This is a genomic window from Paenarthrobacter nicotinovorans, from assembly GCF_007670255.1.
Classification (GTDB): Bacteria; Actinomycetota; Actinomycetes; order Actinomycetales; family Micrococcaceae; genus Arthrobacter; species Arthrobacter nicotinovorans_B.
On record NZ_SZVS01000007.1, the window covers coordinates 57,141 to 111,823 of the forward strand.

Genomic DNA, 54,683 nt, shown 5'->3' on the forward strand with positions numbered 1-54,683 from the left:
ACTGAAGCGAAGCCTGGACAAGAAGCGCGGCAAGGAAAAAGCGTCCGACGACGACGCTGCCGCCAGCAAAGCCGACAGCAAGCCAAAGGCGCGGGCCAAGAAAAAGGCGTGAACCGCCGTCGGGCGCCTTGAGGGACGCCCGACGGTCGGCGCTCGCGTCAGCCCTTTACTGAACCCGCGGTCAGTCCCTGGACGATGAACTTGCTGGCAAACGCGAAGATCACCAGCGTGGGTACCACAGTCAAAACCGCGGCAGCGGACATCGAACCCCAGTCAATGTTGAAGCTGGAGATAAAGCCGGCCAACGCCGTCGGGATGGTCTTGTTGCTGTCGCTGTTCATCAGGGTCACCGACAGGAACAGCTCGTTCCAGCAGTTCACGAAGTTGAACACAAAACTCGCCGCGATACCGGGCAACATCACCGGCACGATCACCCTGAAGAGCGCACCCAGCCTGGAGCAACCGTCGATCATGGCGGCCTCTTCCAAGGCATCAGGGACGTTCTCGAAGAAACCGCGCAGCATGATGGTGCAGAACGGGATGCAGATTGCGATGTAGATCAGGATCAGTCCTGTCTTGGAATCCACCAAGCCGAAGTCGGTCATCATCAGGTACAGCGGCCCCAAGGCGATGAACCCCGGGATCATCTGCGTGATGAGGAAAGCACCCAGCACGGCCCCTCGACCGGAGAACTGGAACCGTGCCAGGACGTAGGCGGACAGCAGTGAGATGAGCGTCGCCACCGACGCGGCAACCAGCGCCACCACCAGGCTGTTGAGCATGTACTGGCCGAAATCGGACTTGGTGAAAAGCCCGACGTAGTTATCCAACGACAACTGCCGCGGCCAGTAATCCAAGGGCAGCGAGTAGATGGCACCCGGCTCCTTGAGGGACGTCACCACGATCCAGTACAGCGGAAAGACAGTGACGATCAGGCAAAGGCCAAGGAAAACCACCTTCGAAATGCGGCCCATGAGCGTCGGAGTGTTGATCATCGGTCTGCCTTTCGGAAGCGGACGGCCATGAGGTAGAAGGCTGCAAAAAGCATGAGGGTGACCATGACGATCAATCCCAGGGCGGACGCCTTGCCGTAGTCGCCTTCCTGCGTAATTTTGATCATGTACGTGGTGATGATGTGCGTTTGGTCTGCCGGACCTCCGCCTGTCATCGCGAAGATGATGTCCGGGAAGTTGAAGATCCAAATCACCCGCAACAGGATGGTCAACGCCAGCGTGGTGGAGATGCTCGGCAGCGTGATGCTGAAGAACGTCCGAACCTTGCCCGCACCATCCAAAGCGGCGGCCTCGTACATCTCGTCCGACACCGATTGCAGGGCGGCGAGGATCATGATGGCGAAAAACGTCACCCCGTACCAGATGTTGGCGATGATGATCGCGGTCATGGCGAAGCCGGGATCCGACAACCACGGAATGGGCGAGCTGATGACTCCCGCCTTCATGAGGAGGTCGTTCACCACGCCGAATTCCGCGTTGAACATCCACCGGAACAGCATGCCGATGAGGAAGCCGGACACCGCCCAGGGGAAGAAGATCATGGCCTGGTACGCCCCGCGCATCCGGAACCGCCGCTTCAGGAACAGCGCCACGGCGAACCCGATGACTACCTGCGGGACCAGCGATCCGACAACCCACACCAAGGTATTGCGTACGATCGTGCCGAACTCGGGAGCATCGAACAGGCTCTGGAAGTTCCCGAACCCAATCCATGAGGTATCGGAAAGATCATTCAGGTTCCAGTTACGGAACGCCATCTGGCTGCCGGCGATCATGGGGTAGTACGTGAAGATCCCCACGAACACCGCTGCCGGTGCCAGGAAGGCCAACAGCGTCAACGCTGTCCGGCCATTGAACCGTCTTTTGGACGAGCTGCCCCTGCCCGGCTCCGGCCGCGCGGCTTTCCGCCCCGATGGGGGCGGTGCGGCCTGCTTGACGTCGAGAGTCACCGGAGGTTACCCCTTCATCTTTTCAGTCCAGTAGCTGTCCCAGCTGGACAGCAGCTCGGTCGTGGACATCTGGCCCGTGAGGACCCGCTGAAGTTCACCGTCGGACTTCTTGATCCACTCCGTCCACCAGGAAACGCTGCGCGGCTGGATCGCGGAGACGTACGTGTCCGGGTTCTCCGTCATCTTGACGTAGGCAGCCCAAGGGCCGGTGCTGTAGAAGGGGTCCTGGGCCGCGGACTTCAGGGTGGGGACCAAGCTGTTGTCCTTGCTGAACGTGGTGGCAGCGTCACCCTGCGCCAAGTACTTGATGAGCTTGACGGCCTGGGGCTTGGCCTTTGAAGATTCCGCGATACCCCAGCCAGCCGAAGCGACGGGCTGGATGGCCTTGCCGCCCGGACCCACCAGGAGCGGGGCGACGTTCCACTGATCCTGCTTGATGGCCTGCGACTCTTTGACCGTGGCAATCACTTCCGGGTCCTGCAGCAGGAAAGCCGTGGAGCCGTTGCTGAAGCCCTGGACCATCTCGGGGTAACCCCACGCCACGGATGAGGGCGGCGAGCCCTTCTTGAACAGGTCAATGTAGAGATCCATGGCCTGCTGGGCCTTGGGGGAGGAGAAGATGGTCTTGCCGTTGCTCAGCTTGAAGGCGTTCTCGCGGTCGATCTCGTCAGCCACGTAGGCCTCGATGATCGCTACGGCGTTGGAGTTGGCGTTGGTGCCTCCACGGAACGCGTAGCCGAACTTGTTCTCGGACGGCTTGTTGAGGGCCTCGGCCTGCTTCGCCATCTCCTCCCAGCTGCCCGGAGGACCGTCGAAGCCGGCCTGCTTGACCAGGTCCGAACGGTAGAAGAGGGAAAGGCCGTAGAAACCGTAGGGGATGTAGTAGGTCTTGCCGTTCTGCTTGGAATACTTGACCGCGTTTTCGGTCAGGTTGTTCCATCCGTCCCAGCCATCAAGGTCCTTGGTCATGTCGTAGAGCCAGTTGTTCGCGCCGAAGGAACCAACTGTGATGTCGCGTGCCTCCACCACATCCACGCCCTTGCCGGACTGGAGCATCTGCTGGATTTTCTGGTCCGCCTGGTCGGTGGGCGGTGAAATCAGCTCCACCTTGATGTCCGGGTTGGCCTGCTCGAAGCCCGAGATGAGCTTCTTCAAGGTCTCCGTTCGGGCGGGGTTGGTGAGACTTTCCACCATCTTCAAGGTGACTTTGCCATCGGCCGCCTGCTGCTGGCCGCCTCCACACCCGGCAAGTGCAAGAACTGCCGCCAGGCCTGCTGCCGCAGACGCCATAATTCTGGATTTCACGTGGGTCCTCCGTTGATTGGTTGAGTGTTTGCACCGGCTGAGCGGGTGCGGGTGGGGTCTAGAGGGATCGGGCGAGCCGGACAAGTTCCGGAACCGCCTTCTCCGCGAATATTTCGTAGTCCTTGGGGGAGTTGTACAGGTGGGCGGAAAGCCGCAGGTAGCCCTGTCCGTTGAAAGTGGTGATGGCTGTTTCGATGTCCAGATGCTCGGAAATGTAGCCGCGCACGGTGTGGGAATCCTCGTGGGTAGTGGCGAGTCCGTCCGGCAGGCGGATGAGGCGCAGCGGCCCTACCGGCATGCCGACGTCGACCGCCGCATTCCGACCTGTGGCGTTGGTGAACGCCTCGCCGATCAGTGACTGGCCGTAGTCGCAGAGCTCCTTGGCGTAGTTCCGGAAGGTGCCCCAGCCGTATCGCTCTTCGATGGTGTCGAAGGCTGTTCCGGCTGCCATCCAGGAGGTCACATCCTGGGTCCCGACGTGGTCGAAGTTTTCCGGAAAGGTGTAGGGAAAGCCCCAGGAATCGATCAACGGTTGCAGCGACTCTGCCTGCGGTCCCCGTGCCACCAGGGCTGCCGTTCCGCGGGGCGCGCAGGCAAACTTGTGGAGATTGCCTACCCAGAAACCCTCAAAATCGGGAACCGGAAACTCCAGCACGCCCGGAGCGTGGGCTGCGTCCACCAACACGGGCACCCCGAGGACGGAAGCCGCGCGGGCAATGTCTTCGACAGGGAAGGCCCGGGCAGTAGCCGAGGTGATCTGGTCCACCACGATCAGTGCTGTGCGGGGAGTCACCTCGGCCATCACCAAGTCACAAGCAGTCTCTGCGTCCGCTTCGAGGGGGATTTCCGCAATCCGGACGTGGCCGCCACATCTGCGGGCTATCCGTTCTGCGCCCTGCAGCACCGCGCCATAGGCATGGTTGGTGGTCACGATCTCCGCACCGGGAGCGAAGTCCAGCGAGTTGTACACCGTGCTCACCCCGGCGCTGGCGTTGTGTACCAGGGCAAGGTGCTGCGGATCGACACTGAGGAAAGCTGCGACCTTCCTTCGCGCCGTGGCCACCAGCTCGAACTGGTTCATGAACCACGGGCAGGGGTTCAGGTCCATGAGTTCCTTGAGTTTGAGCTGCTCCGCCTGGGCGGCGCGGGGAACGGAGCCATAGGAGCCGTGGTTGAGGTGGACTTTGGACGGTGTGAGGCTCCAGTCGGCCATGGCGGGTTGGCCCTCGGGGGTCAACATCGGGCGGGGGACTGTGAGGGGTGCTGGGATCACGGCGTCCTTCGTCAGGAGGAATGGGACAACGCTCTGTAAGTTACATCACAGCTGGGGCGTAGACAACGGACAATCCAAAATAGTCATAAGATGACTTAAGCTACTTCGTGGCGATTTCGCGGCAATACTGGCCTTCCATGGATAAGACATACGATGTCTTGATGAGGAGGCATGACAATGTGTCCACACCGATGCCCGGGCGGTCCGGTGCGGTAGCGTGATACCGGGATGTGAAGGAGGGGACGCATGGGTGCTGTTGAAACGGCAATGCAGGGCCTGAGGAACAAAATCGCTTCGGGGGAACTCGCTGCAGGCCAGAAGTGTCCTCCCGAGGCTGAGCTGTCAGCCCAGCTGGGTGTCTCAAGGAGTTCCTTGAGGGAAGCTGTGCGGGCGATGTCGGCGCTAGGCGTCATGGAGTCCAGGCACGGTTCCGGAACCTATATCTCGTCCTTGGAGCCGACGGTGATCCTCCAGAATTTCGCCCTGCTGGTGGATCTGCTGCCACTGGACGGGTTGCTGGAACTCTTCGAAATCCGCAGGCTCATGGAATCCCATGCCGCTGCTGCTGCAGCCGCCAACGCCACGCCGGAAGTCCTCGCAAAATTGACGGCGCTCGTGGAGGGGATGGAGGCCACCGACAGCCCCAGTGAGTACTCCGAACTCGACTCTCAGTTCCACGAGGAAATCTGCCGGGCGAGCGGGAATTCGACGCTCAACGCACTGGTCAGGCTTTTCCGCTCGCGCGGCGGGCACTTCCATATTTTCGACGGCGAGGACGGTGCGGCCGTGCGCGAGGACAGCACCGCCGGCCACAGCGCAATCGTGGCTGCGATCGCGCGGCGGGATCCGACCATGGCGGCTACGGCGACGGCCGCCCACATTGCCCAGACCGAGATCTGGCTCAAAAAGCTCAGGCCGGAACCCCGGCTTTAAAGCTGTGGCTTCTAGGAGCCCGTTTCATAATGCGGCTCGGCCACGGGTTTGGACTCAGGTGATCCCCGCTCCCGCAAGTAGACGGATGCCCCCACAAGCACTCCGACGGCCAGGAATTCGCTCTGCCAGTTCTGGAAGGACTCGAACCAGAACTGGCTTGAGGCCATGTACTCCCACGTGGAGACCTGCGACAGGCCGTGGCTGAGTTGTTCCTCGTTGTAGGCCGCCGTACCCCCGAGGGCGTGAAGGGTGAAGGAGGCCAGGAACAAGAGCGCCAGCAGCCCTGAAAGTGAGTGTTCGTAGACCTTCAGGACCCAGCCGCCCCGCCTGACCGGCCACGGCGTTTTGGCCGTTGGCTTGGCATCACGGGGGTCCTCGTCCTGGGGAGCCTTCTTGCCCATGGGCTTGGACTCCGAGGAACCCTTCTGGAAAAGGAAGACAGTGAGGACCACGTACATGGCCATCTGGAGGAACTCGGACTCCCAGTTCTCGAAGACAGCCTCCACGAAGTGGCCGGTGCCCAGGTATTCAAAGATGCCGACAGGGGCTCCACCGTGGGTTTGTTGTTCCTCGCTGTAGTTCGCGGCTCCTGAGAGAATCATGCCGCCGAAGAAGACGGCGAACAGGCCGAGGTTTGCCAATAACAGGCCGTGGTTCTTTACCCACTGGCGTACGGGGCCGCGTCGGCCCAGCTGGCCGTGGTTCCCCTTGGAGGCTTCGCGGCTTTGGACAGATCCTGGCATGTTCACTCCTCCTTGGCGTTTCCGTTGCCGTTCATGCCGCGGTGGTAAAGCCACAGGGGCATTCCAACCACCAGCAGCAGCAGCATCAGGACTATGAAGCCGCCGGCCACGATGCCGGCAGTCCTCCCGGCCGTGAAGTCGAAGACAAGGGTCGCGGAGCCAACTATCAACACCGCGACACCTCCCAGCGCCCACTTGGTGACTGCGTCAGCGCTGGAAACGAGGGTTGCCTTAAGTCCGCGGCGGAAGAGCCTTCGGTGCACGCTGACGGGGATGACGATGAGCACGGTGGTAAGGGCTGCCACCATGACGTTGAAGAGGTACAGGCCCCGTTGCCAATCGTCCAGTTCTCCGAAGCGCGATTGGAAGGGAAGCGTCAGCAGGAATCCGCCCAGAATCTGGACGCCGGTTTGGAGGACCCGCAATTCCTGGATGAGTTCCATCCAGTTGCGGTCCATGCGTTCTTCCGTGGATTCATTCCTGCCGATCCTTGGAACTTGTTCCTGCTCTGCCATTCTTGTGCCTCCGCAGCAATTGGTGGACGCCGGGGGTGTGCCGGACTACGGTCGGACTGTCAGCATTCCTCGAACTTTTCGGGGCCTCAAGCGGATTCCAAGGAGGACAAATGAGTCATGACGAGCACCGGGTCGACCCGGACAGCGAGCCCGGCGGCTACGGTACGCCGACACCCGAGCAGGAGCTCCCAGGCAGTGGCAGCGGAGCCGAAACCCCCGAGCGTCCCGCGCAAGGCGTTCCCGACGTGCCAGGCGACGACTTTCCCACACCCAAGGATCCGGATGCCGCTCCACCTGCCGCGGCGACAGGGCAGGAGTCCGGCGAAGGCTAGGTGCGCCAGAGGGCCGTCTCCGCGTCCGGCTGATGAACGCGGGGAACAGCCCTCGTTGACCTGTTGGAAGTCCTCGGATGCGCTCTAAACCGTATGACCCCGACGGTTCGACATGAAGCTCAGCAGCCAGCCAATGGCCGCGATAACGAGGAGGACAACGCCTACCCACAGCAACCAGCTCAGGGCCTGCGAGAATCCGCCCACAAGAAGAAGAACAATTGCCACTACACCAGCAATGATCAGAAGCGTATTCATGGTCAGCACATTCCTTTCCGGGGAATCTTTGATGAATCCGGGATTCCCGATTATGCATTCCGGTTTACTTCGATGTGGTTATGCCGGTACCAGGAGGCCTTTCCGCAGCCTCGAAGTGCCTTTACTGTTACCAGCCAACGGCTTCATCGGTGGATGAAGTTCGCCGGTCGTGAACAGTAACACTTCTCATTGTACTACTAAGCACCCTTATGAAAGGCTTATCGCAGTCGTCACCAGATGATTGGGCAGTTGCCGCAGAGGTTTTGCGGCACGTTTTTGGCTCACATGAACGTCCATGAGAGGAACACATGAAAGCGTCACAGCAGCTTGCAGACAACCTTCAAATCGTCCTGACCGACCTCATCGAGCTGCAGCTCCAAGGGAAGCAGGCACACTGGAACATCGTGGGACCGAACTTCCGCGATCTCCACCTTCAGCTGGACGAGCTCGTTCTGGCAACGCGGCAGTTCGCCGATGACACCGCCGAACGCATGCGTGCCCTCCACGCCCTCCCCGACGGACGCAGTGCCACCATCGCCAAGGGAACCCGCCTTGAGGAATTCCCGGCCGGTCTGGTGACCACCAAGAATGCCGTCAAGCTGGTCACCGATCGTGTGGAGCGCGCCGTTCAGACCATGCGCGACGTTCACGACGAGGTTGACGAGGAAGATCCGACGACGGCGGACCTGCTGCACGCGTTTATCGCCCGCCTTGAGCAGCTGGTCTGGATGATCAATGCCGAGATCATGAACGCCGGCGCTGCCGTGACGGACCCGGACGAGGCCTGAGCAAGAAGCCCTACGGCCCAGCAAAGACAAGGCCCAGACCGTGCCACGGCTGAAGAGAAGTGACCTTTCCAAGCCCGGCATCGTCCGCCGAAAGGTTGGAACGGGGTTCAGCTACCGCCATCCCGACGGGAGTTTGGTCAGCAAAGAGGATCGCCAGCGCATCAACGCGCTGGCGATCCCGCCTGCGTGGACCGACGTATGGATTAGCCCCTACGAGCACGGGCACATCCTGGCCACCGGCGTTGATGGTGCCGGGCGCGGCCAGTACATCTACCACCCCCGCTGGCGGGAACGGAAGGACGCAGAGAAGTTCATCCGGGCTGCCACCCTGGGCTTGGTCCTGCCAACAGTCCGCCGCAACGTGACGGTCCACCTTCAGGATGAGACCGACCCGAAGCAGCAGACGTTGGCAGCAGCGGTCCGGCTCATGGACCTGGGAGCGCTCCGCGTTGGATCCGAGGTCTACATGAAGCAAAACGGCTCTTATGGTCTGACGACGCTTCGATGCCGGCATGCCAGGGTGGTAGGGCCGGACGTCTTCCTGAAGTTCCCTGGCAAAAGCGGACATCTGTGGGACACGTCCATCCACGATCCCGCTCTCGCGGCCTTTCTCGAACCATTGGCGGAGCGCCCAGGGAAGGAGCGGCTGCTTGCCTACCAGGACAACGGAACCTGGGTTAACGTCGACGGGTCCATGATCAATGAATACCTCCGGGGCATTGCCGGAGAGGCATACTCTTCCAAGGATTTCCGGACGTGGAAAGGCACTGCCGCCGCCGCGCTGTGCCTCATCAAATCCGGCCACAAGGGAACTCCCCGCCAGGCCATCACCAGGGCCATCAAGGAAGCGTCGGAGCTTCTGGGCAACACTCCGTCAGTGGCCCGCTCTTCGTACGTGGATCCCCGGATCATCGAGGCGTACCTTTCGGAAGAACTGAAGGACGTGAAGCCCACCGAGGCATCGGTCGCAGCATTCTTGAATGGCGAAACCTCCACCTAAGCAAGACAAGAAGCCGCCCTGTGATTTTATGAGTACACTCGTACTAATAAAATTCATGGACATGGTGTTTGGGGGGCCTTAAATGATTCTGCTGGCGATTGTGCTGTGTGAGGTTGCGTTCTGGGTGGCCATCGTCGCCGGGCTCGCTACCCGCTATCTGCTGCGGCGTCCCCGCCTGGGCGGAGCCCTCCTGATCCTTGCTCCGGTCATCGATGCGGTCCTGCTTGCGTTGGTCGCCGTCGATCTTCTCGGCGGTGGAACGGCGTCCTGGCATCACGGACTTGCCGCGATCTATATCGGCGTCTCCATCGCCTACGGCAAACGTATGGTGGCCTGGGCCGATGCGTATTTCCAGCAACGGTTTGCAGGCGGACCAGTGCCGGAGCGGCTCACAGGAAGCGGCTACACGGTCAAGTGCTGGCGGGACGTGCTTCTTACAGCACTTGCGGTGGCGATTGCCGCCGGGACCCTGGGTGCGATCATCCTGCTGGTCAACGACCCCGAACGAACCGCAGCCCTCTCGGAGTTCTTCCGCATCCTGGGCATCATCTTTGCCATCGACTTCCTGTGGGCCGTGAGCTATACGATCTGGCCGAAAAAGGCCCCCCGCGCCCTGCCCGCTGCTACTGGACAGCACTGATCCATGCCCCGGAGAATCGACGCAGAGGCACGCAGCGCAGCAATCGCGGAAGCTTCTTTACGCGTCCTGGAACGTGAGGGTCTTTCGGGGCTTTCCGTGCGCGGGGTGGCAGCGGAAGCGGGCATCGCAGCGGCTTCGCTACGGCGTGCGTTTGCCACGCAACACGCCCTGCGGGAGTTCTGCCTGCAACTCATTGAGGACCGGGTCACCGCCCGAATCGCCGCCCTTGAGCTCACTGGCCGGGCGCTGGTCGATGGCTTGCTCCTGCAATTGCTTCCTCTCGACAAGGAACGGCGGCTGGAACTCGTGGCGCAGGTCCAGCTTGGTGTCCTGTCACTAACGGATAGTGGACTGCGTCCTGCCGCGGTCAGGCTCAGCGACGGAGTGGACCGCGTGTGCCACGTTGCCGTCCAGCTCCTGGCCGAAGCGGGACAATTCAACCAGGGGCGCGACCCCGACTATGAGGCCCAGCGCTTGCGTGCGCTCCTGGATGGAATCGCGATGCATGGATTGTGGAGCGGTGAACTCCCGGAGGCGGGTCCGATGCTTCGGGTGCTCTCGCGCCATCTCGACGAGCTCGCGGGTCCCTAGCACTTCAACAAGGACACGCAAAAGTACTTCGGACATGCAAAGAGCCTGGCGGCACCCATCTCCGGTGCCGCCAGGCTCTTTTCGTATCGCTGAGGGTTTGGGTGTCCCTACTCGGCGTCGTGGTCCGTTTCCAGGATCTTCACCAGGCTGTCCAGTGCTTCGTCCGCACCGTCGCCTTCGGCGCGAAGCACCACCACGTCACCGTGGGAAGCACCCAGGCTCATGAGGGACAGGATGCTGGCCGCGTCCATGGCGTCGTCGGCCGGCTCTCCCTGGCGGGCGATGGTGACGTCGATATCCAGGTCTCCCGCTGCTTCGGCGAAGATGGCTGCCGGACGGGCGTGGAGGCCGACGCGGCTTGCGATGGTGGCTGTACGTTCGGGCATTGGTGCTCCTTTGTGGTGGTGGGTGGCTTCGTGGGAAGTCTAGACGCTGACGGTTGCCGGGGTGGCTTCCGCTTCAACCGGCTTCTTCACGGCCCAGCGCTTGAGGGCGATGACCAGCAGTGCGGTGATGACTACGCCAACGGCGATGGAGAGGAAGAACAGCAGGAAGTTGTCGATCGCGAAGAAGACAAACAGGCCGCCGTGGGGTGCCTTGGACGTAACTCCGAAGGCCATGGACAGTGCACCCGTTACGGCGCCGCCCACCATGCTGGCAGGGATGACGCGCAGGGGGTCGGCTGCGGCGAACGGAATGGCGCCTTCGGAGATGAACGAGGCACCCAGGAGCCAGGCCGCCTTGCCGTTTTCGCGCTCGGCAAGGGAGAACAGCTTCTTGTCCAGCACGGTGGCGAGTGCCATGGCCAGCGGCGGAACCATGCCTGCTGCCATGACGGCTGCCATGATCTGCCACGGAGCCTGGTTGGAGACGCTCGCGGCGCCAAGGCCGGCAACAGCAAAGGCGTAAGCGACCTTGTTGACCGGACCGCCGAGGTCGAAGCACATCATGAGACCCAGGATGATGCCGAGGACGATTGCTCCCGCGCCGGTGAGACTGGAGAGGCCGGCATTGAGGGCGTTGGTGAGTGCCACGATGGGGGCGCCCAGGATCAGGAACATCAAACCGGAGGCAACCAGGGACGCCAGCAGCGGAATGATCACCACGGGCATCAGGCCGCGAAGCCAGCGTGGGACATCGAGCTTGCCGATCTGGTAGGCGACGTAGCCTGCCAGGAGACCGCCGACAATACCGCCCAGGAAGCCTGCGCCCATGAACCCTGACACCGCACCGGCCACGAAGCCGGGCGCGATACCGGGACGGTCCGCGATGGCGTACGCGATGTAGCCGGCCAGCGCCGGAACGAGGAACCCGAGGGAGAGGGCGCCGATCTTGAACAGGACAGCGCCGAGGTAGGCGCCCAGCGGGCCCCAAGCGTTGTCCGGGAACTCGGTGGGCAGGTTGAAGATGCTGTTCTCGACAACGATCTTGTCCGCAAAGCTGGTGATCAGGTAGCCGCCCATCAGGAAGCCCAGGGCGATCAGGAGACCACCACCGGCCACGAACGGAATCATGTAGCTGACACCGGTGAGGAGGGCGCGCTTGAGCTTCTGGCCGATGTGCTCACCCTTTTCCTCTTCGGCACGCTCTGCCTGCTCTTCGGCACCGAAGTGTGGGACGCGGCGCGCATGCGGGTCCTCGGCGGCGGCAAGGGCCTCCTGGACCATCTTGGCGGGCTCGTCGATGCCACGCTTGACCGGCGCGTTGATCACCGGCTTGCCGGCGAAGCGCTCCTTGCCGCGGACGTCGACGTCGACGGCGAAAATCACCGCGTCCGCTGCCGCAATCACGGCCGGGTCCAGAGGCTTGGCGCCGGAGGAGCCCTGCGTTTCGACCTGCAGGTCAACGCCCATTTCCTGTGCTGCGGCAACCAGGGAATCAGCTGCCATATAGGTGTGCGCAATACCGGTGGGGCAAGCGGTCACTGCCACGATGCGCTTGGGTGCGGCAGCCGCCGTCGTGCTCGCTGCGGGAGCCGCTTCAGGGGCAGGTGCCGCGTGCGCAGCGGGCTTGTCCGCCAAGGCGCCATCTACCAGCTCCACGATCTCCTGTTCGGATGATGCTGCGCGCAGCGCTGCCGTGAAGTCCTTTTTGATGAGGGAACGGGCCAGCTTGGAGAGCAGCTTCAGGTGCTCCTGGTCCGCGCCGTCCGGGGCTGCGATGAAGAAGATGAGGTCCGCCGGACCGTCCTTGGCGCCGAAATCCACCTTGTGCGACAAGCGGGCCATGGCCAGGGCGGGCTCAGCTACAGCGGCGGAGCGGCAGTGCGGGATGGCGATGCCACCGGGGACGCCGGTAGCGGTCTTCTGCTCGCGGGCGAAGGCGTCGGCGAACAGGCCTTCGACCTCGGTGGCACGGCCAGCGGCGGCAACTTTGCCGGCCAGGACGCGGATGACGTCGGCAGGGGAGTCGCCCAGGTTCTGGTCGAGGGTGACCAATTGGGGTGTGATCAGCTGGGTCACTGTTAGTCCTTCTGGAGGGCCGTGATGGTTACGGCGTCGGGGGTTGTCTGGTGGACTGCCGGGACAGTGGAGCCCGGCAGCGAAGCGGCAGCGGCACCATGTGCCACGGCTTGACGAAGGCAGTCCTGTGCGGAACCGCCCTGGGTTGCGGCCAGCAGGTAGCCGGCCAGGGAGGAATCCCCGGCGCCTACAGTGCTGACCGCTTTGATTGGCGGATGCGTGGCAAGCCACGCTCCGTCTGCGGTCACCAGGACTGCGCCCTTTGACCCCAGAGTTGCGAGAACGGCACCCACACCGCTGGCGACGACGGCGGCAGCAGCTTCGGCGGCTTTGGCCGGGTCTGCTTCCAGTTGCTCAGCTGTGGAGACGTTCGTGAAACCGGCAGCGGCGGCAAGCTCTGCGAGCTCTTCCGCGTTCGGCTTGAGGAGGTCCGGCTTTCCCAGGGCATCGCCCTCCAGGGCCGCCGCCAGCGGGGCTCCGGAGGAGTCGATGGCGATGCCGGGAGCGGCCGTTCCATCCGCGGCCGACCGGAGCCGGCGTGCGATTGTGGCGTAGAAGTCCGCAGGTACTCCTGGTGGGAGTGAGCCTGCGAGAACAACCCAGCTGGCACCACGGGAGCGCTCCAGCAACAGCCCGATCAGGGCCTCCTGCTGTTCACCGCTCAGCTCCGGGCCGGGTTCGTTGATCTTGGTGGTGACGCCATCCGGTTCGGTGAGCGTGACATTGCTGCGCAGCGCCTGACCGATGGGCAGGGCCGCAAACGGCACGCCGCCGTCGTGCAGTCCGGCGAGGACGGGATCAGCATCCGCGCCCGGCAGGACTGCCAGCGTTTCGAGGCCGGAGGCCACGAGTGCCCGCGACACGTTGACGCCCTTTCCACCGGATTCCTGGTGGACGGCGACGGCGCGTTGCACCTCGCCGCGGGCCAGTGCGCCGGGGAGTTCGACGGTGCGGTCCAGGCTGGGGTTGGCCGTGAGGGTGACGATCATGCGACCACCACGTCTACGCCGGCGTCGGCCAAAGCCGCCGAGAGTTCAGCCGAGGGCTGCTGGTCAGTAATCAAGGTGTCAACATCCTTCAAGGTGGCGAACTGGACCAGGGTTTCGGCATCCAGCTTGGACGAGTCGGCCAGGGCCACAACGCGGCGGGCTGACTTGACGAAGGCCGCCTTAACGGCGGCTTCCTCGGGGTCGGGCGTGCTCAGCCCGAAGACGGGGTGGATCCCGTTGGTGCCTACGAACGCGATGTCCGGCCGGAGCCTGTAGGCGGCTTCCACTGTGGACTGCCCGACGGCGGCCTGGGTCAGTCCGCGGACACGACCCCCGAGGATCTGGAGCGCGACGCCCTGAGTTGAGGAGAGCTTGCCGGCAATGGGGATGGCGTGGGTGATCACCACCAGCTCTTCCGTGCTGTTGGCCGAAGGGGTCCGCTGGGCCAGCAGTTCGGCGAGGGTCTCCGTCGTGGAGCCGGCGTCAAGGAGGATGCTGCCCGTGGTGGGTTCGGGAATCAGGGCGAGGGCGGCGCTTGCGATGCGGAGCTTTTCGGCCTGGCGCTGTACCGCTCGCTCGAGGATGCTTTCCTCACGGGTGCTGAGGCGGTCGGAGGGCACGGCGCCGCCGTGGACCCTCCGGAGGTTTCCGGAGACTTCAAGGGCTGCGAGATCGCGGCGGATGGTCTCAGTGGTGATGCTGAAACGATCGGCGAGGTCGGTGACGCTCACCCGTCCGCGCTCTGCGACGAGTGCGGAGATCAGTTGTTGGCGTTCTTCAGCGAACACTTACCCTCCATTGCGGTAAAGCCGGATTTTCGATGCAGCCACTTGCGTGATTGCTGTCACAACGATGTGGAATTGATTGACTCTATCTTTGTTTGTGTTGGTAAGTCAATAAAAACCAACATAAACACAGATTGCTGCTGCGGTGCGCAACGGTATCAGGGCATGAAAAAGGGCATGTCGCGCTCCCTGTAGCGCGACATGCCCTCGTATCGGATCCTGACTGGGGGAATTCTGCCGGGATCCGGTCCTTGGGGTGCGAACCGTCCTAGGTGGACGGCGGGTTCCCCGGTCCTGGGCCGCCCGGCCTTGCGGGCGGCGGGACAGCCGGGTCCGGGGTGGGTTCCGGGACGGGCGGCGGGCCTGGTTCAGGCAAAGGAACCGGCTCGGGAGTCGGCCCGGGTCCGCGAGGCGGGGTGGGTTGGCCCGGGTCCGGAAAACCGCTCTCCATCAAGCACTCTTTTTCCGGGGCAAGTGGGCCGGCCTGAGACTTTCCGGGGCGCTGGACGGGTACCGGCTGGAGTCCCATCCGGAGCTCCTGTAGTCGATGGGCAGGTTGTCCGGATCCGGAGGATCGGGCAGCTTGTGCCTGCCGGACTGTCCATGCCGGCCAAGGCTCCGCGCCTTGCTGGATGATTCCCTCTTATGTGATTCCGCGTGCATGCTGTCCCTTTCGGTAGCTCCAGAACTACTGCTGCTCTCCATGGCCGCACCGTTGCGGTCAGTCGGGAATTTCCATCCGGAAGCCGCAATGGCATCCAAGGATTCGCGTGTTGATGAGGACCTCGTACATCCGCAGCTGGCCCCCGGGCTTCAACACCAAAGGGGTTTGTATCCTCCGAAGTTCGCAACTGCTGGTCTTCATGGGTTCGCCGCAGTGAAGATACTGACCGCCGAACTGAAGTACGCCTTGGGTGATGCCGGGCCGGTTGAGTACTGCAGCTACCCGTTGGACCGAGGCAATCTGCTGGTAGGAGTACCGGCAGGCGTGACACTCATATGCCACGTCCACCATGTTGGGCGCCGGTGGATAGTGGGATTGGATCGAATTCACCAAAAGATGCTTGTCCGTATTGCACCGGGCGCACCAAAGGGGCTCGTCAGGCGGTTGGTGGGCTTCGTCCGGAACTCTGGACGCTGGCTGGGCCGGCATGGGTCTGTACCTCGGCATCAAAAATGCGGGTAGCCCGTCTGCATGAGCCGTAAAGCCTGTCCTGGGAATGCGGGACTGTAGGTAGATTGTGCACATAGGTGCACCGCATATGCAAGGATTCTGATGTCATTCCCTGAAGGGGTGACGGGGAGCTTCCCCCCGATCGTAAACTAAGGCATGGACGAAATGAACGTTGAATTGGCGCTGCCTGAACCGGCCTCGGCGCCCGACGATGTTTCGGTACCTGAACGGCTTCAGGACCTGGTTATTGACAGCGAGGATGTCGGTGGATTCCTCGGAGATCTCGCTGTGTTTTCAGCCGCGGCAGTATCGGCAGCCGTAGGCCTGAACGTGCATTGCGGCATTACCCTGAGCCGGCGGAGGCGTACGGCCACAGTGGCGGGCAGTACCCATGAAGCCAGGCTGATCGACGAAGTCCAGCAGACATTCGGCGATGGTCCCTGCCTCGAGGCGATGCGGACGCACTCCACCGTGCATGTGCCCGATACGTCCACCGAGTTGCGTTGGCCGGACTACTGCAAGGTCATCGCGGACCGTGGCCATCTTTCCGCCCTCTGCGTTCCCTTGGAGCTGGATGAAGGAGCTACGGCCGCCCTGAACTTTTTCGCTCCGCAGGCCGGCGCCTTCAGTGATGCCATCATCAAGGACTGCGAGCTGTACGCCAGCCAGGCGGAGCGCTCGTTGCGCCTCGCTGTCCGGATCGGTGTGAAGCAGCAGCACGCCGACGACCTCAAGGACGCGATGCAATCGCGGACCGTTATCGACCTGGCCTGCGGCATTATCATGGGGCAAAACCGCTGCACCCAGGACGAGGCGTTCCAGATCCTCAAGAAGGCTTCCAGCAGCCGGAACCAGAAGCTGCGCGACGTTGCCGAGGGGCTTGTTAAGAACGTGGCCAAGGAGTCGCCGGTCGCCCATTTCGAGCCTTGATGCCCTTCGCTCCGCAGGCCCTTGGCCATTCCGTGACTTGTGACCCGCGCCACTGGTGAACTACATTTTAGGTGGGTTAAGCAGATAGCCTTTGGAGCCTCATGACGTGGTGCCATCCCGAATGGCCCAAAAACTGCACTCTCAGCCGAGGTCACTATCGACCGGCTGGCAGCTTCGACGCATGCTGGCTCCTTGTAGTAGCAAAGGAGAACGGCAATGACGCTTGGATCCCTTCCTGTCCCTAAACCTTCACAAGGGTCGATGACTGTGCCCCCTGTGACCGAAGCGCGGCCGTGGTGCACAGTATGCGCCACGGATTCCTACATTTTCGTGGAGACGGTGGTGGAGTCAGAACCACACCAGTCGGAAGTGGTCGACGTCAGCTACACCTGCAGCGAATGCGATACGTTCTATGCCCACCCCGTCCGCTTGGCGACGCTGGTGCCGGCAATTCAACAGGAGTTTCTTTCCACCGCCGCAGCAGGGCTGTGGTTCAGCTGCACCCACTGCGGCGATCCCATGACACTGGGCCGGCCTGCTGAACGCGTGATTGAGGCTCCCCGGAGCACGGACGATCCTGAAGGTCCGAATCTTCTTGAGGTGTACTTGCAGACCCAGGTGCTGCACTGCCGTTGCGGTTTCCAAATGGAGGTTCCACGCCACATTGGATAACCGCCGCTTCTGAATAATCCAGGGTGGGAGGGGTGATCGTGCGTACGTTTGGGGTGGAGGAGGAACTGCTGATCGCCGATCCTTCGGACGGTATGCCCTTGGCCATGGCGGCGGAGATCCTGGACGTGGCAGCGGCACAGAACGGGGATGCCACGGATGATGCCGCGTCGCTGAAATCAGAATTCAAGCAGGAGCAAATCGAAGTCAACTCCCGCCCGTGCCGCACGGCGGGAGAACTCAGGGCTGAGATCCGTGCCGGACGATCCTTGTCCGACAAGGCAGCAAGAACGCTGGGCGCAAGGGTGGCGGCCTTGGCCACCCCGCCTGTTTTTCATGCGACACCCACTACGGGAAACAAGCGGTACGCGGCCATGGGCACGGAATTTGGCCTGATTTCACGCGAGCAACTCACATGTGGCTTCCACGTCCACGTGTCCATCGAGTCAGCTGAGGAGGGCGTTGCGGTCCTGGACCGCATGCGCCACTGGCTGCCCGTCCTGCTGGCGTTGAGCGCCAATTCGCCCTTCTGGATGGGAGCAGACACCGGCTTCGCGAGCTACCGCACCCAGATCTGGAACCGCTGGCCCACTGCCGGCCCCATGGATGTCTTCGGCTCGGGCGATGGTTACCGGAACGTGCTTGAGTCGCTCCTGGGTACCGGCGTTCCCATGGACGAGGGCATGATCTACTTCGATGCCCGCTTGTCCCGGGGCCATCCCACCGTTGAGCTCAGGATCGCCGACGTGTGCCTTTACGCCGAGGACGCGCTCACTCTGGCTGTCATCGCGCGTGCATTGGTGGAGACTTCGGCGGCTGAGTGGCGGCGCGGCGAGCCGCCGTCGAGCGTTTTGACCCATGTGATCCGCATGGCCAACTGGAAAGCCAGCCGCTTCGGCATCAACCGCGAGCTCCTGCACCCGCTGGAGCAGACCCCCGTTGCCGCTCCGGAGGTTGCCGGCGCGTTGCTGCGCCACATCAGGCCGGCACTGACCAAAGCCGGGGACCTGGCTGCCGCCCGGGCCGGCGTGGCCACCATCCTCCGCCGCGGTTCAGGTGAGCGGCTGCAGCGCCAGGCCTATGCGCGCCGCAAGCGGCTGTCCGACGTCGTGTCCGCCGCGATCGCGTCCACACACCAGGACGGGGAACTTTCCGACGCCGGCCTGCTGAGCCTTTGACGACGAAAAGGTTCGACGACGGCGGCCCCGTGAGCCGCCGTCGTCGAACCTTTTAATTCGGGTCGGGGCGGTTAGCCCTGGTTGATGCGGATCATATTGCCGGAGGGATCGCGGAACGCGCAGTCGCGCGGTCCCCACGGCTGGTCGATGGGCTCTTGGAGGACTTCTGCTCCGGAGGCACGGAGCTTTTCGAACGTGGCGTCGAGGTCGTCCGTGCTGAACACGAGCATCGGCATGACGCCTTTGGTGAGCAGTTCCTGGATGGCGTCGCCGTCGGCCTGCGAACGGCCCGCGTGCGGCGGGGAGAGGACCAGTTCGAGGTCCGGCTGGGCGTCGCTGCCCAAGGTCACCCAGCGCTGCCCGTCGGAACCGACATCGTTACGGACCTCCAGGCCAAGGGCGTCGCGGTAGAAGGCTAGCGACTCATCGACGTCGTTGACAGTGACGTGTGCGTACTTCAATGAAATGTTCATGAATCCCACGCTATTGCAGCTGTGACGTGGGCGCTTCTTCGATCCTGCTCAGGTTGTTGCTGCCTTTTCTGTCCGGGCGTGTGTGTTGCTTTGCGATGCAGTTGGGCATGGCCTTGACCGCTTGGTGCTCCCGGGCACGGTACTCGCTGGGTGTGATTCCCACGATTTCGGTAAAGCGGCTGCTGAAGGAACCCAAGGACGTACAGCCCACCTCCATGCAGGCGTCGGTCACGCTGGTTCCCGCGCGCAGGAGGGCCATGGCCCGCTCGATCCGCCGCGTCATCAGGTAGTTGTAGGGCGATTCCCCGTAGGCGGCCTTGAATTGGCGGGAGAAGTGCGCCGGGGACATGAGGGCGCCGGCCGCCATGGTGGGCACATCCAAAGGACGCGCGTACTCGCGGTCTATGAAATCGCGGGCGCGCCGCAGATGGGCCAGGTTGGCCAATTCCTGCGGAGTCATGGCGTCAGTCTACTAGGCTCATGCCCATGGATTCAGTGGTCTGGTCAAAGCCCGAAAACCAGCGCAAAGGCACCCCGCTGCTTGTGATGCTTCATGGTTACGGCACCAGTGAACAGCGCATGGTCGACCTTTTTGACCGCCTGCCGTCGGCTTTCACCTGTGCTGCTCTGCGCGGACCGAAAGCTATAGGTGACCACTACGGCTGGTTCCTGCTGGACTACTTCCTCACCAACGACTTTGCCGACGTGATCACGTCCACCAACGCAGTGTTCGACTGGATCAATTCCGTGAAGGACAACCACAGCAGCGTCAGCTTGCTGGGCTATTCGCAGGGCATGGCCATGGCCAGCACCCTGCTGCGTCTGCGTCCCGAGTCCTTTAAGGCCACCGTGGGTTTGTCCGGGTTCGTCCTGGACAATGACCTCCTGGCCCTGAGTGAGTCGTTCGACACTCCGCCGCCGTTCTTCTGGGGAAGGGACAAGGCGGACCCTGTCATCAATGAGGACGCAATCGCCCATACGGAGGAGTGGTTGAACGCGAATACGGCCCTGACGGCGCGGACCTACCCAGGGATGGGGCACAGGATCGAGCCGGCGGAACTCGTAGATGTCAGTGCGTTCCTCAAGTTCTACGTGCTGGGTTAGCAACGGATTAGAAGGGATTCCCGCCCCGTAATCAAACCCATGGTGAGATTCGCGTCACATTTTTGCATTCAGCCGCACTCTATTGAATGACAAAATTGTAAGCGCTTACACTTTTGGCTGTTGTCCCGCTTCGGGACGTATGCCAAGGCGTCAGGCGGGAATGGAAAGGGTTGAGGCCGTGTTGCATGGTTAGGACTGACAGGGTGACAATCCAGGACGTGGCCGTCCTGTCCGGTTTGTCGATTTGCACCGTGTCCCGGGCACTCAGGAAGCTCCCCAACGTTTCCGAAAAGGCCCAGTTGAGGGTGGCCGAAGCCGCAAGCAAACTAGGCTACAAAGCCTCGGCTGCTGCCTCCAGGTTGGCCGGCGGAAGTACAGGTTCCGTAGCCATCGTTGCACCCACCGCCACGTCATGGTTCTTCGCCCAAACCGTGGAAGCCGCGGAGGAAGTCCTGGGTGACAGCGGGTACGACACGGTCCTGATCAGCCTCCGGAACAAAGACAGTGTCCGCAGGCAGTTCTTCGGGAACCTGGAAAACCTCGCCCAAAGGGTGGACGGGCTGCTGTTGCTCAATATTGACCCCGACCCCGAAGAGATGGAAGCGTTGGAAGCCTGCGGAGTGGCGGTGGCCAGCGTAGGCATGCGAAATGTTCCGTGGGACAATGTAGGTATCGATGACGAACACGCGGCCTGGCAGGCAACCCAACACCTGCTGGACCTGGGCCATTGGGATCTGGCGGTTCTCTCGAGTGCTGAACCCGTTCTGAACGACGTCCCAAGATTCCGTGGCTTCCGCCGTGCGCTGGATGAACACCACCTCACCGTCCACCCGGACCTTGTGGTCTCCTGTGATCCCAGCATCGACGACGGACGACGCGCCATGGCTGAGCTCATCACGCGTGGTGCCCGGCCCACAGCGGTGTTCGCCCATTGCGACGAGGCTGCGTTCGGCGCCATGACCGCGCTTCGCGAGTACGGTTTGTCCGTGCCTAAGAATGTGTCCGTGATCGGGATAGACAACCATCCCATGAGCGGGTTCCTCGGCCTCAGCACCGTGGCGCAACCGGTCGCCGACCAAGGCGCCTTCGCAGCGAACCTGCTGTGTGAACGACTCCTGAATAACGAACCCTCCCATCAACCCTCGAACCACTTGCTCGATACCAAGCTCATCGAACGCAAAACCACGCGCCACAAGCGCTGAACGGAACCATGCACATGACTGATCTTCGTAATGCCTGGACAGGCGCCTCAGCCCTTTTGTTCGACCTCGACGGCGTGCTGACGCCCACTGCAGTAGTGCACGAGCAAGCGTGGCAGGAACTGTTCGACGGCTACCTGTCCGGAATCGGGCACCTTGATGGCTACCAGGAGAGCGACTACTTCGACCACATCGACGGCAAGCCACGCTTCGATGGCGTCCGGGACTTCCTGGCCTCCCGTGGCATCACGCTGCCGGAAGGTCCAATCGACGACGCGCCCACGAACCAGACGGTCCAGGGCCTGGGTAACCGCAAGAACGCGATCTTCAATGAGATCGTGGACACCCGAGGCGTCGAGCCGTACGAAGGATCCGTCAAATTCATCAACGCGGCCCTGGAGCGGGGACTCAAAGTCGCCGTTGTTTCCTCCTCCCGGAACGCCCCGGCGGTGCTGAAGGCCGCTGGATTGGACCACCACTTCGAGGTGGTCGTCGACGGCCAAGTGGCCGCCGCCGTCGGACTTCCCGGCAAACCGGACCCCGCCACCTATGTTTACGCCGCCGGGCTCCTTGGGCTGCCTGTGGAGGAATGCATCGTGGTGGAAGACGCCGTGTCCGGGGTGCAGGCCGGCGCGGGGGCTCCGTTTCATGCCGTGATCGGCGTGGACCGCGGAGCAGGCCGGCAAACCCTGCTGGACGCAGGCGCCACGCTCGTGGTCGATGACCTCTACGAACTTCTCTGACCCTACTTTTTTCGAAGGATTTCAACCGCCCATGGCACTCATCAGCTCCGATCGGCTGCGTTTCCCCTGCGAGCCCTGGAAGCTTGTGGAAAACATCCACGTTCCCGGTGACGAGGGAACTTTGGAAACGCTGTTTGCGCTTGGCAACGGCCATCTTGGCATCCGTGGTTCACATTCCACGGCCGGAGACGGGGAACTTCCCGGCACGTTCATCAATGGCTTCCATGAAATCTGGGACATCAAGCACGCCGAGAACGCCTACGGCTTTGCCAGGACGGGCCAGCGGATCGTCTACGTTCCGGATGCCAACAACTTCACGGTTTCCATCGACGGCGAAGCCCTGAGCCTGGCCGAGTCCACGGTGCTGGACTACCACCGCAGCGTGGACTTCTCCACGGGCGTTTACGAGGAACGCATCGTGTGGTCCTGCCGCTCGGGGGCTACGGTCACCACTGTTGAGCGCCGCGCTGTTGGGTTCGATTCCCGCGGGTGTCTTGGCCTGGAACTGTCCTTGTCCGCGGACCGCGACGTGTCCGCTGACATCACCTCCGGCGTCGTAAACCGCCAGGACCAGCCTGTGGAGGACCACTCGGTCCACGACCCGCGGCGTTCCGGCCGGCACGCGGGCCGGGTACTTCTCCCACTTCACCTGCACGGCGCCGATGGTTCGCTGCGCCTTGCCTGGGAAACCTCAGAGTCCCGCCAGCGCGTAGCCATGGCTGTCGACCACTGGATTTCTGCCGAGGGTCAGCCGTTCGAGACGCTGGTGGCCGAGGACGAATCATCCGTCCGTTATGTCTTGGCCATCCACGACGGCGACACTTTCCGTCTCGAGAAGTCGGTCAGTTACGTTGTGGCCGGCTCTTCTGACGCGGAAGACCGGGGCGAAAGCCTGGCCGCGGACGCAGAAGCCAACTTGGTGCCGTTCCCGGAGATCCTTGCGCAGAGCAAGGCACATTACGACGAGTACTGGACCACGGCCGATGTCTCGATCGGCGGTCAGCCGGAGATGCAGCAGGCAGTTCGATGGAGCCTCTTCCAACTCGCGCAGGCCACCGCCCGTGCCGGAGTGGCCGGCATTCCCGCAAAGGGCGTGAGCGGTTCAGGCTATGAAGGCCACTATTTCTGGGATCAGGAGGTCTACCTCCTGCCTTACCTGACGTACACCAACCCGTGTGGTGCCAGGAAGGTCCTCGAATCACGGCATGCGATGCTTCCGGATGCCAGAGTTCGTGCCAAGGAACTCAGTGTGGACGGCGCGTTGTTCCCGTGGCGCACCATCAACGGTCTGGAAGCCAGCGCCTACTATGCGGCCGGCACAGCACAGTTCCACATTGCCGCAGCCATCGCTTTTGCTGCCAACCGTTACCAGTGGGCCAGCGGCGATGTGACATTCAGCGCAGAGCTCGGTGCCGACCTGTTGATCGAGACCGCCCGCATGTGGGCTTCCTTGGGCTTTTTCGGCAAGGACGGCATGTTCCACATCCACGGCGTCACCGGGCCCGACGAATACACGGCTGTGGTCAACGACAACCTCTACACCAACGTCATGGCGCGCTTTAACCTCCGGGCGGCTGCCGCACTGGAGCATGAGGGCATCGCCGAAACCGAGCGCATGGTCTGGAGGCAGGCCGCCGAACGGATGTCGCTTCCCTATGATCCCCACCTTCAAGTGTTCAGCCAGGACAACGACTTCATGACGCTGGAACCTTGGGACTGGAACACGCCCAAGTCCAAGTACCCGCTGCTGCTGAACTTCCACCCGTTGGTGATCTACCGGCACCAGGTCCTCAAGCAGGCTGACACGGTGCTGGCGATGTTCCTTCAGTGGCAGGACTTCACCGCCGAGGAAAAGCAGCGCGCCTTCGACTTCTACGATCCCATCACCACAGGGGACTCCACTCTGTCCGCGTGTGTCCAGGGAATCATGGCAGCCGAGGTTGGCTACGGCGATGTTGCTCTGAAGCACTTCACCGAGGCATTGTTCATCGACCTCGACAACTCCCACGGCAACACCATCGATGGCGTCCACATTGCCTCCACTGGCGGCATTTGGAGTTCCCTGGTGTGCGGTTTCGCCGGTATGCGCGACCAAGGCGATGTCCTGCGTTTCGACCCCCGGCTGCCCGCTGAATGGGAGGGGCTGTCTTTTAAGCTCAAAGTCCAGGGACGACTGCTCGCCGTGGACCTGGCGCAAGGGTCCATTGGACTCACCCTCGTGGGAGGACCCGGTTACAGTGACCAGCCGCTGCTGTTGAAGGTGCGGGACTCCGACGTCACCGTCGGTGCGGAGACCGTCACTGTGGCGCTGGACGATGTTCCGGTGCCTCCGCCGTCGATCTTCCCCAGCGTCTTCCCGACGGCGGGACTTCCGATCATCCGTTAGTCGCCTTACGAGGCCCGCGAGGTGTGGTCCTCAATCAGGCCGCTCGCCGCGATCTCCCGCAGCGAGTAGATGGCCTTGGCTGCTGACTTCCGGTCCCGGAAGCAGACGGAGAGGGCAAGTTCCGTCCCGTCATCATCGACGAGCCGGACACGGCAATCTCCGTCTGCTTCTTCGAACAATTCGAAGTGCCCGGCCACCTAGGCGACCCCCTTGCGGGCGGCAGCCGCCGCTGCTTCTTTTGCCGGCGGCTGCGTGTGGTCTTCCTGGGTTCGTCGCCGGTCCAACTCGCTGTTGATCAATTCCAGGAGCGCTTGGGCTGGTTCGGAAAGGTGGTGGGTGTCCGGGGAGCCCAGCTGGTCGCAATGGAGGAGCACGTGGCGGATCCGCTCAAGTTCGCGTGAAGGTACCAAGGGCCAGCGGTGAAACAGTTGCCTCACGGCCAAGGCCCCCAGCAGGGCGTCGGGTTTGTTGGCTGCGCTGTGCCTTCCCTGGGGAACTGCTGCTCTTCGTCGAGCTACAGAAGCGGCTGCCCCATGAATTTGCACAATGGTGGCTTTGGGGGGATTGGGGGCCATCAGGACCTCCCTGTTTGAAGCGAAGGAAGCCGGCTGCGTGACTTAAATGTAGCTTACAGAATGTGAGTTATGTCATGTCAATCGTTACGCCAGGTTGCCGGCATCATGGATTACCCTACGGCGCCGAACCTGCAATAGTGGCAGGATGACCGACCAGCAGGAGTTGTGGGACGAGGAAACCGCCCAACGCTACGACACTCCGGGAGAGGGCATGTTCTCCCCGGCAGTTCTAGGTCCTACCGTGCAGTTCCTGTCAGAACTTGCGGGCGGGGGTGCCGCCGTCGAGTTTGCCATAGGTACCGGTCGGGTGGCCGTGCCTCTCTCCGAAGCCGGTGTCGCGGTGAGCGGCATCGAACTTTCCCATGCCATGATCCGGCGCCTTCGAACGAAAGTGGACCATCAAACCATCCCCGTGGTCCAAGGTGACATGGCAGAGGCGCGGATCTCGGGGGGATTCACGCTGGCTTATCTGGTGTTCAACACCATTGCGAATCTACTGACCCAAGAGGAGCAAGTCCGTTGCTTCCAGAACGCGGCACGGCATCTGGCACCCGGTGGCTGCTTGGTTATTGAGCTTTGGGTGCCGCAGCTGCGCTCGCTGCCGCAGGGACACAAAGCAACGGTGGAAGTGAGCCAGCCAGGGTACCTGTTGGTGGATACCTATGACGTTCTTCGCCAGCACGTTGTCTCGCACCACGTCCAGTTCGAGGAAGACCTTTCCAGCCGGGTGGCGCGGATAGGCCGGACGCCGCACCGCTATATCTGGCCCAGCGAATTGGACCTCATGGCCAGGTTAGCGGGGTTCCACTTGGAAGCCCGTTGGGCGGACTGGGACCGGAGCGAATTTACGGCTGAATCGCGCAGCCATGTATCGGTGTACCGGCTTAATGATCGCTGAAGCCAGGGCGGACCTGCCGGGTTCTTAGACGCGTGAGAGGTCCCGACTGTCTTCCGCATCGCGCTGGTGGCCGGGCAGTGGTGGGGCTGTGGACTGGTAGTCGTGCCCGGTGGGGGTTTGGAGTGTAAGGGTGTGGCGGGTGTTCGTGCCTGGTTCGCCGGGGGTGGTGGTCCAGCCGGGGATTTCTTTGCTGTGGTTGCAGGCTTCGCATAGCCCGGCGCCGTTTTCCAAGGTGGTGGGTCCGCCCTGGTGCCAAGGGATGATGTGGTCGGTGTGGCGGATGGGCGCGTCGCAGTAAGGGGTCCGGCAGGTGTGGTCGCGGGTTTCGATGAAGCGTCTGAGCCTCGGTGGGAAGAGCCTGGCTTTGGAGTCGGTGCTGATCAGGTCCCCGGTGGCCGGTGCCGTGTAGAGCCGGCGCAGCCACAGACTGTACTCAGAGTCCACTGCGGGCTTTTCCCCTCCCGCCGTCGCCTGGGCGGGGTTTGTCAGTTCCCTTGCCCACTGGGCCGGGACGATGCCATAGCCCTGGAGTCGGGCCGGTTCACTGTCGCCTTGGAACAACGTACGGTCGGTCATGACGAGCTGAAGCTCAACCCCGTTGATTCCGCCGGCTTTGCCGGTCAGACGCTCAACGAGAGTGTCGGCCATGACCTGGCCACGGGAACGTTCCACGGCACCGGGCCGCGACCGGGCCGTGTCCGCAGCCTTGGACAAGGCCGCAAACACCGCCACGCCTTGCGCCACCGGAAGCAGCGCGGTCAGGACGGTCATGGTGTCCGGGGCGGGCCGCAGGCTTACCGTCCGGTCCGACACGGCGCGGCCCGCGCGTTGAGCGACAGTCCGTGGGTCCCGCCGGTACGCGGCGGCCCTCGCGGCGGCGACAATGACCTTATCCCCGGCTCCTTCGAACGTCCCGGTGTCAGCTGCAAGTTCGGCATCGACGCCGGCACGGTCCTCGACCGAAAGACACGCTGTCTCGCGCGCCAGCAACGTGGCCCGCCACTCACTCAACTGACCCGACTCCAGGGCAGCCATGGTGTGCGGCATCTCCGCCACCAACGCCTTGGCCAACCCGAACAGCCGGGCACCGCGGTTCGGGGACTCCCGGCGCGCCAACGCCACCTCCGCCCCGACGCCCCGGCCCTGCTCCGCCGCGGGAACACCCCGCGCGGCCTCGCTGGCGCGCTGGGCCGTATCAAAAGCAACAGCCACCCTTGCCTGCAACCCACAGATCGCAGACTTCAAAGCCTCCAACTCTCGAAGCTGGGCTATCAGCTCCCCGGTATCGGCGCTCAAGGGAAACGAACCGATGGCAACGATGCAATCAGCTACACGAGAAAAGGGCGCGCCAGTTCTTTTCGTCTGCCCGAGGTGTATCTGCTCCATGCCCCAACTCTTCCAACCAACAACAGCGCCCAAAAGGCACCAATTGCCCTATGTGGAAAAGCCAGCCAATCCCTAGGCCGCAGCCAACACCACCCGCGCCCGCACCGTGATCGCAGCACCCAGGACCAAGGCGGCAGCGACGGCAGCCGCGATCGCCGTCGGGAATGACTCGGGGGCGTCGGAGCTGCGGCCAACGGTGATCCACACCAGACCCCATGCGATGGCAGCGGCCAATGCGAGCCTGCCGTGGCCTTTGACGGCCAAAGCCACACCAATCACCGCCACCACCACCAGCACGGCGACCGACCACACCTCGGGCCGCAGGCCAAAGCCGGAGAAACCAAAGGCCTTCAACGCCGCCGCAATATTGGCGCAAACGGCCACACTGGTCCAGCCGAGGTAGAGCCCCAGGGTTCCGTCCACCACCACAGCTTCAACCCACGAGTAAGAGCGCGTCTGGCTGTACCGCAGAAAGGCCAGGACCAACGACACCAGAAGGGCCAGAATCACCAGAACGCTGACAAGAAGCCAACCAGCTTGGACGGACAGGATCCACGCGGCGTTAAGGATCATGGACGCGGCAACGACCCAGCCCAGGGCCCGCTGCCGGGAATTTGAGCGCTGCGATGGCAGCCACTGCCACACGGTGTACCCAATGAGCCCTGCGTACACCACGGACCAGATCGAGAAGGCGGGCGTAGCCGGTGCGAGAAGGGTGGAGTCGGCTGCCAAGGCGCCGCCTGCGGCCTGCGCAATGGGCGTCCCACCAAAGACGCCGACGCCGATCATCGAGCCAACGATGCAGACAACCAGGCTGGCTGTCACAGTGATTTGCCGCCTGATATCAGGGCTTCCGGTTGCCATGTGATGAGCCTCTTTCCTTCTCGGATGTGCGGTTTCATGCATTCACGGGGTCCGTGACTTACTATCAAATTGCTAGTGAAGCGAGCTTTACGCTTATCGAAGGAACATCGGATGGATACGGACGGCCACGCAAGGGGCTATTGGTACGGAAAAGACCCTGGACAGAAGGCCATCGCCATCGATGTCCTGAACGCACTGAGGGATTACCGGGCCTCCGAACAAGCGATGCGCCGCCGGACACGTTCCTCCATGGGGATGGGCGAGAAAGACTTGCTGGCACTGCGGTACCTGTTTGAGGCAGAAGCTGCCGGCAAGGTAATGAAGCCGAAGGACTTGGGAGACAAGCTCGGGATAACGTCGGCATCCATGACAACGTTGATCGACCGGTTGGTGGAGTCAGGCCATATCCGGCGGGAGCCGCACCCCACGGACCGCCGTGCACTGATTCTGAAGGCGACGCCGGGGTCGGACCAGGAAGTGCGCCACACCTTGGGCGGGATGCACCGCCGGATGCTCGAAGCTGCCTCTGCCCTGAGCCCCGACGAGTCCCGGGTCGTGGTGGACTTCCTCCTGCATATGCGGGAGGCGATGGACACCATTGATGAGGATCCCGAGGAGCTGGCCGGCTCATGACGTGAGGCTCCAGTGCAGGATCAGGATGAGCGTCACGAGGAATCCTGAACCGTAGTTGAGCCAGATGAACCGCCGCCATGCGGTGTTGGTGCGCGCCGCCGTCGTGTCCGTCACGTTCCAGTACGGCGCGCAGTTGACGATGTACGGTACGGCGATGACCGCCGCCAGCGGCCCGGGCCACGGGGTCGCCAGCATGGCCAGGCCGGCTACCAGCCACAGCACGACGGCGAGCCGCACCGTTCGGCGGGCACCGATGACTGTCGCTATGGATCCGATGCCGGCCTGCCGGTCGGGTTCGATGTCCTGGACGGCGCCGAAAGCATGTGCAGCCATTCCCCACAGGAAAAACGCGGCCAGCAGGATGATGAGTCCGGGCGTCACCTCGGCGCCGGCCATCGCAAGGCCGACGACGGCGGGACTTACGAAGTGCGTACTGGACGTTACTGAGTCCAAGACCGGGCGTTCCTTGAAGCGGAGTCCGGCAATGGAGTATGCCACCACCGCGAAAGCGCTGACCAGCAACGGCAGCCACGCGGACGGGCCTCCCGCGAGCGCAAGCACCAGCAGGAACGGAATGTTGGTGATGGCGGCGAGCCACAGCATGGGCCGGTGGAGCCGTGGTTGGAGCAGGGCGCCTTCGATGCCGCCTTTGCGTGGGTTTTTCAGGTCGGATTCGTAGTCGAAGACGTCGTTGATGCCGTACATGGCCAGGTTGTACGGGATCAGGAAGTAGAGCGTTCCCACCACCAGAACCCAGTCGATCTCGCGGGTGGTCAGCAGCATGGCCGCGGCGAACGGATAGGCCGTGTTGATCCAGCTGACGGGGCGTGATGCGAGCAGCGCCTGGGGAATGAGGCCCTTGAGCCCGGGCTCCCCGTGACGGCGCTCGCTGCCGCCGCGCGTGCGTCGTCGGGTCAGCCACATCCATAGGCCAGGGAGTGCCACCACGCCGGCCAGCGGATAGGCAAAGTCCTCAACAGGTGCCAGGCCCACCGTGACACCCAGGAGGTGGGAGGTGTCGTAGTGGAAGAGCTCCATGCCGATCATGACGGAGTCGAACACCGCAGTCAGGACAGCGAGTGCCGCGAAAGCCAGGCCCACGGCTTGCCAATGCCGCCGGGATTCACCGCGGCGCGACGCCTGAGCGGCGAAAGCCACCCCGGCCACTACTGCCGCGGCCACGAAGAGGAGTGCGAGCCAAAGGTAGGTCATGCGTTTTCACGCTCCCTCTCGCGACGCTTCCCCGGCACAGGGGACAGGAGCCGCCGGGCACCGGTGTACAGCACCATGGTGCACAGGGTCAGGAAGAGCAGAAATACGGGTTCCTCGATGGGCAGCTCCGGAGCAAGCAGGATACCCGTGGCGATGTTCCCTTCTCCGCGGAGGAAGATCCCCAGCCCGATGCCGGCCGCGTCCCAGCCAAGGAAAAACAACAGCCCGACGGCGGTTACGGTCGCCGCTGCTTTTGCGTCGTGCCAGAAAAACAGCCGGAATCTGTGGTCGAGCAGCAGCATGCAGGTGATGCCGAGCAACAACGAAACCAGGTAAAGGACACCCATCAGCCAATCCTGCTGGCTACGGGCCTCACGCTGACAGGGCCGGTGCTGTGGTCTCCGCGGATTCTTTTCAGGACCAGCTCGGCACTGATCAGGCACATGGGTACGCCGACGCCCGGAGCGGTAGTGGCTCCCGCGTAGTAGAGCCCTTGCACGCGCTTCGAGGCATTCTGTGCCCGGAACATGGCGCTTTGTCCCAGGGTGTGTGCCGGTCCCAGCATGCCGCCGCGCCAGGAGTTGTAGTCCCGGGCAAAGTCGGCTGGACCGATCGTGTGCCGGACAACGATCCGTTCGCGAAGGTCGGGGATGTTGGCCCACTCGGCGATCTGCCCGATGGCGGCGTCGGCGGTTCGTTCGATGAGGATGTCGCCGGTTCCGTCCGGGCCGCCGGAACCGAGTGCCGGATCGGCTGGGACCGGGACCAGGACAAAGAGATTCTCATGGCCGGCGGGAGCCACCGCGGAATCTGTGGCGCTGGGTTTGCAGACGTAAATCGACGCAGGATCGGGAATGCTGGTTTCCGCTCCGAAGATGGAAGCGAAGTTCGCTTCCCAATCCCGGGTGAAGAACAGTGAATGGTGCGGCAGTTCCGGGAGTTTGCCCTTGACTCCCAGCATCACCAGGACGGCGCCCGGTCCGCTGGTGCGCCGCTGCCACCAGGAATTGGGGTAGCTGCGGTCCCGCACGCCCAGAAGCTGGGTTTCGGTGTGGTGCAGGTCGGCGCCGGAGACCACCAGGTCCGCCACGCTGTAGTGCTCATTCCCCGAGGTATCGCGCCACGCCACCCCGGTCACTTCGCGGTGGTCCTTGCCGGAGAGGGCCACGGGAAGCTTCACGCCGTCAAAACGGCCCACTTTCTTGGTCCTCGTGGTTTCGCGGGTGGTGATCTTGAGGGCTTCGGCACCGGTGTGGATCCGGACGCCTGCCTGGAGAGCCAGGGCCTCAAGGCGGTTGACGAGTTCCCGGAAACCTCCCATGGGGTACTGCACGCCGTCACCCAGGTCCAAGGCACTCATGAGGTGGTACATTGCCGGCGCGTCGGAGGGGCTGGTGCCCAGGAAAACGGCCGGGTAGCCCAGTACTTGCCGCAGGACCGGATGCTCGAAGCGATGGGCCACGTACTTGTCCAAGGGAGTCAGGAGTAGTTGCGCCAGTTTGGGCAGGCTCCGCAGCACCTCGGGCTGGAGCAGGGCTTGGAGCTTGGTGAAAGGGTTGTAGAGGAAAAAGCGCTCGGCCATCTCTGTGGTGTGCCCTGCCGATGCCAGGTAGGCGGAGAGCTCCTTGGCGCTTCCAGGCTCCACTTTTTCGAACGTCGCCAGAACCTGTTCGCTGCCCAAGGGGACGGTCAACGGCTCCGGCCGGCCGTCGTCGTCCGGTTCGCTGAAGACGCGGTAGGCGGGATTGAGGGTGTGCAGGTCCAGCTGTTCGGCGGTGCTGGTGCCCAGGAGCTCGAAGAAGTGGTCGAAAACCCCCGGCATGAGGTACCAGGAGGGGCCGGTATCGAAGCGGAAACCGTTGCGTTCCAGGCTTCCGGCCCGGCCGCCCACTTCGCTGCGCTGCTCCAGGAGTTGGACCTCGTGTCCTTCGTGGGCGAGCAATGCGGCGGTGGCAAGCCCAGCGATGCCACCGCCGATCACGACTGTCCGTTTCATCGGTGCAGCTCCATCCAGGTTGAGGCGACGGCCCGTGCGGCGAGACCGGCTTTTACCGCGTCGGGGACACGGACCCGTGAACGGTAGAGCTCGTCCACGGTGGTCTGTTCGATCTTGTCGGTCAGGGCAGTGAACAGCGAAAGGGCGCTGCGGACAGCTGCCCGGGCGTCACGTGGCAGGAGCGGGATGACGGCATTGGCATCGGCCAGCTGGGCCCTGATGGTGCGCACCCATTCCATGCGGTCCTGGTCCTCCAGATGCTCCGAGGTGCCCAGGTAGTTCCGGCCGAGGCGGGTGGTGTCATCGGCCAGGTCACGAAGGAAATTGATGTTCTGGAAAGCAGCCCCCAGGCGGCTTGCGCCGTACTGCAGCGCCGCGGCGTCGCCGTCGTCGATGTTTTCATCCCGTATGAACACGCGCAGGCACATCAGGCCCACCACTTCGGCGGAACCGTGGACGTAACCTTGGTGCGCATCGGCGTCGAAGCGCAGGGGAGCGGCGGGGGCGGAAGAGCGCTCGCCGAGGTCGGTGCGCATCGATTCGAAGAACGGATCGATCAGGGAACCGTCGATCCGGGCCGTCCGGGCGGTCTGTGCGAACGCATGGATGATGAGGTCGCTGCTGTAGCCAAGTTTCACGGCGCGGTGGGTCTCGTCAATGAAGCGCGACAGTGCGTCGCATTGTTCCTGGTAACTGAGTCCCGCCTCGGCAGTGACGCCGTCGACGAGTTCGTCGGCAACACGCACCAGGGCGTAGATGTTGCGCACATGTTGGCGGTGCCGCGGCCCCAGCAGTTTGCAGGCGAGGCCGAACGATGTGGAGTAGGCCGCAATAACCTGGTTGGCGGCCCGCTCGGCAGTCCGGGTGAAATGGCTAAAAGAGGTGTCCATGGTGACGCTCATGACTGCCGTCCTTCCAGTTGCCCGGCAAGATCCAGCAAGACCCGGCACACGCCCGGCGGAATGGTGTTGTCCAGGAGGTCGGTAAAGGCCTGCATCTGTTCCCGGATGAGTCCGTTGACGAAGCTCTCGGCCCCGCAGTCGGCCAGTTGGCGGCGGACACGCTCGCACTCGGCGCCATTGAGTTCGGGCCTGCCGAAGAATGGTTCAATCTCCACCCACGACGCAGTGGTGCGGGCATGGGCGATGATCGCGGTTTCCTTGCCCTCGCGCAGATCGGAAAAGGGATCCTTGCCGTGCCGGAGGGGATCCCCGAACGTGGACAGGAGGTCGTCCTGGAGCTGGAACGCCAGGCCCAGATGGCGGCCGGCGGTTGCGAGCGCATTTTCGACGGCGAAATCGGCACCTGCCAGCGCTGCGGCGGCCCGCAAGGGAAGCTCGAAGGTGTAGGTGGCCGTCTTGTAGCCGCACATGACGAGGATGGTTTCGAGCTGGGGGTCGATGATGCCGTCACCCAGGCCGACGTCCAGCTGCTCACCGGCCACGGTTTCGTTGATGGTGTGTTCCAGGAGGTCCAGTAGGCGCAACCTGAGCGTGTGGGGGAGGTCTGCCCTGGCGAAGGCTTGGTGGGTGGCCGCGAGGAGCATGTCCCCCATGAGGATGCCGCCGGTTTGGGCCCAGTGGAGGTCGCTGCCTTCACGGGTTCCCTCGACGCTGTTTCGGGGAAGAGCCTGGGCTTCTGCGAGGAGGGAGCCGATGAGGTTGGGGTGTCCGCGCCGGACGAGGTCTCCGTCGATCACGTCGTCGTGCAGCAGGAAGGAGTAGTGGAGGAGTTCGATCGCGGCCGCAATGCTGATCGCGGTTTCGCGGTGGTTGGTCCCGGGTTGCCGAAGGGCGTCAAAAGTTTCCATCAACAGCAGCGGGCGGACGAATTTCCCACCCAGGACGTTGTTGCCGGCCAGTTCCCAGAGCCTGGTGAAGTGGGGGCCATAGGCGGTGGCTGCGCTGGCGCGCTTTCGAATGAGGCCACTTAACTCATTTTCGATCGCGGTGCACAGCTCGGTGCGGCTGCGTAAAGCGCCGGAGGTGACGGTCATGCTTTTGCTCCGGTCCCGGGCTGGAGTACCCGTGCCTCAAGGAGTTGCGGGAACTGCAGGCCAAGCCATGGACTGAAGACAGACGGGCTTCGCTGCAGGGACTTGGCCACCAATGCCGGGGACATCCAGGCCCAGTCGGCCACTTCGGCAGGGTTGGGATTCACCTCGCCGCCGATCCTGGCGATGTAGACCGGGCAGATTTCGTTCTCCACAATGCCCGTGGGGTCGACGGCCCTGTATCGGAAGTGGGGCAGGGCGAGTTCAATCCTGTTGGCATCCACTCCCAGTTCGAAGCGTGCACGGCGCGTCACCGCGTCCAGGGGATCTTCGCCTGGGCCGGGGTGGCCGCAGAAGCTGTTGGTCCAGATTCCGGGCCAGGTCTTCTTTTCCGGCGAACGGCGGGTCAGGAGGATCTCGCCGTCGTCGTTGAGGAGGTAGCAGGAAAACGCGAGGTGGAGCGGCGTTTCCCGGGTGTGCACCCGGGCTTTGGGGGCCTCGCCGATGGGCCTGCCGGCGTCGTCAAGGAGGACCACCATCTCTGTCGCGTTCATCCTGCGCCTTCCTCCCGATGCTGATATTGCTAGACAAGCTAGAAGAAAGGCTACCATGTAAGAAGTTGGGTGTAACATACTCAGCATGTCCAGTCCTGAAGAAATGCCGGAGACTTCCGGCTTCCCGGCGCCGGCCGGGATCTATCACCTGGACGCGAACGATCCCCATCACCAATTGGTTGACCGAGCCGGTCTTTCGGACGCCGATGTCCGGCAGATCAGCGCACTCATGGCCTCGCTGGGAAGGCTCCGCGATGCCGAACAGCGGCTCGCCGATGCTTCCCTCCGTTACATGAAGTTGAACCAGTCCGACATGCGCGCACTGCATTACCTCATCGTCTGCGCCAACCAGGGCGTCATCGCCACCCCCGGAGCGATAGCCTCCCACCTGAATATTTCGACGGCGTCCACCACCAAGCTGCTCGACCGGCTCGAACGCGCGGGCCACGTCGCCAGGCGCGCGCACCCGTCCGACCGCAGGGCCCTGGCCATCGCCATTACCCCGGAAACCCACGCCGCGGCCATGCGGACCGTGGGCAAACAGCAGGCCGGGCGGTTCCTGGCGGCCGCACGACTCGCCCCGGAGGAGCGCGAGGTCGTGACACGGTTCCTGGACGACATGGCGGGGGAGATCGACGTCGGAGATGCGTCCTGGGCTGCGACCTCCGGCTAACGACCCTGCGATTTAGGTCCGAAGTGTGAGCCAGCTGACATTTTTCTCTGTAAGATTCGAGGCAAGGCCCGCATGCGGCGGGCGGCAGTTGTCTGGCTTGACCAGCGGGGGACACACAAAAGGAATAATTGATGGCTCAAGAAGCGGGCTCTCTTTCACCGGATAATGACGCGCACGGCAGTAAACAGGAGGGCTCGGGGGAGATGCCCTTCGCGGACGAAATGACCATGCGGGCTCAGGTCCTGGACATCATCGAGTCCATTCTTGAGGACGCCGAACCACGCAGCGAGGGAGCCAGGAACAGGCTTCGTGAGCTGCTCGAGGCCCGTCCGGATGATCCCGAGGGAGCACTGCTGCAGCACTTGCTGCTCACCCGCAAGGCAACACAGCCTGCAGCTGCAGTCCCGGTGCAGCTTGAGCACGCCAACCTCCACCTGGAATCGTCCGATGCTTCGAAGACGGTCCTGGTTCCCGTCAGCCACGACGTCCGTGCCGGCATTCAATCCGTCCTGGCAGACAAGCTTCTCTTGACCGCTTTCCAGCCCGTCCATTCCCTTCCCCAGGGCGAGCCGATCGGCGTCGAGGCCTTGACCCGGTTCATTGGTGAGGACGGGGCCGGTGCCGACGTCTGGTTCAGCGAAGCTGCCGCTGCGGGACTGGGAACCGAGCTTGAGATAGCTGCACTGCATTGCGCGCTGATGGCCGCGCACGACGTCCCGGAAAACATGTTCGTCGCGCTGAACCTAACCCCGGCCACCTCACGCGATCCCCGGGTGCGGAACCTGCTTGCGGCTGCTGCCCTGGCCCCGGAAAGAATTATCGTTGAATTGACCGGTGGCCTTGAAGCGATCGCGGCCCAACCGGACGGTGAAGGCCTCGAACAGCTGCGTGCCCTGGGGCTGCGGGTTTCGATCAGTGCCTGGGGCGCTGCCCTGGTTTCGTTGGACAGCATTGAACAACTCCGTCCCGACATCATCAAGCTGGATCGCCACCTGATCGAAGGAATCGCAAGCAACGAGGGACAGAAGCTCCGTGCCCGTGCCATCGTGGCGCTGGCCCGCGAGATCGGTGCGGACGTCCACGCGCAGGGCATCGAAACGGCCGAGGAACTCCAGGAAGTCACGTCCCTGGGCATTACCGCTGCGCAGGGCTACTTGCTGGGACGCCCGTCGGTCCATCCGCTGGACTGGTCGGCCTGGAGCGTCCGCGCGCAGACGGAACCTCAGCGCGCGGGCTGACTATCGGCTTAACGACGACGCCGGTCCTCACCAGGGCGGCGCCCCATCTGCGCGGGTCCTCGCCTGTGCGGCGCTTATCCGGGCTTGTAATGGGTACGGTATCCCTATGGCTGCATCCCGGGAAAAGGCGGACACCGGTTCCACCCTGCTGACCGTCATCATTGCCTTCGCGGCGAACACCTTGGTTGCCGCCGCCAAATCCGTGGCGGCCGCACTCACGGGATCTGCGTCCATGACTGCCGAGGCCGCGCACTCCTGGGCGGACACCGGAAACCAGGTGTTCCTCTTCATGGCCGAGCGCCGATCACAACGTCCCCGGGATAAGGGCCACCCCATGGGATATGGGCGCGAAGCCTATGTCTGGTCCATGTTCGCGGCCTTCGGGCTGTTCACCGCAGGGGCCGTGGTCTCCATCATGCACGGGATCCAGCAGATCATTGATCCGGAGCCGGCATCGGACTTCCTGATTGCCTATCTGGTGTTGGCCGTGGCCTTTGTCCTGGAAGGTTTTTCCTTCGTCCAGGCCTTCCGCCAGACCCGGAAGGCGGCCAGGGAGTTGGAACGCAGAACCTTGGAGCAGGTCTTGGTCAGCTCCGATCCGACGCTGCGCGCGGTTTTCGCCGAGGATGCCGCCGCGCTGGTTGGCCTGGTCATCGCCTTTATCGGAGTGTTCCTCCATCAGGTCACGGGATCGCCGGTCCCGGACGCTGTCGGCTCGATCGTGGTCGGCGTCCTTTTGGCGGTTGTTGCCGTGGTGCTGATCGACCGCAACCGACGGTTCCTTGTGGGCCAGGGGGTTACCCCGGACATCGAACGTTCCATGGGCCGGCAGTTGCTGGAGCACAAGGACATCGCCCGGCTCACGTACCTGCATCTGGAGTTCGTCGGCCCCCGCAAGCTCTACCTCGTGGCAGCTGTGGATCTCCAGGGCGACCATCCGGAACATGAGGTCGCCGTCGTGCTGCGCAGGATCGAGAGCGAGCTGGAGGGACATCAAACCGTGGAGGAGGCAGTGTTGACGCTGGCCACCCCGGATGAAGTGTCGCTGAAGCTATAGCGCTGTTTCAGGAACCGCTACGACGCCGTCTCCATCAACCGTTGCATCTGCTCGCCGGCGTCACTCCCGGGTGCCGGGGTGTAGACGACGATATGCAGGTCTGGGCGGTCCGACGGCGACACCTGGTGGTGCTCGAGCTGCAGCACTCCTACAGCCGGATGATGGAAGAGCCGTTCACGGGATTCGAAGCCGAGGATGTCGTAGCGGTCCCAGCTCTCCTGGAACTCCGGGCTGGCCTCCTTGAGCCGTTCCACTTGGTAGGCGACGTCCGGATCACCCAGGCGTTGCCCTGTTTCGGCCCGGAATTCGGCGAGGAACCTTTTGCTGGTGACATCCCAGTCCGGCAGCAGGTCCCGGACATAGGGGTCCGTGAACACCAGCCACAAAAGGTTCCTGTCGGCGGCGTCGAACGTTCCGATGTTTGGATACAGCGCCTCATAGGCGCGGTTCCACCCGGCCACGCCCCAATCAGGGGAAAGAGCGTAGGAAGGGTTGGGGTCCAGAGCGTCCAGCAGGCGCTGCACGTGGGCGGGCGCATCAGCGGCCACGGGCCCCTTGGGCAACGCTGAGGAGTAGCCACCCAACGAGAGCACATAGCCCAATCCTGTATCGGAGAGGTGCAAGGCGCGGGCAACCGATTCCAGGACCTGCCGGGAGGGGCTGATATCGCGGCCCTGCTCCAGCCAGGTGTACCAGGTAACGCTGACACCGGAGAGAAAGGCGACCTCCTCCCGTCGGAGCCCACGCTCGCGGGAGCGCCCCACAGGAGGGAGCCCGTAGTCCGAGCGCAGTGCCTGGTTCCGGCGGGTCCTGAGGTAGAGCCCCAGTTCCTTGCGTCTCTCGTCTTTCACGCTGACAACACTATTACTCTGGTACTTTCAGTACTAGTAGCGACACCGTCTTCCCGGGACCCGCCACGACAAGCAGGATGGTACTCATGCCTGCACTTCGCTCTAAAACAGTTACCCATGGCCGCAACATGGCCGGCGCCCGCGCACTGCTGCGCGCCTCCGGCGTCGCCAACTCCGATATCGGCAAGCCGATCATCGCCGTGGCCAACTCCTTCACCGAGTTCGTCCCCGGCCACACGCACCTGGCACCCGTGGGCAGGATCGTCTCCGACGCGATCCTTGCTGCCGGAGCCGTTCCGCGTGAGTTCAACACCATTGCCGTGGACGACGGCATCGCCATGGGCCACTCAGGCATGCTCTATTCGCTGCCCTCCCGCGACCTGATCGCAGACTCTGTTGAGTACATGGTCAACGCGCACTGCGCCGATGCCCTGGTCTGCATCTCCAATTGCGACAAGATCACCCCCGGCATGCTCATGGCCGCGCTGCGCCTGAACATCCCGGTGGTGTTCGTTTCCGGTGGGCCCATGGAGGCCGGCCGCGTGACCCTGACTGACGGCTCCGTGCGCTCCTTGGACCTGGTGAACGCGATCGCCGACGCCGTGGACGAGTCCATCTCCGATGAAGACATCAACCTCATCGAAGAGAACGCCTGCCCCACCTGTGGTTCCTGTTCCGGCATGTTCACGGCCAACTCCATGAACTGCCTTGCCGAGGCCATTGGCCTGGCCCTGCCGGGCAACGGCTCGGTGCTCGCCACGCACACCGCCCGCAAGGCGCTCTATGAGAAGGCCGGCGCCACCATCGTCGACCTCGTCAAGCGCTATTACGACGGCGACGACGACTCCGTACTGCCGCGCTCGATCGCCACCGCAGAGGCCTTCGACAACGCCATGGCGCTCGACATCTCCATGGGCGGCTCCACCAACACCATCCTGCACCTGCTGGCTGCGGCCCAGGAAGCAGGCGTGGACTACGGCCTGGCCGAGATGGACGCCAAGTCCCGCCAGGTGCCGTGCCTTGCCAAGGTGGCTCCGAACGTCGCCGGAAACAAGACCTACTACATGGAGGATGTGCACCGCGCCGGTGGCATCCCGGCACTGCTCGGTGAGCTGAACCGCGGCGGCCTCCTGCACAAGAACGTCCACTCAGTGCACTCCAACGACCTCGACGGATGGCTGGATGACTGGGACATCCGCGGCGGCAAGGCCACCGAGGAAGCCCAGGCCCTGTGGCACGCCGCTCCCGGTGGCGTCCGATCCTCCACGGCTTTCTCGCAGTCGAACGTGTGGACCTCCCTGGACACCGACGCCGAGGGTGGCTGCATCCGCTCCGTGGAGCACGCCTTCTCCAAGGACGGCGGCCTTGCCGTGCTGCGCGGCAACATCGCCGTGGACGGTGCCGTGGTGAAGACCGCAGGCGTGGACGAGTCCATCTGGAAGTTCGAAGGGCCCGCCATTGTGTGCGAGTCGCAGGACGAGGCCGTTGAAATGATCCTGAACAAGACCGTCAAGGAAGGCGACGTAGTGGTCATCCGCTACGAAGGCCCCCGTGGCGGTCCGGGCATGCAGGAAATGCTCTACCCGACGTCCTTCCTCAAGGGCCGTGGCCTGGGCAAGAAGTGCGCCCTCATCACGGACGGCCGCTTCTCCGGCGGTACCTCCGGCCTGTCTATCGGCCACATCTCACCGGAGGCTGCCTCCGGTGGCGAGATCGCCCTGGTGGAGAACGGCGACATCATCAGCATCGACATCACCCAGCGTTCGCTGGAGCTGAAGGTCTCCGAGGAGATCCTGGCCGAGCGCCGCGAGAAGCTCCTGGTCAACGGCGGCTACAAGCCCAAGAACCGCGACCGCCAGGTGTCCCCGGCGCTGCGCGCCTACGCTGCCATGGCATTGTCCGCTGACAAGGGCGCCGTTCGCGACGTCTCCCTGGTGGAGAACCTCTAGTACCGGAAAGCCCCTAGCTCCGGAGTTTCGTCTCACCCTCGGCATAGCTGTCCAGCAGTTTGCGTGCATGCTCGCCGAGGGGACCCTCCTGGGACAGGGCGGACCTCATGCCCTCAAGCTTCTCCTCTCCTGCCGGGAAGGGGGGAAGCAGGGGGATGTTGGGGTCCGTCCTGACCTCCAGGATCACGGGCCGGTCAGCAGTAAGCGCGAAGTCCCAGGCCTCGCCAAGTTTGCCGGGGTCCTCCACGCGCACCCCGGCCAAGCCCAGCAATTCGCCATAGGCGGCGAAGGGGAAATCCGGAAGTTCCTGGCTGGCGGGGAATCGCGGTTCGGCCTCGGTTTCGCGCTGCTCCCAGGAGACCTCGGCCAAGTCACGGTTGTTGAAGACGCACACCACGAACCGTGGATCCGCCCAGCTCCGCCAGCGATGCGCCACGGTGATCAGCTCCGCCACTCCCAGCATCTGCATGCCGCCGTCGCCTGCCAATGCCACGAGTGGCCGGTCGGGGTGTGCGAGCTTGGCGGCAAGGCCATACGGAATGGCGCAGCCCATGCTGGCGAGTGTGCCGCTGAGGTGGGCGGGGACTCCCGGCGGGAGGACCAATTGGCGCGCGTACCAGTAAACGCAACTGCCGACGTCGATACTCAGCTGGGCATCATCGGGGAGCCTTCCGCTGAGCTCGCGGACCACCAACTCCGGGTTTACCGGCTCGGCAGGAAGGTTGGCGCGTTCCTCTGAAAGGTGCCGCCATGCGCTGACCTGGGTTTCGACGTCGGAACGCCACTGGGCGCGCTGGCTTTCCTTCTCCTGCTGCTTGGCATCGAGGCGGACGGACAACTGTTGCAGGGTTTCCGCTGCGTCGCCCACCAGGCCCAGCTCCACCGGGTAGCGGTTGGCGATCTTGCGTCCGTCGATGTCGATCTGGACCGCCCTGGCCTGTCCCGGTTTGGGGTAGAACTCGGTCCAGGGGTCATTGGATCCGATGATCAGCAGGGTGTCGCAGTTCTCCAGGAGATACGCGCTGGCCGTGGTGCCGAGATGGCCCATGGTGCCGACGGCGAAGGGGAGGGTTTCGTCCACATAGGGTTTGCCGAGCAGGCTGGTGGTGACGCCGGCGTTGAGCTTTTCTGCCAGCTGAATCACTTCGTCCTGGGCTTTCCTTGCGCCCTGGCCAACGAAGAAGGCAATCCGCTCACCTTGGGAGAGGATTTCGACGGCGGCCTCCAGTTCTTCCTCGCGGGGCATCACGCGGGCGGGGTGCCACACGGGGGCTGTCACCACGATGCCGTGTTCGGGCTCGAGCTCCGGGGCCTCTGCGGTTTGGAGGTCGTGCGGGACGATGACCACGCACGGTGTGCGGGTTTCCAGGGCTGTGCGGAAGGCCCGGTCGATCAGCATCGGAATCTGCTCCGCGGAACTGGCCAGTTGCGCGAACTGGGCGGCAACGTCCTTGAAGAGCGTGAGCAGGTCGATTTCCTGCATGTACGCCGAACCCAGCACGGTCCGGCTCTGTTGTCCGATGATCGCGACTACTGGAACGCCGTCCATTTTCGCGTCGTAGAGCCCGTTGAGCAGGTGGACCGCACCCGGGCCTTGGGTGGAGGTGACCACGCCGACACCCCCGGTGTACTTCCCGTGGCCCACTGCCATGAATGCTGCAGCTTCTTCGTGTCGGGCCTGGACGAACTCCACCTCGCCTTCGGTGCGGCGCAGGGCTCCCATGAAGCCGTTGATGCCGTCGCCGCTGTAGCCGAATACCCTGTCAACGCCCCAAGCCTTGAGCCGTTCCACGATCAGATCCGAAACCGTTCGCTGAGTCATGTCCCTATAGTAAGCATACTGATGGATTTTGCGGCAGGCGGGAGAGGGCGGTCAGGCGTAGACGAACTCGAGGAGCTGAACGATCGAGGGGCACTCCCGCGGGGGATCCTTCGTCAGCCAGGCCGCGTACACGGGGAGCGCTGGAGCGTCCCTGACCGGGCGATAAACGACGCCGCGCCGGCGGTATTGGTGAGCTGTGGACTCTGCCGTGATCCCGCGGGCGGAACCGCTGCCGATGACCGTCAACCAATCGTCGATGTCACTGATGGAAATCACTTCCTGTGGCCGTATCTCCGCGGGCCAGAGCTCAAGAGTGGTGCTTCCGGTGCGCAAATCCGTTGCCACCGGACCCGCGGCAATCTGGGCCAGGCTGACGCTCCGCCGTGAGGCCAGGGAATCGTCTGCGGAGAGGGCGCAGTAGCGCTTTTCCTCGCCGATCCGGACATGTTCGACGCCGGTCGCCACCGGAAGGCGACGAAGGATGGCAAGGTCTGTGGTTCCGTCCAGCAGTCCGCCGCTGGGTGTGTTGGAGCGGACAAGTTGCAACTCCGTGGCGGGGAAGCGTTCCCGCCACTGGCGCTGGAACGCGGTGGTGTGCTCACCCAGCGCTGACCAGGCGTAGCCGATCCGCACCAGTCCGGCGTCGCCCCGGGCTTCGCGTTCAAGTTCTGACAGCAGCGCCAGGATCCGCCGGGCCTTCGCGAGCGCACGCTCACCGGCAGGGGTCAGTTTGACCATGCGCGTTGTCCGCTCCAGCAGCGTAGCGCCGATGACCTGCTCAAGGGCTGCGATGTTGCGTGAAACGGCTGCTTGCGACATCCGCAGGGCGATGGCGGCATCCGTAAATGTCCCCTCATCAACTACTGCTGCCAAGCACCGCAACTGCCGCACTTCCACATCCATGTGGTCCATCTTATTCATGCATTTTGCGTATAAATAGGGCCATTCATGCATTTAGCGGATGAGTCCTTCCGGCGCACACTCTCACCATGAACAGAAGCGCAGCGGCGGGCGGAACCGCCACCCTGGTGGCCAGTGCTCTCTCCAACCAACTCGGAGCGGCGACGGGATCCCTGGCGTTTCCCGTGATGGGGCCGGTGGGCGTGGTGGCCGTCCGCCAGCTCGTGGCAGCAGCCGTCCTGCTTCCGACCGTGCGACCCAAGCTGCGCGAGCTGAGCTGGCAGCAATGGTGGCCCGTGCTCCTGTTGGCGCTCTCGTTCGGAACCATGAACCTCGGACTGTACGCCTCCATCCAAAGGATCGGCCTGGGCCTTGCTGTGACCCTGGAGTTTTTGGGACCCCTGGCTGTGGCCCTGATCAGCTCGAGGCAGAAGGCGGGTGCTCATTACCCGCCCCGAAGCATCCACCGACTTCGTGGGCATTGGCTTCGGCTTGATGGCAGCATGCAGTTGGGCTGCCTACATTCTCCTCAACCGGGTGGTGGGCCGTCGCATCCAAGGCATCCAGGGCACGGCTGCCGCTTCGGGGGTGTCGGCGACGCTCTTCCTGCCTGTCGCCGTCGTCGTTTTCCTGAGCCGGCCAGTGGACGGTCTGGCGGTCCTGTGCGCCGTGGGTGCGGGCGTCCTGGCCTCGGTTCTGCCTTACGTGGCAGACCTGATTGCCCTGCGGCGTGTCCCGGCGAGCCTCTTCGGCATCCTGATGAGCGTCAATCCCGTGTTCGCCGCGGTCATCGGAGCGCTGGTGCTGGGGCAGGAGCTGGAGTGGATGCAGTGGGCGGGAATTGCTTTGATCGTGGCCGCCAACGTGGGCGTGCTGCTGCTGGGTCGGCGGTAGGGGCTCGGCCATGAAGAGGCGTGGCCAGGAAGGGAGTGTGGCTACGAGGGCGCGTCACCCGAGGATCCCCGAACTTGCAGTTGCGAGGGCACTTGGTGAACCCTTCCGGGCAAGTCCGGTGCGGCAAGGCGCTCCAGGATGAACTTTCCGGCCTCGACGCCCACAGCCAGGTTGCCGTTGTCCACTGAGGTCAGGGAGAGGTGCCGGATCTTGGCCAGGTAGGTGTTGTCGTAGCCCACGAGTGAGAGGTCTTCGGGCACGGACAGGCCAAGGTCGTCGGCCGCGGACAGTGCGCCAATGCAGGCGATGTCGTTGTAGGCAAAGATCGCGGTTGGCTTGTCTTTTCCGGACAAGAGCCGACTGGCGGCGGCGTAGGCGCTTTCCTCGCTCACGCCGCCGGACACCACAACCGGCTCGAGTCCGGCGTCGCGCATGGTCCGTTCGAACGATTCCCGCCGGATTCTGCCTACCTCGGCAGGGCCTTGCAGGTGTGCGATCCTCCGGTGCCCCAGTGCAAGGAGGTGTTCAGTGGCCTGGCGCGCACCGGCGTCGTCATCATTGACGACTATATCGACGCCGGGCAGCACCGGCTCCCGCGTTCCGGCCAGGACCACCGGGATGCCCTGGGCGGCCTTCTCAATCGCGGCAGACTCCGTGGTAGTTCCGACCACCACGAGTCCGTCAATCCGCTGCTCCAGCAGGGTCTCCACGGAACTGCGGCCTACCCGGTTGTCGGTGTAGGAGTCTGCCAGGACCGGTGAAACCCCCGCTGCATGCAGTGATGCCGTGAGCCCCTCCAGCAACTCCACGAACCAGGGGTTGCGGATGTCGTTGAGCATCACCCCGATGGTTCCGCTTCTCGGGCCGGACAGGCGTTGGGCCAGTCTGTTGGGTCGGTAGCCCAATTGCTCCATGGCTTCCAGGACGGCCCGACGGCGGCTCTCACTCACGTTCGGCGAGCCCTGAAGGACCAGTGAGACCAGGGATTTGGAGACCCCCGCAGCGCTCGCGACATCGCGGATGGTGGGCTTGGTGGGCTGCGCTTTCGGCACGTCGGTCACTGTGCTGCTTTCCTTTTTGACGTGCATGAGCCACCTTCCTGAGGCGCGCTGACCGGATCAACCTCCACGAAGCGGCAGAGGGCTACCACCTTCTTATCCAATTGGTGGGCTATTACCTATGTCCCGGGTGAAAGTAGGTGAAACTGGTGAAACCTCCAACATCTTAGCAATGCCGTCGAGCTCAGGCCCTTAGCGAAAAGGATTGACGTCACGGGTCTTCTGCATCCATTATGGACCGGTCCAAGTAAATTCCAAAGAGTCAATGAGGATCTTTCAATGAGTGCACCGAATTCGCGGCAATTGGTCGCCGGAATGGTCGGAGGCGGTCCGGGCGCCGACATCGGCAAGACCCACCGCTATGCCATGCGGCTGGACGGCCACTACGATCTCCGGGCCGGTATCTTCGGGCGGGATAAGAGCAGTTCCCAGGCCACCGCCGTCGAACTCGGCGTGGAACCGGACCGCAACTACGGCGACATCCAGGCGATGGCCGCCGCCGAAGCCGCCCGGGAAGACGGCGTGGATGTGGTGGTGGTCGCGACCCCGAACGACAGCCACTTCGAGATCGCGCGGACGTTCCTGCAAAAGGGCATCTCCGTGGTGTGCGAAAAGCCGCTGACCCGGGATTCCGCAACCGCGGCCGAGCTGGTCCGGGTTGCCGGGGAGAACAATGCCATCCTGGCTGTCCCGCACTGCTACTCGGCCTACGCCATGGTCCGCCAGGCGGCCCGGATGGTGCGCGATGGCGAGCTGGGCGCCATCCGCTTTGTCGACGTAGAGCATGCCTCCGGTTGGGCAGCAACGCCGCTCGAGAACGGGGGCCACAAGCAGGCCAAGTGGCGCACGAATCCGGACATTGCCGGCTTCCCGAGTGTCGTCGGCGACCTCGGAACGCACGCCTTCCACCTGCTCCGCTACATCACTGGCCTCGAAGCCGAGCGCCTGTCCGGCCGCCTGCAGACGTTCGTGCCGGGGCGTCGCGTTTTCGATAACGCCACTGTGGAGCTGCAACTGACAGGCAACGTTCCAGCCCGTCTGTGGGCCAGCATGGCTGCGACCGGCCACAACCACGGCCTCCGCATCCGGGTGTACGGCGAGAAGGGCAGCCTGGAATGGCAGCACGAGGACCCGCACCACCTCACGGTCCAGGACCTCGACGGCGCCACCACCATCCTGACCCACGGGCTCAGCACCCTGCACGACGACGCGTCCCGGCTCACGCGCGTCGGCCTGGGCCATCCGGAGGGATTCCTTGAGGCCTTCGCCAATTTCTACTCGGACCTCGCCGAGGTGCTGCGCGCCCGACGCGACGGCACAGATCTGCCCGGGCGTGAACTGTCCTTCCCCACCGGCATCGACGGCTTGATCGGTGTCCAGTTCGTCGAGGCCGTCGCTGCCTCGCACCACGAAGACTCCGCGTGGAAAATCCCAGCGTTCGCCGTGAAGCAATCCGCCCCGGAGCGATCCGCCCTGAAGAAAGCAGTAGTCTGACATGCCCCGTTTCGCCCTTATCGGAGCCGGCTTCATCGGTTCCGTTCACGCCGCCAACCTCGCAGCCCACCCGGCGATCGACTTCCGGCTGGTGTACGACGTCGACCAGCAGCGCGCACAAGCCCTCGCCGCCGCGCATGGCGCCTCGGCCGCAACGACTCTCGAGGAGGTCTTTGATCCTGAGGTGATCGACGCCGTCTTCATCGCCTCCTCCACCGATACCCACGCCGGGCACCTTCGTCGGGCAGCCGCCGTCGGAATTGCAGCCCTGTGCGAGAAGCCGATCGACCTTGACCTGGACCGGGCACGCGAGACCGCCGCCTTCGCGCAGGAAAGCGGCGTGCCCGTCATGGTGGACTTCAACCGCCGCTTCGACCGCGACTACGCCGAGCTCAAGCGCGTAGTGGACTCCGGCGAGATCGGCACAGTGGAACTCATCCAGCTCACGTCGCGGGGCCCGTCCATGCCGCCGTTGTCCTATATCGCTGTCTCCGGTGGGCAGATGCGCGACCAAACCGTGCACTTCTTCGACCTGGCGCGTTGGCTCTCCGGCCTGGACCCGGTGGAGGTTTTCGCCACCGGCTCGGCTTTGGCGGAGCCCGGCATCACCGAGTACGACGACGTCGACACCTCCGCGGTCACGTTGCGGCTCCCCGGCGGGGCGTTGGTCCAGATCGATTCCGTGCGCCGCACCGGCTACGGCTACGACGAGCGGATCGAGATCATGGGCTCCGAGGGGATGGTGGAAGCACGCCGGCACCGGAACGGGGCGGTGTCCCGGTATTCGGGCACATCCGTGGTGGACGACGGACTCCACCCGGGCTGGTTCGAGCGTGTGCAGCCGACGTATGCCGCGGCACTCGCAGCGTTCGTGTCTTCCCTGGACGGAGGCGCCGCCCCGACCCCTTCCCTTGAGGACGGACTGAAAGCCCAGGCCATTGCCGAGGCTGCCGTGCTTTCCCTCCGCTCCGGACGACTGGAACCCATCAAGTACTGAACCCAAGTAGGGGACAGCACATGTCGCACTGGGTGCTCGTAGCGACGTTTGCTGTCCCCTACTTGGGGGAGAAGGCGGCGCGGAAGGCGGCCAAGGCTGCATCTCCCGCTTCGACGCTCTCCCCGCCCACGGCTGCGGCTTCCATGCCGATCACGCCCGTATATCCAGCCTCACGGAGTGCCTTGGCGATGATCGGGTAATTGATCTCCCCGGTCCCAGGCTCGAAGCGTCCGGGTACGTCGGCCACCTGGATCTCGCCGGTGAATGGTTGGGCCGCGCGGACCAGCTCGATCAGGTTCCCCTCGCCGATCTGTGCGTGATAGAGGTCCAGCATCATCTTGACGTTCGGATGATCCACGGCCCGGACCAGGGCAAGTGTGTCCTTCGCCCGGGCAAGCGGAATGCCGGGGTGGTCAAGGATCGTGTTGAGGTTCTCCAGGGCCAAGATTATGCCGTGCTTTTCGCCTAAAGTGCCGAGCTTCTCCAGCGTGCGGAGTCCGGTCAGCCACATTTCTCCCGACGAACGGTGGATTGGCCGGACCGCACGCCCGCCTTCCCCCAGCTCGGCCGGGTGGACGACCATCCGCTCGACTCCGAGTTCCAGGGCGGTCGGGATCAGCTTTTCCGCCGAGGCCAGGACTTCATGCGCGGTCAAGGGGTCGATCACGCTGCCACCGAAGTAGCCGCTCATCGATGAGAACCTGGCACCTGTGGCTCCTAGCGCTGCAATGTCCCGCCCGCGGGTGTCCCACAGCTCCACATCGAAGCCCTGCTTATGGATCCTGTGCACGCGGTCGATGAGCGGCAGTTCCCCGTAGACCATCTCAGCGCAGACGGCTAGGCGAAAGCTCATGCGCAGGCTCCTTGGAGGACGAGGGCCGGCTCCGCAGCCTGGAGTTCTGCGATCTCCGAAACCTCAACCGGCAGCCCGGTCTCCGCGGATTTGAATGCAGCCAAAGCAACGGCCAGGGCATTCCTCGCATCAACGCCACCCGGCGCTGCCGCGGAGGAAGCTGCGACGGCGGCAGGCGGGGCGGCCGCCGTCGTGCGTTCTCCCGCGTAGCCGCGTCGTGCTGCGACGTCGTCCGCAAAGTGCGCCAGCTCCGCCGTGTAGGCGTCGTGGAAGAGGTGGATGTTCAGGCGGGACGTCCCGGAGGTGATGCCTGCTGCGGTGTAGCTGGTGGCATTCGTGGCCTGCGGCGTTCCGGCGGTGACCATGCCGGCCGACCCAAAGACCTCGCCGCGTACGTCATAGCCGTACAGTGCGTTGAAGTTCGCTTCCGCCACCGCGATTGCGCCGTTGCTGTAGGTGACGGTCACGACGGCGGTATCCAGCAGGCCGCCGGCCTTCGCCTCGGGTGCCACCAGGGCATCGGCGACGGCGTGGACCTTGACGGGGACGGCGCCGGGGTTGAGCCAGTTGAGGGTGTCGAAGTCGTGGATCAGGGTCTCCAGGAAGATGGTCCCCGGCGCGATGCGCTCCGGATTGCTGAGTCCGGCTTCCGTCCCGGGATCGCGGGTCAGGGAGCGGAGCAGCTGGGGTGTGCCCACGGCGCCGTCGTCGATCAGCTTGCGTGCCGCCGCGAAGTCGGCGGAGTAGCGGCGGTTGAAGCCAAAGCGGAGTACGACGCCGGCACTCGCCGCTGCGTCGATGGCTGCGTCCAGTTCCGCGATGGTCCGTCCGCCCGGCTTTTCGCAGAAGACGTCCTTCCCGGCCTGGGCGGCAGCGGTGATCAGCTCGGCGTGGAAACGCAGGGGCGAGGCGATGAGCACAGCGTCAACGTCCGGATCCGCCAGCACATCGGCAACGTCTGTACTGATCTTGGTGATGCCAAGACTTGTGGCAAGCTCCTGAACGGCAGCCAGGACGGGATCGACGATGGCTTCCAAGCGGGCATGGGGGACGCGGCGTGCGATGGACTCGGCGTGGAACCTGCCGATCCAGCCCGCGCCGATCACAGCGATGCGGACGGGGCGGTCTTCGGCTGCCGGGTGCTGGAGGTACGTCATTGGGTCTCCTGTTAGAAGTTCTAGATCGTTCTAGCTCAGCCCATGGTTGCATGATCATGCCCCGACTGTCTAGATCGTTCTAGTGAAGCGTGGGAAACATGCCTGGATCGTTCCGTGATTCGGAAAATACGCCGCAGTCCCCGCGGGAACACCGATTTTTCTGCGAGGGAGTCCGTGCCGAAAAATATTCTTCAGAACTTCGCGTCATGTTTTGGGGTATCGGAGTACATATCCAGTGCCCATGTCATTGACCGCGTACAGCGCCGTTGCCCTTTTCGGCTGCGTCGTGTGTCATCGGCACAGTGGCAGCGATGGGTGTGGCGGGTTCTGGGGCCCGCCCGGGGCGCCATCGCTGCGTGAACGGGCTAGTGCGGTCGGTCGTCTGAGTCGCGACCGACCGCACGACTCGTCAAAGGCCTGCGCCCGGCCGCACCAAGGTAGATCGTTCTATAGACTGGCTCCCGAACAGAGGAGAGCCATGACGGGCAAACGGCCTACCCTGATGGACGTAGCGGAGGCGGCGGGGGTTTCCCGAGCGCTGGTTTCCATCGTGATGCGCGACGTTCCCGGCGCGTCGGATGCCACCCGGCTCAAGGTGCGTAAAGCAGCCCGCGCACTCGGCTACAGACCCGACAGCCGTGCCCGCCTTCTCCGAAGCAGCCGCACGAGGCTCCTGGGCGTCAGCTTCTCCACGGCGCAGGCCTTTCACGCCGAGATCGTGGATGCCGCCTATGCCGGTGCCACGCTCCGGGGCTACGACATTGCCCTCAGCGCCGTGGCCAACGGGCGCTCCGAAGATCGGGCCGTGGAATCGCTGCTGGATCTCGGCTGCGAAGCCCTCATCATGATTTCCCCGACCCTCGCAGAGCAGGAACTCGCCGCCTACGCTGCCCGGGTGCCCGTGGTCAGCCTCCTCCGGGACGACGTCGGCGATTCCGTGGACTCTGTCAGCAGCGACGACGACGCCGGCATCCGCCTGGCGATCGAGCACCTCACCTCACTGGGGCACCGAAACATCGCCCACGTGGACGGCGGCGCGGCAGTCTCGGGGCCGCAACGCAGGAAGGCATTTGAACAGGAGATGGCGCGCCTTGGGCTGCCCGCCCGCGTGATCTCCGGCGGCCCCACCGAAGAAGACGGTTTGCGCGCCGGCCGTGAGCTGCAGCAGGAGCTGCCCACCGCCGTCGTGGCTTTCAACGACCGCTGTGCGCTGGGCGTATGGGAGAGTTTCCGGGCTGCCGGACTGCGGGTCCCGGAGGATGTGTCCATCCTGGGATATGACGACAGCCAATTTGCCCGCCTGAGTTACGTGCAGTTGTCCTCCATCAGCCAGGACGCGCCGCTGCTGGCCCACGCCGCAGTGGACCGCGCCGTCGACCGTTTGGAGGGTACGACGCCGGCCACCCACCTGGTGCGGACACCGCACCTGGTGACCCGCCGCACCACGGGGCCCGCGCCCGTTTAGGGCGACAGCACCCTGCTACACGGCGTCGGGCTGCGTGTCTGTCGTTTCGGTCTCAGCAGGCGTCAGTGGATTCTCGATCTCGTCCGTCATCATCCGGGCCGCGAAGACAGCCACGAACGCCATCAACGGGCACACCAGGCCGGCAACCAGGAAAATCAGCCAGATCGGGACCACCTCGGCCACAGGTCCGGCGAGTGCCATGGACACGGGCATCAAGGCCAGGGAAACAAAGAAATCCAGGCTCGAAATCCGGCCCAACAGATGCCGTGGGACGCGGCGTTGCAGGAGCGTGCCCCAGATGACGGTTCCTATGCCCTCGGTGACTCCGAAAATCAGCATGGCACCTCCGAGCAGCCACACATTGTCCATGAAACCGATCGCGGCTACGGGCAGGCTGCCCAGCCCCCAGGTCACCACCATCACCGTCAGGTAGCGGCGGGGCAGTGGGAACGACGCGGTTGCCAGTGCGGCCACCGCGCTTCCGACGCCCATCACGGCCAGCAGGAAGCCGAACACCCTGGAGTCACCACCGAGCTGGTCGCGGACCACGAAAGGCAGCAGGACCTCGATGGGTCCGATCAGGAAAAGCACTGACAGGCAGGCCCAAATGAGGGTCCAGAGCAGCCAGGGGGTGCGGATGGTGTAGCTGAACCCTTCGCGGAGGTCGCGGAGGAAGGAGCGTGGGACGGCTGTCTCGGACGGTTTTTCGGGACCGTCCAGGCGCTGCCGGCCCAGGAAATTCAGGATCGCGAACGCCAGGAAATGGCACGCAGCCACTCCTGCAACGGCATGTGCCGGCGAGAAGGCCGCCACCAGGATGCCGGCGATCGCGGGTCCGGCAGCCTGTTGGAGGATGGGCCGGACGGTGCCTTCCATGCCGTTTGCCGCCAAGAGGTCCTCCGCTGGCAGGATACGCGGAAGGATGGCTGAGTACGCGGGGAAGAAGAAGGCCTGCCCGACGCCCAGGATGAAGGCGCCGATGGCCAAGTGCCAGAGTTGGAGGACATTGAGCATCGCCAGGAGCGTGACTGTGGCGATCACGGCCAGGTTGGCGCCTTCCACAGCGATGATGAGGAGGCGTTGGGGGAGCCGGTCGGCGGCGATGCCACCTGCCAGCACGAATCCCACCAGCCCCACGCTTGCTGCCGTGGCCACCAACGACAACTCCAGTGGACCCCCGCCCAAGTGGATGACCTCGTAGACCATGGCCACTGCCCACATGCCGGATCCGAAAATGGAGACGGACAGGGCGGAGATCAGCACCCGGAAGTCCCGGTGCACAAAGGGGCGCAGCGCTCTCAGGGCGGCCATTTCACCAGCCTAGACCTGGGTCAGGACGCTGCGTAAGGTTGTCCCGCACCTGAGGCGGGAGGAATGTCAGGTCAAGAAGCGCCCGACGGCGGGGCGTCGCCGTCGTCGATGTCCGGACCTTCGGCCGGGTCCTGGCTGTGCAGGCCGGTATCGTGCGGTTCCCAGCCTTCAGTTTCACCCTCCGCCGGGGCGTCGGTGTGGTGCCGGATGACGTGTTCGTTCTTGTCCGGGGCGTTCATGACGGATACTCCCTGTCCTTGCTGGACTGCTTCCGTAAGTGCCCCCAGTCTACGCCGGGGATGCCAATTGTGGGGTCCGCTTTGCGCGGAATACTGTCCACATAGGGCGCAGAACGGGCCTCGCAATGCGGGAGTGTGGCATAGGCTAAAACCATCAGTTCCCTGAATAATCAGAGCTGCCAAGGAGAGGTGAACATGCCCAAGCGCCCCAACCCGGCGGTGAAAATCGCCCAAGAGACGGCACACAACGCAGTCTTCGATGCCGAAGGCAACACCAAGCCCGGCGTGCACAACGTGCTCCTGAAGGCAGTGGAAGTCCAACGCCCGCTGGTCCTGGCGAATCTTCGCAGGCTGCAGCGCCGGTACCCCAACGATTCCCCGGCGCAGCTGGCCTCCAAACTTGAGCGCCATTACCTGACCGCTGTCGCAGGTGGGGGAGCCGGGGTGGGGGCCATCGCCGTCGTACCTGGCCTGGGGACCGCGGCATCGCTGGGCCTCTCCGCCTTGGCCACTGTCGGATTCCTTGAGACCACCGCGCTGTACGCGTCGTCGCTGGCGGAGTTGCACGGCATTCGGCTGACCGACCCTGAACGCGCACGCACCATGGTCATGGCCATCATGCTCGGCGAGGAAGGAACCTCCCTGCTGGGCGCCCTGAGCGGCCAGTCGCTCGGCCGGGGCAAGGGCGTGACCAACGCTTGGGGCAAGACGCTGACCAGGAAGATTCCGGGCAGTGGCTTCGGCGTCGTCCGGGATGCCATTCAACGGGCCTTCCTGAAGAACCTCATTAAGAAGCAGGGCACGGCCTTCCTGGGCCGCGCACTGCCCTTCGGCGTAGGTGCAGTGGTGGGCGGTGCCGGCAATATGATGATGGGCCGTGCTGTTGTGGCCACAGCCAAGGAAGCGTTCGGCCCCCTGCCAGACACCATTCCAGGCGAGCTGCTGCCCAAGGCACGCAAGAATGTCCTTGAGAACCCGACGTCGGAAGGCGATAACAGTGGATTTGAACGCTGACCTGGGAGAATCGTTCGGCTCCTGGACCATGGGCGACGACGCTTCCATGTTCCGCATCGTGAGCAGCGCCAACGTGGCCTGCGGATTCCACGCCGGCGACCCCCTCACCATGCTGGACAGCTGCCGTGCCGCCTTTGAACTCGATGTCCGGGTGGGCGCCCACGTCGGGTACCGGGACTTGGCCGGTTTTGGTCGCCGTTCGCTGGACATGACGTTCGATGAGCTGTTTGGCGACGTGCTCTACCAGCTCGGAGCCCTGGACGGGATGGCCCACGCGGTGGGTGCCTCGGTGGACTACGTGAAGCCGCACGGCGCCCTGTACAACAGGATCGTCCGCGACACTGAGCAGGCTGAGGCAGTGGTGGCTGCCGTCCACGCCTACGATCCCGGTCTTCCCGTGCTCGGCCTGGCGGGCTCCGCCTGGATCACGCTGGCCGACGAAGCAGGCCACCCGGTCTTCCGGGAAGCATTCGTGGACCGGGCCTACCTTCCGGACGGGACACTGGTTCCCCGTACACAGGAAGGCGCCGTGCTGCACGACACCGCAGCCGTCGTGGCACAGGCCGTGCGGCTGGCCACCCGCAAGGAAGTCGTAGCCATCGACGGTTCCGTTGTACCCGTCCAAGCCGACTCCTTGTGTATCCACGGCGACACCCCCGGCGCGGTCAACATGGCAGCAGCTGTTCGCGAAGGCCTTGAGCAGGCAGGCGTGAACATCGAGGCTTTTGCCTGATTTTATGGAGAGGCGGAATTCGTGAACAGGGAGGCCGCATGGGTGCAGTAGTGGTGGATCCCGGGCCCTCGAGCCTGGTCCTTGACCCTGAGCACGTCCTGGATCGTGCGTCCATGAACCTGGCCAACGCCCTGCTGGGCAACTCCGCCACGGCGCCGGGACTTGAGGTCCTGGTGGGTGGCCTGAAGCTGCGCTTCGTTACGGGTTCCGCCATCGCCGTCACCGGTGCCGAGGGCGTTGTGACCCTCAACGGCGAGGAACTTCCGCTGAACAAACCGATCCGTGTGGCTCCCGGAGCCGTGCTGGCTTTTGGTCCCGCCAGGTTCGGGATCCGCTACTACGTTGCAGTGCACGGCGGATTCACAGGGCGCGGAGCGACTCAAGCCGGCAGGACCCTGACCTTCGGCAAGGCACAGGGCCAGGGATTCCCGCATATC

59 protein-coding genes (2 of these 59 cut by a window edge) are annotated in these 54,683 nt (G+C 63.8%); 27 read left to right on the forward strand and 32 right to left on the reverse strand.

The window, feature by feature from the left end:
• A protein-coding gene (gene ku, locus FDP28_RS12190; protein WP_144661709.1) for a non-homologous end joining protein Ku crosses the window boundary here: on the forward strand, positions 1–112 show its 3' end. Its footprint begins 755 nt before the window's first position; 112 of the gene's 867 nt are visible here — the last part of the coding sequence; the start codon falls outside the window, past its left edge; its stop codon occupies positions 110–112.
• A gap of 46 nt (positions 113–158) precedes the next feature.
• Here the strand turns inward: ku and FDP28_RS12195 are convergent, their stop codons facing one another.
• From FDP28_RS12195 to FDP28_RS12210, 4 genes are read right to left on the reverse strand one after another with little or no spacing between them, the layout of a single operon-like run.
• Positions 159–995: a carbohydrate ABC transporter permease gene (locus FDP28_RS12195; RefSeq protein ID WP_144661710.1), complete on the reverse strand. Its 837-nt coding sequence runs from the start codon at positions 993–995 to the stop codon at positions 159–161.
• Positions 992–1,963 carry a carbohydrate ABC transporter permease gene (locus FDP28_RS12200; protein WP_144661711.1) on the reverse strand — a complete coding sequence of 324 codons (972 nt, stop codon included), beginning with the start codon at positions 1,961–1,963 and terminating at the stop codon, positions 992–994. Before FDP28_RS12200 ends, FDP28_RS12195 begins: the two co-directional genes overlap by 4 nt.
• A 6-nt stretch (positions 1,964–1,969) precedes the next feature.
• Entirely contained in the window at positions 1,970–3,268 is a 1,299-nt protein-coding gene (locus FDP28_RS12205) for an ABC transporter substrate-binding protein (protein WP_260842450.1), read from the reverse strand.
• 58 nt (positions 3,269–3,326) lie between these two features.
• The gene (locus FDP28_RS12210) at positions 3,327–4,541 is read right to left on the reverse strand and encodes an aminotransferase class V-fold PLP-dependent enzyme (protein ID WP_260842451.1); all 1,215 of its coding nucleotides are present in this window, start codon (positions 4,539–4,541) and stop codon (positions 3,327–3,329) included.
• A gap of 246 nt (positions 4,542–4,787) precedes the next feature.
• Here FDP28_RS12210 and FDP28_RS12215 point away from each other — a divergent pair, with 246 nt between their 5' ends.
• Entirely contained in the window at positions 4,788–5,474 is a 687-nt protein-coding gene (locus FDP28_RS12215) for a FadR/GntR family transcriptional regulator (protein ID WP_144661712.1), read from the forward strand.
• Positions 5,475–5,485: 11 nt separating this feature from the next.
• On the opposite strand, the gene FDP28_RS12220 is transcribed toward FDP28_RS12215, so the two are convergent.
• Together FDP28_RS12220 and FDP28_RS12225 are read right to left on the reverse strand one after the other, a co-directional pair.
• A complete protein-coding gene (locus tag FDP28_RS12220) occupies positions 5,486–6,217 on the reverse strand; it encodes a DUF6766 family protein (protein ID WP_260842452.1) in 732 nt (243 codons plus the stop codon).
• A 2-nt stretch (positions 6,218–6,219) separates the two neighbouring features.
• Positions 6,220–6,732 (reverse strand): DUF6328 family protein, encoded by a 513-nt coding sequence (locus FDP28_RS12225; RefSeq protein ID WP_144661713.1) that lies wholly within the window; start codon positions 6,730–6,732, stop codon positions 6,220–6,222.
• Positions 6,733–6,842: 110 nt separating this feature from the next.
• On the opposite strand from FDP28_RS12225, the gene FDP28_RS12230 reads away from it, so the two are divergent.
• Positions 6,843–7,064: a hypothetical protein gene (locus tag FDP28_RS12230; protein WP_144661714.1), complete on the forward strand. Its 222-nt coding sequence runs from the start codon at positions 6,843–6,845 to the stop codon at positions 7,062–7,064.
• An 84-nt stretch (positions 7,065–7,148) separates the two neighbouring features.
• Here the strand turns inward: FDP28_RS12230 and FDP28_RS20560 are convergent, their stop codons facing one another.
• Complete coding sequence (locus FDP28_RS20560; RefSeq protein WP_186313616.1) at positions 7,149–7,319, reverse strand: hypothetical protein; 171 nt, start codon at positions 7,317–7,319, stop codon at positions 7,149–7,151.
• A gap of 308 nt (positions 7,320–7,627) precedes the next feature.
• Here FDP28_RS20560 and FDP28_RS12235 point away from each other — a divergent pair, with 308 nt between their 5' ends.
• The 4 genes from FDP28_RS12235 (at position 7,628) to FDP28_RS12250 (ending at position 10,338) form a co-directional block, all read left to right on the forward strand.
• Positions 7,628–8,107, forward strand: coding sequence for a Dps family protein (locus FDP28_RS12235; protein ID WP_144661715.1), 480 nt, complete (start codon positions 7,628–7,630; stop codon positions 8,105–8,107).
• Between the two features lie 40 nt (positions 8,108–8,147).
• Entirely contained in the window at positions 8,148–9,107 is a 960-nt protein-coding gene (locus FDP28_RS12240) for a DNA topoisomerase IB (protein ID WP_144661716.1), read from the forward strand.
• A gap of 82 nt (positions 9,108–9,189) precedes the next feature.
• Positions 9,190–9,747 carry a hypothetical protein gene (locus tag FDP28_RS12245; protein WP_144661717.1) on the forward strand — a complete coding sequence of 186 codons (558 nt, stop codon included), beginning with the start codon at positions 9,190–9,192 and terminating at the stop codon, positions 9,745–9,747.
• Between the two features lie 3 nt (positions 9,748–9,750).
• The gene (locus FDP28_RS12250) at positions 9,751–10,338 is read left to right on the forward strand and encodes a TetR/AcrR family transcriptional regulator (protein WP_144661718.1); all 588 of its coding nucleotides are present in this window, start codon (positions 9,751–9,753) and stop codon (positions 10,336–10,338) included.
• 107 nt (positions 10,339–10,445) lie between these two features.
• On the opposite strand, the gene FDP28_RS12255 is transcribed toward FDP28_RS12250, so the two are convergent.
• From FDP28_RS12255 to FDP28_RS12275, 5 genes are all read right to left on the reverse strand, one after another.
• Positions 10,446–10,724, reverse strand: coding sequence for an HPr family phosphocarrier protein (locus FDP28_RS12255; protein WP_144661719.1), 279 nt, complete (start codon positions 10,722–10,724; stop codon positions 10,446–10,448).
• 39 nt (positions 10,725–10,763) lie between these two features.
• Positions 10,764–12,800: a PTS fructose transporter subunit IIABC gene (locus FDP28_RS12260; protein WP_144661720.1), complete on the reverse strand. Its 2,037-nt coding sequence runs from the start codon at positions 12,798–12,800 to the stop codon at positions 10,764–10,766.
• 2 nt (positions 12,801–12,802) lie between these two features.
• A complete protein-coding gene (locus FDP28_RS12265; RefSeq protein ID WP_144661721.1) occupies positions 12,803–13,789 on the reverse strand; it encodes a 1-phosphofructokinase family hexose kinase in 987 nt (328 codons plus the stop codon).
• Positions 13,786–14,577, reverse strand: coding sequence for a DeoR/GlpR family DNA-binding transcription regulator (locus FDP28_RS12270; RefSeq protein WP_144661722.1), 792 nt, complete (start codon positions 14,575–14,577; stop codon positions 13,786–13,788). Before FDP28_RS12270 ends, FDP28_RS12265 begins: the two co-directional genes overlap by 4 nt.
• A gap of 718 nt (positions 14,578–15,295) precedes the next feature.
• Positions 15,296–15,628 carry a hypothetical protein gene (locus FDP28_RS12275; protein WP_260842453.1) on the reverse strand — a complete coding sequence of 111 codons (333 nt, stop codon included), beginning with the start codon at positions 15,626–15,628 and terminating at the stop codon, positions 15,296–15,298.
• 276 nt (positions 15,629–15,904) lie between these two features.
• Here FDP28_RS12275 and FDP28_RS12280 point away from each other — a divergent pair, with 276 nt between their 5' ends.
• The 3 genes from FDP28_RS12280 to FDP28_RS12290 all read left to right on the forward strand — a co-directional run bounded on the left by FDP28_RS12280 (position 15,905) and on the right by FDP28_RS12290 (position 18,525).
• On the forward strand, positions 15,905–16,678 hold the full coding sequence (locus FDP28_RS12280; protein WP_144661724.1) for a GAF and ANTAR domain-containing protein: 774 nt from the start codon (positions 15,905–15,907) through the stop codon (positions 16,676–16,678).
• A gap of 261 nt (positions 16,679–16,939) precedes the next feature.
• On the forward strand, positions 16,940–17,350 hold the full coding sequence (locus FDP28_RS12285; RefSeq protein ID WP_260842454.1) for a hypothetical protein: 411 nt from the start codon (positions 16,940–16,942) through the stop codon (positions 17,348–17,350).
• Between the two features lie 32 nt (positions 17,351–17,382).
• A complete protein-coding gene (locus FDP28_RS12290; protein WP_186313617.1) occupies positions 17,383–18,525 on the forward strand; it encodes a glutamate--cysteine ligase 2 in 1,143 nt (380 codons plus the stop codon).
• 71 nt (positions 18,526–18,596) lie between these two features.
• Here the strand turns inward: FDP28_RS12290 and FDP28_RS12295 are convergent, their stop codons facing one another.
• Positions 18,597–18,998, reverse strand: a complete 402-nt coding sequence (locus FDP28_RS12295; RefSeq protein ID WP_026267320.1) for a VOC family protein — start codon at positions 18,996–18,998, stop codon at positions 18,597–18,599.
• Between the two features lie 10 nt (positions 18,999–19,008).
• On the reverse strand, positions 19,009–19,458 hold the full coding sequence (locus tag FDP28_RS12300) for a helix-turn-helix transcriptional regulator (RefSeq protein WP_144661727.1): 450 nt from the start codon (positions 19,456–19,458) through the stop codon (positions 19,009–19,011).
• 26 nt (positions 19,459–19,484) lie between these two features.
• On the opposite strand from FDP28_RS12300, the gene FDP28_RS12305 reads away from it, so the two are divergent.
• The 4 genes from FDP28_RS12305 to FDP28_RS12320 all read left to right on the forward strand — a co-directional run bounded on the left by FDP28_RS12305 (position 19,485) and on the right by FDP28_RS12320 (position 24,430).
• Positions 19,485–20,102 (forward strand): alpha/beta hydrolase, encoded by a 618-nt coding sequence (locus FDP28_RS12305; protein WP_144661728.1) that lies wholly within the window; start codon positions 19,485–19,487, stop codon positions 20,100–20,102.
• Positions 20,103–20,305: 203 nt separating this feature from the next.
• Entirely contained in the window at positions 20,306–21,304 is a 999-nt protein-coding gene (locus tag FDP28_RS12310) for a LacI family DNA-binding transcriptional regulator (protein ID WP_260842456.1), read from the forward strand.
• Positions 21,305–21,312: 8 nt separating this feature from the next.
• Positions 21,313–22,044, forward strand: a complete 732-nt coding sequence (locus FDP28_RS12315) for an HAD family hydrolase (protein ID WP_144661730.1) — start codon at positions 21,313–21,315, stop codon at positions 22,042–22,044.
• A 31-nt stretch (positions 22,045–22,075) separates the two neighbouring features.
• A complete protein-coding gene (locus FDP28_RS12320) occupies positions 22,076–24,430 on the forward strand; it encodes a glycoside hydrolase family 65 protein (protein WP_144661731.1) in 2,355 nt (784 codons plus the stop codon).
• 5 nt (positions 24,431–24,435) lie between these two features.
• Here the strand turns inward: FDP28_RS12320 and FDP28_RS12325 are convergent, their stop codons facing one another.
• Complete coding sequence (locus FDP28_RS12325) at positions 24,436–24,627, reverse strand: YegP family protein (RefSeq protein ID WP_144661732.1); 192 nt, start codon at positions 24,625–24,627, stop codon at positions 24,436–24,438.
• Positions 24,628–25,005 (reverse strand): hypothetical protein, encoded by a 378-nt coding sequence (locus tag FDP28_RS12330; protein ID WP_144661733.1) that lies wholly within the window; start codon positions 25,003–25,005, stop codon positions 24,628–24,630.
• A gap of 145 nt (positions 25,006–25,150) precedes the next feature.
• Between FDP28_RS12330 and FDP28_RS12335 the strand changes: the two genes are divergently transcribed.
• Positions 25,151–25,903, forward strand: coding sequence for a class I SAM-dependent methyltransferase (locus FDP28_RS12335; protein WP_144661734.1), 753 nt, complete (start codon positions 25,151–25,153; stop codon positions 25,901–25,903).
• Between the two features lie 24 nt (positions 25,904–25,927).
• Here FDP28_RS12335 and FDP28_RS12340 read toward each other — a convergent pair whose 3' ends face one another.
• A complete protein-coding gene (locus tag FDP28_RS12340) occupies positions 25,928–27,289 on the reverse strand; it encodes an HNH endonuclease (RefSeq protein ID WP_144661735.1) in 1,362 nt (453 codons plus the stop codon).
• A 72-nt stretch (positions 27,290–27,361) separates the two neighbouring features.
• Entirely contained in the window at positions 27,362–28,153 is a 792-nt protein-coding gene (locus tag FDP28_RS12345) for a tryptophan-rich sensory protein (protein ID WP_144661736.1), read from the reverse strand.
• Between the two features lie 111 nt (positions 28,154–28,264).
• On the opposite strand from FDP28_RS12345, the gene FDP28_RS12350 reads away from it, so the two are divergent.
• Positions 28,265–28,786 carry a MarR family winged helix-turn-helix transcriptional regulator gene (locus FDP28_RS12350; protein WP_186313618.1) on the forward strand — a complete coding sequence of 174 codons (522 nt, stop codon included), beginning with the start codon at positions 28,265–28,267 and terminating at the stop codon, positions 28,784–28,786.
• On the opposite strand, the gene FDP28_RS12355 is transcribed toward FDP28_RS12350, so the two are convergent.
• From FDP28_RS12355 to idi, 6 genes are read right to left on the reverse strand one after another with little or no spacing between them, the layout of a single operon-like run.
• On the reverse strand, positions 28,781–29,998 hold the full coding sequence (locus FDP28_RS12355; RefSeq protein WP_144661738.1) for a prenyltransferase: 1,218 nt from the start codon (positions 29,996–29,998) through the stop codon (positions 28,781–28,783). The two genes, FDP28_RS12350 and FDP28_RS12355, sit on opposite strands and share 6 nt — an antisense overlap.
• Positions 29,995–30,345: a lycopene cyclase domain-containing protein gene (locus tag FDP28_RS12360; protein ID WP_144661739.1), complete on the reverse strand. Its 351-nt coding sequence runs from the start codon at positions 30,343–30,345 to the stop codon at positions 29,995–29,997. Before FDP28_RS12360 ends, FDP28_RS12355 begins: the two co-directional genes overlap by 4 nt.
• Entirely contained in the window at positions 30,345–31,994 is a 1,650-nt protein-coding gene (crtI, locus tag FDP28_RS12365; RefSeq protein WP_144661740.1) for a phytoene desaturase family protein, read from the reverse strand. Before crtI ends, FDP28_RS12360 begins: the two co-directional genes overlap by 1 nt.
• Positions 31,991–32,896 (reverse strand): phytoene/squalene synthase family protein, encoded by a 906-nt coding sequence (locus FDP28_RS12370; protein WP_144661741.1) that lies wholly within the window; start codon positions 32,894–32,896, stop codon positions 31,991–31,993. Before FDP28_RS12370 ends, crtI begins: the two co-directional genes overlap by 4 nt.
• The gene (locus FDP28_RS12375; protein ID WP_144661742.1) at positions 32,893–33,990 is read right to left on the reverse strand and encodes a polyprenyl synthetase family protein; all 1,098 of its coding nucleotides are present in this window, start codon (positions 33,988–33,990) and stop codon (positions 32,893–32,895) included. Before FDP28_RS12375 ends, FDP28_RS12370 begins: the two co-directional genes overlap by 4 nt.
• Positions 33,987–34,541, reverse strand: coding sequence for an isopentenyl-diphosphate Delta-isomerase (gene idi, locus FDP28_RS12380; protein WP_144661743.1), 555 nt, complete (start codon positions 34,539–34,541; stop codon positions 33,987–33,989). Before idi ends, FDP28_RS12375 begins: the two co-directional genes overlap by 4 nt.
• Before the next feature lie 85 nt (positions 34,542–34,626).
• Between idi and FDP28_RS12385 the strand changes: the two genes are divergently transcribed.
• The 3 genes from FDP28_RS12385 (at position 34,627) to FDP28_RS12395 (ending at position 37,509) form a co-directional block, all read left to right on the forward strand.
• Positions 34,627–35,214, forward strand: a complete 588-nt coding sequence (locus FDP28_RS12385; RefSeq protein WP_144661744.1) for a MarR family winged helix-turn-helix transcriptional regulator — start codon at positions 34,627–34,629, stop codon at positions 35,212–35,214.
• 131 nt (positions 35,215–35,345) lie between these two features.
• Positions 35,346–36,452, forward strand: a complete 1,107-nt coding sequence (locus FDP28_RS12390; RefSeq protein WP_144661745.1) for an EAL domain-containing protein — start codon at positions 35,346–35,348, stop codon at positions 36,450–36,452.
• Between the two features lie 106 nt (positions 36,453–36,558).
• On the forward strand, positions 36,559–37,509 hold the full coding sequence (locus FDP28_RS12395) for a cation diffusion facilitator family transporter (RefSeq protein ID WP_144661746.1): 951 nt from the start codon (positions 36,559–36,561) through the stop codon (positions 37,507–37,509).
• Positions 37,510–37,526: 17 nt separating this feature from the next.
• Here the strand turns inward: FDP28_RS12395 and FDP28_RS12400 are convergent, their stop codons facing one another.
• Positions 37,527–38,360 (reverse strand): helix-turn-helix transcriptional regulator, encoded by an 834-nt coding sequence (locus FDP28_RS12400; RefSeq protein WP_144661747.1) that lies wholly within the window; start codon positions 38,358–38,360, stop codon positions 37,527–37,529.
• A gap of 86 nt (positions 38,361–38,446) precedes the next feature.
• On the opposite strand from FDP28_RS12400, the gene ilvD reads away from it, so the two are divergent.
• Entirely contained in the window at positions 38,447–40,309 is a 1,863-nt protein-coding gene (gene ilvD / locus FDP28_RS12405) for a dihydroxy-acid dehydratase (RefSeq protein ID WP_144661748.1), read from the forward strand.
• 13 nt (positions 40,310–40,322) lie between these two features.
• Here ilvD and FDP28_RS12410 read toward each other — a convergent pair whose 3' ends face one another.
• A complete protein-coding gene (locus tag FDP28_RS12410) occupies positions 40,323–42,131 on the reverse strand; it encodes a thiamine pyrophosphate-requiring protein (RefSeq protein WP_144661749.1) in 1,809 nt (602 codons plus the stop codon).
• Positions 42,132–42,182: 51 nt separating this feature from the next.
• The gene (locus FDP28_RS12415) at positions 42,183–43,052 is read right to left on the reverse strand and encodes a LysR family transcriptional regulator (protein WP_260842457.1); all 870 of its coding nucleotides are present in this window, start codon (positions 43,050–43,052) and stop codon (positions 42,183–42,185) included.
• Between the two features lie 417 nt (positions 43,053–43,469).
• Between FDP28_RS12415 and FDP28_RS20785 the strand changes: the two genes are divergently transcribed.
• Positions 43,470–43,925: an EamA family transporter gene (locus tag FDP28_RS20785; RefSeq protein ID WP_260842458.1), complete on the forward strand. Its 456-nt coding sequence runs from the start codon at positions 43,470–43,472 to the stop codon at positions 43,923–43,925.
• Between the two features lie 41 nt (positions 43,926–43,966).
• On the opposite strand, the gene FDP28_RS12425 is transcribed toward FDP28_RS20785, so the two are convergent.
• Positions 43,967–45,013: a LacI family DNA-binding transcriptional regulator gene (locus FDP28_RS12425; RefSeq protein ID WP_144661750.1), complete on the reverse strand. Its 1,047-nt coding sequence runs from the start codon at positions 45,011–45,013 to the stop codon at positions 43,967–43,969.
• Positions 45,014–45,262: 249 nt separating this feature from the next.
• Here FDP28_RS12425 and FDP28_RS12430 point away from each other — a divergent pair, with 249 nt between their 5' ends.
• Both FDP28_RS12430 and FDP28_RS12435 read left to right on the forward strand, forming a co-directional pair.
• Complete coding sequence (locus tag FDP28_RS12430) at positions 45,263–46,477, forward strand: Gfo/Idh/MocA family protein (RefSeq protein ID WP_144661751.1); 1,215 nt, start codon at positions 45,263–45,265, stop codon at positions 46,475–46,477.
• A 1-nt stretch (position 46,478) separates the two neighbouring features.
• Complete coding sequence (locus tag FDP28_RS12435; RefSeq protein ID WP_144661752.1) at positions 46,479–47,474, forward strand: Gfo/Idh/MocA family protein; 996 nt, start codon at positions 46,479–46,481, stop codon at positions 47,472–47,474.
• 58 nt (positions 47,475–47,532) lie between these two features.
• On the opposite strand, the gene FDP28_RS12440 is transcribed toward FDP28_RS12435, so the two are convergent.
• Together FDP28_RS12440 and FDP28_RS12445 are read right to left on the reverse strand one after the other, a co-directional pair.
• On the reverse strand, positions 47,533–48,327 hold the full coding sequence (locus FDP28_RS12440; RefSeq protein ID WP_144661753.1) for a TIM barrel protein: 795 nt from the start codon (positions 48,325–48,327) through the stop codon (positions 47,533–47,535).
• Positions 48,324–49,484, reverse strand: a complete 1,161-nt coding sequence (locus FDP28_RS12445) for a Gfo/Idh/MocA family oxidoreductase (RefSeq protein ID WP_144661754.1) — start codon at positions 49,482–49,484, stop codon at positions 48,324–48,326. Before FDP28_RS12445 ends, FDP28_RS12440 begins: the two co-directional genes overlap by 4 nt.
• A gap of 478 nt (positions 49,485–49,962) precedes the next feature.
• Between FDP28_RS12445 and FDP28_RS12450 the strand changes: the two genes are divergently transcribed.
• Positions 49,963–50,949: a LacI family DNA-binding transcriptional regulator gene (locus FDP28_RS12450; protein ID WP_144661755.1), complete on the forward strand. Its 987-nt coding sequence runs from the start codon at positions 49,963–49,965 to the stop codon at positions 50,947–50,949.
• Between the two features lie 15 nt (positions 50,950–50,964).
• On the opposite strand, the gene FDP28_RS12455 is transcribed toward FDP28_RS12450, so the two are convergent.
• Both FDP28_RS12455 and FDP28_RS20565 read right to left on the reverse strand, forming a co-directional pair.
• Positions 50,965–52,260, reverse strand: a complete 1,296-nt coding sequence (locus FDP28_RS12455) for an MFS transporter (RefSeq protein ID WP_144661756.1) — start codon at positions 52,258–52,260, stop codon at positions 50,965–50,967.
• Between the two features lie 71 nt (positions 52,261–52,331).
• Entirely contained in the window at positions 52,332–52,499 is a 168-nt protein-coding gene (locus FDP28_RS20565; RefSeq protein WP_186313619.1) for a hypothetical protein, read from the reverse strand.
• A 195-nt stretch (positions 52,500–52,694) separates the two neighbouring features.
• Here FDP28_RS20565 and FDP28_RS12460 point away from each other — a divergent pair, with 195 nt between their 5' ends.
• The 3 genes in view from FDP28_RS12460 to FDP28_RS12470 are tightly spaced (at most 38 nt apart) and all read left to right on the forward strand, a layout consistent with a single transcriptional unit that may run on beyond the window.
• Complete coding sequence (locus tag FDP28_RS12460) at positions 52,695–53,513, forward strand: hypothetical protein (RefSeq protein ID WP_144661757.1); 819 nt, start codon at positions 52,695–52,697, stop codon at positions 53,511–53,513.
• Positions 53,497–54,246 carry a LamB/YcsF family protein gene (locus tag FDP28_RS12465; RefSeq protein ID WP_144661758.1) on the forward strand — a complete coding sequence of 250 codons (750 nt, stop codon included), beginning with the start codon at positions 53,497–53,499 and terminating at the stop codon, positions 54,244–54,246. Before FDP28_RS12460 ends, FDP28_RS12465 begins: the two co-directional genes overlap by 17 nt.
• Before the next feature lie 38 nt (positions 54,247–54,284).
• Positions 54,285–54,683 carry the 5' portion of a 5-oxoprolinase subunit C family protein gene (locus FDP28_RS12470; protein ID WP_144661759.1) on the forward strand. 375 nt of this gene lie beyond the right edge of the window, so the window shows 399 of its 774 coding nt (coding positions 1–399); it begins with the start codon at positions 54,285–54,287; the stop codon falls past the right edge of the window.

What these genes read in the sequence shown, in the direction of transcription:
- FDP28_RS12195 (WP_144661710.1), bottom strand. Translation starts at nt 995, where the DNA reads ATGATCAACACTCCGACGCTCATGGGCCGCATTTCGAAGGTGGTTTTC.
- FDP28_RS12215 (WP_144661712.1), top strand. Translation starts at nt 4,788, where the DNA reads ATGGGTGCTGTTGAAACGGCAATGCAGGGCCTGAGGAACAAAATCGCT.
- FDP28_RS12220 (WP_260842452.1), bottom strand. Translation starts at nt 6,217, where the DNA reads ATGCCAGGATCTGTCCAAAGCCGCGAAGCCTCCAAGGGGAACCACGGC.
- FDP28_RS12225 (WP_144661713.1), bottom strand. Translation starts at nt 6,732, where the DNA reads ATGGCAGAGCAGGAACAAGTTCCAAGGATCGGCAGGAATGAATCCACG.
- FDP28_RS12230 (WP_144661714.1), top strand. Translation starts at nt 6,843, where the DNA reads ATGAGTCATGACGAGCACCGGGTCGACCCGGACAGCGAGCCCGGCGGC.
- FDP28_RS20560 (WP_186313616.1), bottom strand. Translation starts at nt 7,319, where the DNA reads ATGAATACGCTTCTGATCATTGCTGGTGTAGTGGCAATTGTTCTTCTT.
- FDP28_RS12235 (WP_144661715.1), top strand. Translation starts at nt 7,628, where the DNA reads ATGAAAGCGTCACAGCAGCTTGCAGACAACCTTCAAATCGTCCTGACC.
- FDP28_RS12245 (WP_144661717.1), top strand. Translation starts at nt 9,190, where the DNA reads ATGATTCTGCTGGCGATTGTGCTGTGTGAGGTTGCGTTCTGGGTGGCC.
- FDP28_RS12250 (WP_144661718.1), top strand. Translation starts at nt 9,751, where the DNA reads ATGCCCCGGAGAATCGACGCAGAGGCACGCAGCGCAGCAATCGCGGAA.
- FDP28_RS12255 (WP_144661719.1), bottom strand. Translation starts at nt 10,724, where the DNA reads ATGCCCGAACGTACAGCCACCATCGCAAGCCGCGTCGGCCTCCACGCC.
- FDP28_RS12265 (WP_144661721.1), bottom strand. Translation starts at nt 13,789, where the DNA reads ATGATCGTCACCCTCACGGCCAACCCCAGCCTGGACCGCACCGTCGAA.
- FDP28_RS12280 (WP_144661724.1), top strand. Translation starts at nt 15,905, where the DNA reads ATGGACGAAATGAACGTTGAATTGGCGCTGCCTGAACCGGCCTCGGCG.
- FDP28_RS12285 (WP_260842454.1), top strand. Translation starts at nt 16,940, where the DNA reads ATGACTGTGCCCCCTGTGACCGAAGCGCGGCCGTGGTGCACAGTATGC.
- FDP28_RS12295 (WP_026267320.1), bottom strand. Translation starts at nt 18,998, where the DNA reads ATGAACATTTCATTGAAGTACGCACACGTCACTGTCAACGACGTCGAT.
- FDP28_RS12300 (WP_144661727.1), bottom strand. Translation starts at nt 19,458, where the DNA reads ATGACTCCGCAGGAATTGGCCAACCTGGCCCATCTGCGGCGCGCCCGC.
- FDP28_RS12305 (WP_144661728.1), top strand. Translation starts at nt 19,485, where the DNA reads ATGGATTCAGTGGTCTGGTCAAAGCCCGAAAACCAGCGCAAAGGCACC.
- FDP28_RS12315 (WP_144661730.1), top strand. Translation starts at nt 21,313, where the DNA reads ATGCACATGACTGATCTTCGTAATGCCTGGACAGGCGCCTCAGCCCTT.
- FDP28_RS12320 (WP_144661731.1), top strand. Translation starts at nt 22,076, where the DNA reads ATGGCACTCATCAGCTCCGATCGGCTGCGTTTCCCCTGCGAGCCCTGG.
- FDP28_RS12330 (WP_144661733.1), bottom strand. Translation starts at nt 25,005, where the DNA reads ATGGCCCCCAATCCCCCCAAAGCCACCATTGTGCAAATTCATGGGGCA.
- FDP28_RS12335 (WP_144661734.1), top strand. Translation starts at nt 25,151, where the DNA reads ATGACCGACCAGCAGGAGTTGTGGGACGAGGAAACCGCCCAACGCTAC.
- FDP28_RS12340 (WP_144661735.1), bottom strand. Translation starts at nt 27,289, where the DNA reads ATGGAGCAGATACACCTCGGGCAGACGAAAAGAACTGGCGCGCCCTTT.
- FDP28_RS12345 (WP_144661736.1), bottom strand. Translation starts at nt 28,153, where the DNA reads ATGGCAACCGGAAGCCCTGATATCAGGCGGCAAATCACTGTGACAGCC.
- FDP28_RS12350 (WP_186313618.1), top strand. Translation starts at nt 28,265, where the DNA reads ATGGATACGGACGGCCACGCAAGGGGCTATTGGTACGGAAAAGACCCT.
- FDP28_RS12355 (WP_144661738.1), bottom strand. Translation starts at nt 29,998, where the DNA reads ATGACCTACCTTTGGCTCGCACTCCTCTTCGTGGCCGCGGCAGTAGTG.
- FDP28_RS12360 (WP_144661739.1), bottom strand. Translation starts at nt 30,345, where the DNA reads ATGGGTGTCCTTTACCTGGTTTCGTTGTTGCTCGGCATCACCTGCATG.
- crtI (WP_144661740.1), bottom strand. Translation starts at nt 31,994, where the DNA reads ATGAAACGGACAGTCGTGATCGGCGGTGGCATCGCTGGGCTTGCCACC.
- FDP28_RS12370 (WP_144661741.1), bottom strand. Translation starts at nt 32,896, where the DNA reads ATGAGCGTCACCATGGACACCTCTTTTAGCCATTTCACCCGGACTGCC.
- FDP28_RS12375 (WP_144661742.1), bottom strand. Translation starts at nt 33,990, where the DNA reads ATGACCGTCACCTCCGGCGCTTTACGCAGCCGCACCGAGCTGTGCACC.
- idi (WP_144661743.1), bottom strand. Translation starts at nt 34,541, where the DNA reads ATGAACGCGACAGAGATGGTGGTCCTCCTTGACGACGCCGGCAGGCCC.
- FDP28_RS12385 (WP_144661744.1), top strand. Translation starts at nt 34,627, where the DNA reads ATGTCCAGTCCTGAAGAAATGCCGGAGACTTCCGGCTTCCCGGCGCCG.
- FDP28_RS12390 (WP_144661745.1), top strand. Translation starts at nt 35,346, where the DNA reads ATGGCTCAAGAAGCGGGCTCTCTTTCACCGGATAATGACGCGCACGGC.
- FDP28_RS12395 (WP_144661746.1), top strand. Translation starts at nt 36,559, where the DNA reads ATGGCTGCATCCCGGGAAAAGGCGGACACCGGTTCCACCCTGCTGACC.
- ilvD (WP_144661748.1), top strand. Translation starts at nt 38,447, where the DNA reads ATGCCTGCACTTCGCTCTAAAACAGTTACCCATGGCCGCAACATGGCC.
- FDP28_RS12410 (WP_144661749.1), bottom strand. Translation starts at nt 42,131, where the DNA reads ATGACTCAGCGAACGGTTTCGGATCTGATCGTGGAACGGCTCAAGGCT.
- FDP28_RS12415 (WP_260842457.1), bottom strand. Translation starts at nt 43,052, where the DNA reads ATGAATAAGATGGACCACATGGATGTGGAAGTGCGGCAGTTGCGGTGC.
- FDP28_RS12425 (WP_144661750.1), bottom strand. Translation starts at nt 45,013, where the DNA reads ATGCACGTCAAAAAGGAAAGCAGCACAGTGACCGACGTGCCGAAAGCG.
- FDP28_RS12430 (WP_144661751.1), top strand. Translation starts at nt 45,263, where the DNA reads ATGAGTGCACCGAATTCGCGGCAATTGGTCGCCGGAATGGTCGGAGGC.
- FDP28_RS12435 (WP_144661752.1), top strand. Translation starts at nt 46,479, where the DNA reads ATGCCCCGTTTCGCCCTTATCGGAGCCGGCTTCATCGGTTCCGTTCAC.
- FDP28_RS12440 (WP_144661753.1), bottom strand. Translation starts at nt 48,327, where the DNA reads ATGAGCTTTCGCCTAGCCGTCTGCGCTGAGATGGTCTACGGGGAACTG.
- FDP28_RS12445 (WP_144661754.1), bottom strand. Translation starts at nt 49,484, where the DNA reads ATGACGTACCTCCAGCACCCGGCAGCCGAAGACCGCCCCGTCCGCATC.
- FDP28_RS12450 (WP_144661755.1), top strand. Translation starts at nt 49,963, where the DNA reads ATGACGGGCAAACGGCCTACCCTGATGGACGTAGCGGAGGCGGCGGGG.
- FDP28_RS12455 (WP_144661756.1), bottom strand. Translation starts at nt 52,260, where the DNA reads ATGGCCGCCCTGAGAGCGCTGCGCCCCTTTGTGCACCGGGACTTCCGG.
- FDP28_RS20565 (WP_186313619.1), bottom strand. Translation starts at nt 52,499, where the DNA reads ATGAACGCCCCGGACAAGAACGAACACGTCATCCGGCACCACACCGAC.
- FDP28_RS12460 (WP_144661757.1), top strand. Translation starts at nt 52,695, where the DNA reads ATGCCCAAGCGCCCCAACCCGGCGGTGAAAATCGCCCAAGAGACGGCA.